Raw genomic sequence first — 54,480 nt, 5'->3', positions numbered from 1 at the left:
CGGACCGCGATGTCCCAGTGGGAGGAAGACGGCTCTTCCTCCCCCGCGCTGGAGGAGGCCGCGCGCCAGTTGCTGGACGGTCTCGACACGCCGTTGGTGGACAAGCCGGCGCCTTGAGCGGGCCCACCGCGCCCACCGGTGCCGTGGTCGCCCGTCAGATGCTCGGTCCGGAGCAGCGCTGGCCGGAACGGGTGAGTACGGGGAGCGGCTGGGTGACGTCCCACTCGATGAGCTGACCCTCCTGACGCTGGTAGAACTCCCGCTTCTCGGCCTTGCGCCGGTCGTAGGTCTCCCGGCCGTGGATGCCGTAGACCTCGACGTATGCCGCGGGTGCCACGTCGGTGAGGATGAAGTCGGGCAGGACGGTGTCGGCGGTGTCGTAGCGCAGCGGCTTGTTGAAGGCACGGCGGCAGGCGGCGAGGGCGTCGGCCATGACCACTTCGTAGGAGGAATCGGCGGGAATGTAGGTGCCGGTGGTGAGCATGGCGGCCAGGTCGACGGCGATGAGGTGTCCCTTGGGGCTGCGCTCGACGACGAACAGGGCGATCCGGGTGGCGCCGTGCTCGGTGGCCGCCTTGCCGAAGACCTGCCGGTAGGAGCGGGTGGCCCGCGCGTGCAGGGCCGCGCGGGCATAGAGCGGGATGCGCTGGTGAGCCAGGCGGTAGGCGACACCGTACGGGGTGGGTGCCACCTCTTTGATCTGTCCGAGGACCAGGGCGCGCCGTTCGGTCATGCCGTGGCGTCCCAGGCGGGCGCGGAAGGCGTCCAGGGCGGCGGTATTGGCGTCGGCCGCGGCGGGGGTGAAGGGCGGTACGACGTAGAGCGCCTCGTCCATGCCTCGGCCGTTGATGGTGGTCTCACCCAGTTGTTGGCGCAGCCGGGCGTGGCAGGTGCGCCAGGTGAGGCGCTCTGCCTGCGGGTGCGAGACGTTGAGTTGGGCCTGTTCCCAGAGCCAGTGCAGCAGTCCGAGGAGGCCGACGGAGCGCCGCGAGCCTGCTTCGTTGCCGGTCTCCTCCGACGCGGCATCACGGGTTTCGGGCTGGGCCAGGGAGCTGGTGAGGGGGGTGGCCAGGCGGATGAACACGCCGTCGTCGGTCTCCTGGATGGCCTGCGTGCTGTAGCGGTCGCGGCCGGACAAGCCGGGCCCGACTTTGTGGAAGGGGCAGTTGGGGTCGTGTTGTTCGCCCTCGCCGGGCCAGCCCGCGACGTGGTAGCGGCCCGCGCGGGTGCAGCGGATCACCAGGCGCAGGGCGGGTCGGCGGCACAGGCACCAGGCGTGGCCGACCTCGGCCCGGGCGCGGGCGAACAGCGGGGCGGCCTGGGTGGAGTGCTCGCGCAGCCAGGCCAGTTGTACGGTGCGGCCCGCCAGTTGGATACGTCCGGGGCCGGTTGTAGGTGCCATGTCCATCTGCCTTCAGCCGAGAAGGGAGCCCGCACCGTGGGCTGGTCTTCGGGTGCGGGGGTGTCGGTGTGCTGCTTGTCCGGGCGGCGTTGAGGGGCACGCGGCAGGGTGTTCAGCGGGTCGGGGGCCGGTGGCCGGGGCGGTGCGTGTCGGGCGGGGGCTGCTGGCGCAGTGGCGAAGTCGGCGGCAGGAGGGCGGCGCGTTCGACGGCGGTACGGGCCCGCATCTGTTCCAGGCGGCGCTCGACGCGGGCGTGGGTGTACAGGTCGATCGCGTCGGTGAGGTGGTCCCATTCCTCGCCGTCGAGGCCTTGGGGGCGCGGGCCGAGGACGTCGGGGCCCGCGCGGTGGTGGCGGCGCCGGTAGTCGCCGATGGCGGTCAGGAGCTTGGTGTAGGTGCGCTGCTCGTCCTCGTCGTCCTCGCCGGGGGCGGTGATCTCCTCCATCCAGGTTTCGGGCAGGGGTTCGCCGGCGAGCACGGCGGCCAGGGCGTGCCGCGCGAGGCGCGCGTCCAGCGCTCCGTAGGAAAGGGGGGCGACGCCGAGTGGGTCGCGCAGGGCCGGGTGGTCGGGCAGGGGGCCGTTGGGCGGCGGCGCATCGAGGTGGCTGAGGGCCGCCTCGATCATGACCGAGGCGGGTGCGTCGGGCGGCGGGAGGTGCACCGGGCGGCGGCGTCCGGTCAGGGCGCGCACCCGGGCGTCCAGGTCGTCCCAGGCCGCCGCGTTGCTCGGATCGGCCGGGCGCGGGCCCAGTCCGGGCACGCCGGTGATGGCGTGGCGGGTGCGCCACAGTTCCACCAGAGCGGCTGTGGTGGCCCACGCGTGGCGGCGGCGGGGGGCGCTGGTGGGCGGTGGCGGGCCGAGCGGGCGGGCCCAGGCGGGCGGGGCTGCGGCCAGGGTGTGGCCGCGGTCGGCGAGCGAGCGGGCGAGGATGCGGTGGCGCTCGGCGAGGTGGGTGATCCAGTGCTCGGGGGTGTCGGGGTGGACCAGGGCGTGGGAGTCGGCGACCCAGTCGGGTATCTGGCCGCGGTAGTTGGGCCGGTGCGGGGCGTGGTCGGGCAGGCGCTCGCGGAAGCGGAGCTCGGCGTAGATCTTGTCGGAGACGGCGTCGGCGCGGGCCAGCGCCGCGCGCGCGGAGTGCCGGCGCTGGTCGGTGGTGGCGCGCCGGGTGGTCAGGGTGCGGCGGATCGCGGCCAGTGAGGTGGCGCCGGAAAGGGCGCTGGAGGTGGTCCGCTCGCGCTGGAAGTCCTCGCGGGCGGTGTCGCGCCAGTGGAGGGCGCGGCGCAGCTGGGACTCGCGGGTGAGGTCGGCGATCACGTGCCGGGCCGTGTCGGAGAGCGGGGTTCGGCTCCTCTGGGCGCGGCGGATCTGGGTGCGCACCATGGCCAGTTGGGCGGCGAGCTCGCGGCGGGTCAGCTCGCCCATCGGGCGCTGGTCCCAGGCGGGATGGGTGTGGCCGGCGCGGGTGGTGACTTCGGCGGGCAGGTGGGTGAAGGCGGAGTCGGCGGCCTTGAGGGCCTCGCGGGCAGCGGCCCGGTGGGAGGCGGCGAGCTTGGTGAGGGTGTGCAGTTGGGCCAGCGTGAGCGCGGCGAGCGGGCGAGGCCGGCTCGCCTGCTGGGCTTCGGCGGCGTCCTGCAGGCGCTCGCGCAGCCGCCAGGTCAGCACCGCCGAGGGGTCGTCCGCGTCGCCGAAGCCGCGCCGTGGCACGGTGTTTCCCAGCAGGCGGGGCAGGTCGAACCCGGCCCGCTCGGCATCGTGCAGGGCGCGGATGAGGGCCGGGTAGGCGTCGGCGGCCAGGAACATCGCGGCCCTGTCGGTGCCGAGGGTGTGCTCGAGCAGGCCGGTCAGCCGGGCGGTGGTGGCGCGCTCGGCGACGTCGGCGAACTGGGCCGACAGCTGCCCGGGCGCGCTGATCTCCTGCTGCAGGGCGGCGATCGACTCGGTCGCCGACAACTGGGCGCGGCGCCGCGCGGCGATCGATGCGAGGACGTCGTCGAGGCGGTCGCCGTCCTCGAGTCCGACGTAGAGGCGGTTGGTGCGCGCGCCGCGGGTCAGCTGGACGTAGACGCCTTCGCGGTTGGAGCGGGCAGAGGCCAGCGCGTGCGAGGTGTCCACCGTCATGCCCTGGGAGCGGTGGATGGTGGAGGCGTAGCCGAGCTCGCACTGGGCGGCCATGTAGTGGGCGGGCAGGCGGATGCGGCCGCGGTGCTGGGTGTGGCGGACCACCACGTCCCCGTCCGGGAGGATCTTCTGGACGCGCCAGGTGTCGCCGTTCTTCACGAAGTCCCGCCCGCCGCGCACGGTCATGCGGCGGCGGTTGAGGCGGGTGACGATGACGTCGCCGACGTGCGCGCGCTGTCCGGCGCGCAGGGCTGCGGCCTGGCTGGTGTCGACGGTGCCGGCTTCGATGTGCCAGGCCTGGGCGCGCAGGTTGAGCGCGGTCACTGTCGCCGTGTCGGCGGCCGTCATCAGCGAGGTGAGGCCCTTGTCCAGGTCCTTGGCCCAGGCGTTGAAGACCATGTCGCACATCGACTCGTAGGTTCCGGCGACGATCCGGCCCTTGTCCCGGTACCAGTCGAAGACCGCCCGCATCTCCTCGCCGTCGCGCAGGATCAGGGAGGCATCGGCCTCGCCGGGCACGCGGAAGCGGTGCAGCTGGTCGAGTTCGATCGCGCCTCCGGCCCGGGCGATGAGCCTGAGGGCTCCCCCGGCCTCGACGGCGGCGAGCTGGTGCGGGTCGCCGAGCAGGCGCACCACCGCGCCGGCGGCCGCCGCGTCGGCGAGGATCCGATCGAGCAGGAGGGTGCCGGCCATGCCTGCCTCGTCGACCAGGACGACGTCGCCGGGGCGTAGTTGGAAGTCCTTGCCGACCGTTTTGCCGTCGGTGGCCCGGCCGCGCTGGTGCAGCCAGGAGTGCAGGGTGTGGGCGCGCCGGTCGAGGTCGCTGCCGAGGACTTTCGCCGCTCGGGAGGACGGTGCGAGCGGGATGAGGCGTCCGCCGGCCGCGTCGACGGCGCGGGCCACCAGCTTCATCGCCGTGGTCTTTCCGGCGCCCGCCGGGCCGAGTCCGGCCAGCAGCAGTTGCTCGGAGAGCACGAAGGAGGCGGCGAGCGCGCGCTGTCCGGCGTCCATCGGGCCGCGGTGCAGGGCGGCGGCGCGGTTGAAGGTGCCCCGTGCGACCGGCGGGATCACGCTGGTGCGGGCGGCGGCCATGAGCCGGTTCTCGGCGGCGAGCAGGGAGTGGGTGGTGTAGGTCTGCGAGCCGATGGGCCGGTAGATGCTGGTGCCGTCGGGGCGTACGAGGTCGGGGTGTTGGGGGTTGATCTCGGGCGGGGTGATGTCCAGGCAGTCGCCGTGGGCGAGGACCCGGTCGGTGATCTCCTCGGCCGCCCGGGGTGCGGCAGTGGCCCCGGCCAGGGTCCGCATCAGGTAACGGCGCGCCTCGGCCAGCACATGGCGGCGGCGGAACGTCGTACGCCGCTCGCAGACCGCGGCCAGGACTTCTTCGGCTGCCGCGGCGGGGTCGAACGCGGCCGGGACGGACCGGCCTTGGGCGGCGGCGCGGGCGGTGGCGAGTAGGTTGTCGACGGTGGCGCGGTCGGTGACCGCGACCGCCCGGCGCCGCCAGGCGGTGAGCAACTCGTCCAGGGAGCGGGCCGTGCGCTTGGGAGGCCGGGTCATCAAGGCCGCCTGCCCCTGCAGTCGGGTGCGTGCGGACATCCCCGGCTGACGGCCGTGGCGGCGCCGGAAATCGTCGAACAGAGCCTCCGACACGGTGCGTACGGCATGGGACCGCTGCGCGAACGCGGCGCGGATCCGCCGGTCGATTCCAACGATCTGTACCACCGGCCGCTGGCCGGGGGTGACCTCAACCTCCTCGGTGGCGAGCCCCAATCTGCCGCAGACGAGCTCGAGGGAGCGCTGGTTGAACAGTTCGCTGGCCACGACCACTTCACGCATCAACAGGCGGGTGTCGAGGTTGCGCCAGCGGCCGTCCGGTCCTTTCACGCGCGGGGATATGACCGCGTGCTCGTGCAGCATGGGGTCGCCGGTGCGTGATTCGTAGTGGAGATAGACGGTGGCCAGCAGTCCCGGCTCGGCCCGTTCCTGAGCCACACCGCCCGGGCCTCTGCGCACCGCGAGCGCATGGTGCTCCAGCCAGGCCAGGGCCTCCGAGCGGGCCTGGGCCAGGACCTCGAGGACGATCCGCCGTACCTCGGGGCCGCCCAGCGCGAACAACAGCGACAACTCCTCGGAGGAGAAGGTGAGGTCGTAGCCGGTGCGGGCCTGGCGCTGCGGTCCGGTCCGCGCGGCCAAGAACCGGCCGAGCTCGGCACCGTCGCCTGGGTGCCGGTGGTTCTCGGCCTCGAAGGCGAGCGCCGCGGTACGCATCCGCAGGTCCTTCGTCTCCGCCTTCGTCAGGGGGCGGCACAGCTGCTCACTGGCCTGCTGCAGGACCTGCTCGATCTCCTGGTCCAGCGGGGACAGTTCAGCCAGCTGCGGCACGGCCGGCCCGAGCTTGGCCGCCTTCATGGCCCGTTTGAGCGAGGCCCCTTGGCTCAGTTCGCGGGCCGTAATCGCTTCGGCGTCGGGGTGCATGCCGAGGCCGAACAGGGCCCGCATCTGCGCGTCGCTCACGATGCCGGACAGGCCCAGTGCCTGGGCGGCCTGCCCGTGCCATACGCCGGGCGGCACCCCCGGCACGCTGGAGGACACCGTCAGCACGCTGCCCTGGGCACCGTCGCCGAGGGCGATGTTGCGCCGGTAGTAGCGCTCCCGCCCCGCCGTAATGCCTGTCGCCGTCATCCCCACGACGCCAGAAGAACACCGCGAAACAGGGTCATGCGGGCGCTGACCGGCTCGGAGCCCCGAACCTCCCAGGGCTCGAAAAACAACCTTCGAACGCGTCCCGCCGAGAGGGAAATCGGCTCCTGCGGCCGGTGGTGGGTCAAAAGTGCTAGAGGTGTACGGCGACCGGCCGGCCACCGACCGGCGGCCACACATCCTCACCCACACCGGCTCTCACCACAGACCCGGCACCCGTGGCATCCCCACACCACCGGCACCCACCGGCATCCCATACTCCTGGCGCTAGCCCCTCACCACGATCAGCCCCCGGGCGGGGCTCCTCCCCCGTCCGGTTCGGACGTCGTCCCGTGAGCGGGACCGGGCGCAGCGACGGGCGTGCTACGGCCTGGGACGCGGACGGCTCGCGCCGGTTGGCGGGTGTGCGGGCGGCTGAGACTGGCGCGACGCGGCCTGCGACGGGTGGGCCTGGGTGGCCGGGAGGTGGCTGCGGTGGCGGGAAGCCGGACCAAGGGCAAGGGGAAGAACAGCGAGATGCTGGCGCGGCGGAAGGCGGCGCTGGGGCGTGCTGCGGAGCGGGTGGCCGAGCAGCGGCGGGTGGCGGAGGAGGCGGAGGCGGAGCGGCTGCGCCAGGAGGCGGCGTTCGACGAGTTGGTGGCCGACTTCGAGCTGGCGGTGGAGGACGAGAAGGCGGTGGCTGCCGAGGTGGAGGAGGAGGTACGCCGGGTGCGTGAGCGCGGCCAGGTGCGGATCGACGAGGCGCGGGTGGCTGCGGCGCGGGTGGTGTTGGCGATGGGTGAGGCCGGGGAGACGGTGGCCGGGTGCGTGCGCCGGTTGGGCGTGGGGGTGGAGCGGGTCAAGGAGCTGCGGCGGCTGGGGCGTGAGGACCTGGCCGGGGAGGGCTCGGATCCGGTGCCGGAGAAGGCGAAGGCAAGCGGCCCGGAGAAGGCGGGCGGCCCAGGGAAGGCAAAGGTGGCGGCGGGCGGGCCGGGTGGGGAGCAGCGGGAGGGTGTGCGCGCGTCCGCGCCGGGGCCGACGGGCGGGGGCGCGGCGCCGGTCTCGGCTCCCCCGGTGACTGCTCCCCCGGTGCCTCCGGCCGCTCCCGTTTCTCCTCCGGCTGCTCCGTCGGCCGGGCCTTCCGGGGCGCCGGGTCCGGCGGGCGGGGCGCGGCCGGGGTGGCCGCAGTCGTCGCGGTGAGGTGTGGTGCGGGCATGGGTCGGCCCCGGCTGCCGCAGGGGCGGTGGCCGGGGCCTGGGGTCGGGGTTCAGCTCTGCTGGTTGGACCAGGGGGCGGCAGGCCGCTGGGGCGTGGCCGGCTGCTGGGCGGGGTAGGTGGCGGGCTGCTGTTGCCAGGTGGCGGGCGCGGCGGCCTGCTGGGGGACGTGGCCGGTGAAGCGGCCGGGGTCGACGTCCTTGAGGTAGACGGTGACGGGGGCCTGGTCGGCGACGAAGATTCTTTCGTGGACGCCGGGCGGGGTGAGTATCCACACGATGGTGTCGTCGCGGCGCCGGGTGCGGCGGATGAGCGGCGGGGGGAGGGTGACCTCCTCGGTGGTGTCGGTGTCCGGGTTGGTCTCGGGGACCGTGATGTGGTCGACGACGCTGAAGAGTCCCGGGTACTGGGCGAGTTCGTTGATGGTGGTCTCGTGCTTCACGGCGCTCCCCCCTTCTGGTTGTGGCCTGGGCGCCTGCGGGTTCGTTCGGACGGTAGGCGGCCTGGGAGGGGTGTGGGGCGGGTGTGGGGCGCGGGTACCGGGAGGCGGGATACGGGTTGGGGTGGCGGGAGCGCGGGGCGGGAAACACGGGAGCGGCCCCGTGCCGGGACGGGTGTCCGGGCACGGGGCCGTGGGATGCGGGTGGGTCAGCTGTCGTGGTCGGTGAGGATCAGGGGGCGGCGGGGGCGGGGGTGGCGCGGTGAGGCGAAGGCCCCGTTCCCGGCGTGAGTGCGTCGGGAACGGGGCCTTGGCGGTGGGAAGGGTGTGTCAGTAGAGGGCGCCGACGGCGTTGGCGATGGCCTGGGCGACGGTGTCGAGGGTGTCGGTGGCGGTGAGGTCGAGGGTTGTGGCGTCGCCGAGTTGGTCGTTGCGGAGGAAGAGGGCGCCGGTTGCGGTGACGCCCACGGTGAACGGGGTACGGTCCCAGGCTCGGAGGTGGCCGGTGACGCCCCAGGGGCCGGGGCTGGCGCCCCACTGGTCGCCCAGGTACTTCAGGGACTCCTCGGTGGCCTGCCAGATCGAGTAGGCGGGTACGGGCTGTTCGCTGTAGCTGAGGGGCATAGAAGGGTTCTCCGTGGTCGGTGGTTGGCTGCCCCGACGGGAGCGGGGCAGCCACCGGGGGCGCGGGACGGCCCGCCCCCGGGGGTGGGCGTGGGGGTCGTGGGGTTGTCGAGGGTGCAGGGCCGCACACCGCGCGGTGGGGGGACCGCGTCGGGGGCGGCCCGGCGAGACCCACACTTGACCCACGCGGGGCTAGCCACACAACCCCGGCTTCCCCGCCACCGGCTGAGGGCCGGGGAACACGACAGGGGCCCGCCCGGCCAGTGATGGCGGGCAGGCCCCGGGGGCCGTGCAGTGGGTCAGACGTCCAGGTCGGCGGTCAGTGCATGTCGGCCGAAGGCGTGCCGGAGGCAGGCTGCGATGGCCTCGCCCCACAACCGCAGCTCTTTGCGGGAGCGTGGTGGGGTGGGCAGTTCCGTGACGGAGACCTTGTGCTCCTCGGGCCACGCGACGGAGGTGTTGTGCACGAGCAGCAGGTCGCCGACGTTGTCGACGAACAGCCGCACGACCAGCCGGTCATCGTCGGTGACGATCAGCCCCCATGCGCCGAGGAACCCGGCCTCTGCGTGCCAGCCCGGGCCGAGGGCTCGGGCGGCCTCACGAGCGTAGTCGGACAAGGGGTAGGCGAACTCGATGCCGGGAGCGAGGTCATCTGAGGTGGTCATGGTTCTCCTGGTCTAGCGGCGGGGCGTTGACGGGTCAGTGGGAGGGGGTCAGTTTGGTGTCTGCTGCTGGCCGCCTGCGGAGGGGTGCCGTGGGCGGCTGCGGCGGGGGTGACGGTGGGATGCCGAGGGCTATGCGGGCAAGGCGGGGGTACGCGGGCTGGCCCCGTGCCGGGACGGGTGTCCGGGCACGGGGCCGCAAAGGGGTGGGGGCTACTTGGTGGTCATGGAGAGCAGCATGCCGTCGTCGTCGTGGGTGATGTGGAGGAGGAAGCGGGTGGCGTGGTCGGGGGCTTCGCGGAGCATGTCGATCAGGAGCTGGCCGTCGTCGAGCGGCTGGGTCAGGTCGAGGGTTTCGTGGAGGTCGTCGCCGCCGAGGACGGTGGAGGGGTCGGTGTCCGGTCCCCACTTGTCGGCGTAGACGATGTGGTGCCACTGGCCGTCGGCGTCGCGGGTGTGGGGGGTGTTGTCGATGCCGTTGCTCATGAGGAAGGTGCCGTTGCCCTTGATCCACCACAGGCGGGGGCGGGCGTCGGTCTCGCCGGGGCCGAGCGCGTGCTTGCGGGCGGCGATGGCGAGTTCGGCGATGGAGCGGACCTTGTGGAGGGGGAAGGCGAGCGTGCAGTCGTGTTGGGCGGGGGGCTGGTGGTTGGCGCCGCAGACTTCGCGGAGCAGGGCGCCGAAGTCCTCGGGGGTGGTGGGGGCGGTGGGGTGGGTCATGTCGGGTGGTCCTTGGCATCGGTCGGTGTGGATGGGCGCCGGGGCCGCTGGCGGCGCGGGGCCGGGGCGGGCGCGGCGGGTCCGACGGTGGGATGCCGGGGAGTTAGCGCGACAGGCCCCGGCCCCCTGGTGCGGGGCGCGGCGGGCCACACGGTCGGGGGCTCGGGCGTTAGGGCGGCACGGGACGGGCGGCGCGCTGGGTGTCGGGGGCGGCTGCTCGGCGCGGGGCGCGGCCGGGGCTGTCGGGCACTGTGGGGACCGGGCGGGGACATGCCGTTGGCCCCGTGCCGGGACGGGTGTCCGGGCACGGGGCCGTGGGAGGGGCTGGTCAGCTGTCGTTCTCGGCGTAGAACATGCAGTCGTTCGGAATGCGGGTGAGGAGTTCGCGGGTGACGTCGGGGGCGGGGACCGTGATCTTGCTGGAGGCGCGGGCGCGGTGGTCGCGGCGCAGGAAGTCGGTGGAGCTCTCGTCGAGGAGGACGTCCAGGCGGGTGACGCGGCTGCTGGGGTTGGTCTGGGTGGTGCCGGTGAGTCCGTTCAGGGAGGCGGGCGAGATGTTGACCAGTCGGACGCGGCGGCCGGGCTTGATGTCCTCCTGTGTGGGGACGGGGGTGAGGGGGATCTCTTCGACGGTCACGCTCATGGGGGCGGTTCGCCTTCCGGTTGAAAGGACCGCGGTCCCCGGGGCGGGGGCGCGGCTGGTGGCGTGACCGTGCGGAGGCGGGGGGTTAGCCGGGCAAGTCGGAGCGTTCGGGAGCGGCGTGGTGTGCGGGCGGCCCCGTGCCGGGACGGGTGTCCGGGCACGGGGCCGTGAGAGAGGGGCGGGGTGGTCAGTCGCGGTGGGTGACGCGCGGGTCGGTGAGGGCTACCAGGGTGGTGGGCTCGGGCACGGCGGAGAAGCAGCCGAAGGAGTCGACGCTCAGGTGACCGGTGCGGGCGTCGGGGGCCGGGGTCAGCCGGTGGTGGGGCGTTGCTGATGCGCGGTGTCGTCGGCGGCCTTCTTCCAGCCCTGTTGGATGGCGTCGGCCTGATCGAAGTAGTCGGTGGTGGAGATGCGGGTTCTGGTGTCGGAGTAGCTGGGGAGGCCGAAGTGCTGCGGGGGGCTGTAGGTCGGGATGCGGTCGATGGTGAGCATGGCGACGACGGTCCCGGCGGGCACCGTGCGCAGGGTGCCGTCGATGAAGACGCAGTCGGTGCCCTCCTGTTCGAAGAGGTACTCGCCGAAGGTGAAGCCGGGCAGCAGCAGATCGGCGTGGTCGTCTCCGTAGGCGGCGCGTCGGGAGGCGTCAGTGGCCAGGAGCGTGTGCCAGGAGCGCAGTCCTTCGACCGCCACGGTGGTGAACAGTTCGGAGGTGTCGATCAGGGGGGTCAGCGAGGGGGCGAGGATGCCGCCGTTGATGAAGCGGATGGCGCCGAGGGTCGCCCGGGTGGGGCTCGTGTACTGCCACCACAGAGCACCGATCGCCTCCACGTGGCGGATCATGTCCGGCAGGGTGCAGATGGTGCCGGCTCGGCCCATCTGGTGTTCTCGCAGGTAGGTGTTGAGCGGGCTGTCCCACATTTCCTGGTCGGTCTCGGAGGGCTTCGTACGGTCGCGGTAGAGGGTGTAGCCCACAGGGGGTTGCCTTTCCGTCGGACGGCGGGGTGTGGTGCCGGGGCTTTCCGCAGGGGCGGGGCGGTTCCGGCGCCAGGGACGGTGGACGACGCCGGTGTTAGTGCCGCAACACCGGGGTTCAGGCGCTCCGGGGAAGGCGGGGGCGCGGTGAGGGGGGACCGGACGTACGCACGTGCCCGCCCCGGCCCCGTCCCTGGTGCAGGGCGGGCCGGGCCGGGGCTGGGCCGGGGCGCGGGTGGTGGCAGGGCGGGCCGGGGGTGGTGAGGGCGGGCCGGGGGCGTCGCCTGCTCCCCCGGCCCGCCGTCGGCTGCTACTTGGCCAGCAGGTGGACGCTGCTGCGGCGGCCCGGCTGCCGGGGGCCGGTGCAGAGGTACTCGCCCCACTCGTCGTTCAGGCGCTTGCCGCTGCCGTCCCAGATGAGGAGCTGGCCGCACTGGGCGCAGTGTCCGGCGTCCTTCCCCGGTGTCCCCTGCGTCGGGGCCTGCGGTGCCTGGGGGGTGGTCTCGGGCTCGTGCATCTCGAAGAGGAATGCGAGCGCGGCCGTGAGGTCGTTCGCGCCGACCGGGGTGATGTCGATGTTCTCGCTGACCTCGTCGAAGTCGTCACGGGACACGATGAACTTCTTGTACCCGGCTTCCTGGGCGATGCGGACCGTTTCGGTGACGTCTCGGACGCTGCGGACTGTGCCGTCGAGGCCGAGTTCACCGATCATGGCCACGCCGTTCAGCGCGGCCGGGTCGATGACGCCGACCGCCGCGAGGGCAGTGCAGGCGAGTGCCAGGTCTGAGCCGGAGCCGGAGCGGACGACCGTCCAGTGGGCGACGAGCTGCATGAGGCCCGGTTCCCACTCCATGCCGCTGTTGGCGATGGCCGCGCGGATCCGGTCGCCGACCTCCCGGGCGAAGGTGGAGTTCGGTCCGACGATCTGGAAGTCCGGGGTGGCTGTGGGGTAGTACTCGGCGCGGATCGAGGCCATGCCCTCCGGCGTGGGGAACGAGCTGGCCGCGGTGCTGCGCCGCGCCATGTCGACGGTGGGGAGGGAGAGGGCGGCCGTCATCGGGTCGGCGGGGAGGGCGCGGGCCGAGTGGTCGGTGGCCAGAACCGGCGGGCGGGCGGGGAGGCCCGTGAGCGACTCGCTCGGCGTGTGCTGCGGCGGCTGGAGGTGGGTCAGGCGGGGCTCGTAGCTCATGGTCGATTCCTTCGGTGGGTGGCGGAGTGCCGGGGTGGGGCGGTACGCGGCGCGGCGAGCGACACCGCGCGCGGGGGATGGTTCACAGGGCGGGTGCCGGGCCGCAGGAACAGAGGGTGACGGGGGTTCCTGCGGCCCGGCCGTGCCGGGCGGCGCGGCCGGAGGGGGGCGGGGCGGCCGCTGCTCGGGCCCGGCGGCGGGCGGGCGCACTCGGCGCACGAACGAGGGGCGGGGTTCGTGCGGGGCGCTCACCGGCTGAAGTGAGGATCTGGTACGGCACGGTTAGCAGCACAACCCCGGCTGTCGGAGCAGGGGGCGCGTGCCGGGCGTGCGGACGGCCCCGCCTGCGGATGCAGGACGGGGCCGAGGCGGGGCGGCTACGCGGGGCGGGGGGGGGGGGGGGGGCCACCGGGGGGGGGGCCCCCCCCCGGGGGGGGGGGGGGGGGGGGGGGGGGGGGGGGGCCCGCCCGCCCCCCCCCCGCCCCCCCCCCCCCCCCCCCCCCCCCCCCCCCCCCCCCCCCCCCCCCCCCCCCCCCCCCCCCCCCCCCCCCCCCCCCAACGGCGGCCGGCCCCGTCCTGCGGGTGCAGGGGCGGGGCCGGTGCTGGTCAGTCCCGGTGGGTGACGCGGGGGCCGGTGAGGTCGACCAGGGTGGTGGGCTCCGGGACGGGCGTGAAGCCGTAGGAGTCGACGCTGAGGTGAACGGTCCGGGAGTCGGGGCTGGTGATCTTGATGACGTCGCCGACGGAGACGGAGCGGATGTTGCCGGGCCAGGTCTGCCCGTTGTCGTCGGCGCCGTGGAGGTTGCCGACCTCGAAGGCGGCTTCGGCGGCGTCCTCGTGGTTGCGGATGCGGTCGCTGGCGCGGAAGACGAGGCGCAGGGCGCTGTCGTCGCGGCGGATGGCGGCGGCGAGCGGGTGGTGCGGGTCGTAGCCGTCGAAGTTGTCGCGGTGCATGTTCATGTAGACGGTGGCGGTCCACACGTCCGAGACCGGGGCGGTGTCGGCGGTGTCGATGCGGGCGGTGACGGTGTGGCGGCGGGTCATGGCGGTCGTCACGGTGGAACTCCCATCGGGGCGCTGCTGGTTGATGGGGTGACGGTGTGGCGCGGGGCGGTTAGCCCGGCAAGACACGGTGGTGGTGGTGCGCGGGTACGCGGGCGGGTATGCGGGCGGCCCCGAACCCCGGGACGAGTTGTCCGGGGCGCGGGGCCGTGGGGTGGCGCTGCGGGCGTGGCGCGGGGGTCAGTCGTAGCAGGGGCCTGCCATGGTGGGGCCGTAGCTGTCGCCGGGCTGGCCGGCTGCCTAGGGGCCGCCGCCGGAGAGTCCGAGGACGATCCACTACACCTTGAGCCTTTCCAGGCTGTGGTCCTCGCGGCACGCGCACGTCTCCCGGCTCCACCTCGTGAGGTCGCACAGGTGAAGCCAGCGGTTCATGAACCGGCAGGTCGGGCACATCGCCTCCCCGCTCTGCTGCCTGGTGTCCCATCGCACGGGGTAGTAGCCGGTGCAGTCCGGACGGCACGGCTCCTCCTCGTGGCCGAGGAAGTTGCCGCCGCACGCGCAGGACTCGGACCACTCGGTGACGACGCGTCGGCCGACGTGGGTGCGTGCCGCTGCGGGGGCGCGGCGGATGTCGGCTGCTTTGTGAGCGGGGAAGGAGTGCATGGGGTCGCCTTCTGGGGGGTTCGCGGGTCGTTGGGGTGACGGTGGCGCTGCGAGGGGCAAGGCGAACAAGACGCGGCGGGTCGACGGCCGGGGGCGGGAACGCGAGGCGGCCCCGCACCCCGGGACGGTGTCCGGGGGTGCGGGGCCGGTCGGTGCGGTGGGCTGGCAGGGGGTGGTGCCGTGTGCGGGGGTTACAGGACGGGGATGTTGTAGCGGTCGGCGGCTTCGCCGGGGGTGAGTACCTCGCCGTCGGGCATGCGGACGATCATGCGGCCCTCGGTGGGGCTGTAGGTGTAGTCGCCGGGGCATCCGGCGTCCTTGAGTCGTTCGGACAGGGGCTTGAGCTGGAAGACGTGCACGGGCTGGTTCTCCGTGTGGTGTGGGGGGGTGGCGGGGGTCAGCGGGGTCAGCGGCGCTTGCGTGGCCGCCGGGAGTGCTCGCCGCTGCGGGTCCGCTCCCGGCTGGACACGGTGAACTGCCGGGCGGTCAGGTCGAAGACGACCCAGGGGGCGTCAGCGTGAGCGTCGTCGGTGGCGTACGGCTGGTGCTGCCAGTTGTTGTACGGCCCGTTCAGGTTGTGGAAGGCGGGGAACTGCCCGGAGTCGATGAGGGCGTTCAGCGCGTCCGTCAGGTTCTGCCACAGGACGTCCGTGCCGGTAGCGGTGGTGTTCGGGGCGGTGGTCACGAGAAGGGGGTTTTCCGTTTCTGCTCGTCTCCGGCTCGGGCAGCGGGTGGTCACAGGGACTTGGGTTTCGGCTTGCAGCCGTGGCTGGGGACGGCGTCGAGGAGTCTGGTGACGCGGTCGGGGTGGTCGGTGATCTTGACGCGGAGACCGCACCGGCCGCAGGTGTACGTCGCGGTCATGAGCGGCGGGGGGAACAGCCGGGCGCGGGCGGTGCGGAGCAGGGCGGCGAGCATCTCGGATGGGGGTCCTTGCCTGAGGCGGTGGCGGGGGCGTGCGGGGGCCCGAGGGGGCGGGGTGGTGGTCACCGCTCCCCCGGGGCCGGTCGGCTGACCATGGCCGGGCGGGCGTCAACGGCCGCAACCCGCCGGGCCGGGCCGGGCCGGCGGGCTGGGCGGGGGCGGTCGGCTACAGGGGGCGGCCGTTGCCGTCCTCGTGCGGTTCGGTGTCCTCTGCGGTGGCCTCGAAGTCGGGTTCGCCGTGGCCGTGGTAGACGATGCCGTCGCTGCCGACGTAGGCGTCCAGGTCGGCGGGGTCCAGGTCGGGGAAGTCACGCTGGAGGGTGATCGCGGCGTGGATCTCCTCGGCGAGCAGGCGCAGGAGTCCGGGGTGGACCTCGATGGTCGTGGTGGCGTTGACGGTGATGGGCACGAAGGTGGTGTCGCTGTTCTCGGGTGTGATGGCGTGCAGGTGGGACTGAGTCCAGGCGGTGAGGGCCTGGGCGAACTCGGTGGCCGGGACCGTGTGCGGGGAAGCAGCGGGCGCGGTGCGGACGGTCGGGGCGTCGATGCGGGCGGTGACGGTCGCGGCGCGCGGGCGGGGTGTGGTCACGGTCGGACTCCAGGCGTGGCGGGGGCGGGGTGGCTGGTCCGGCCCGGGGGGCGGGGTGGTGGTCACCGCTCCCCCGGGCCGGTCGGCTGACCATGGCCGGGCGGGCGCCAACGGCCGCAACCCGCCGGGCCGGGCGGGCGTTCAGCCTGCCTGGCGGGTGAAGGCGTGCGGGGCGAGGAGAGCGAGGGCGTCCGCGATGGGCTCGATCATGTCCGAGGGCAGGCACGCCTTCCTGAGCGCGGCGAGGGCGTCGGGGGCGTCCATGGCCTCGACCTCGCACATGAGGTCAGCGTCGTCGGGGTCGTCGGATGCCGTCTCCCGCGCGGCCCTCAGGACAGCATCGAACAGGACATACGCCGCCTCAGCGGTCTCGGCGGGGGTCTGGGCGGGGGGCGGGGTGTGGGTGGTGAGGGCGGCGAGGTAGGGGGCGACGCGGGCGGCGGCCTGGTCGGCGGCGGCGTGGAGTTCGGCGTCGGCCAGGCGGCGTACGAGGAGGTGGGTGCGCTCGTCGGTGACCTCGTAGCGGGGGTCTTCGTGGCGCAGCACGGTCTGCATGAGGCGGTGGTCGCTCTCGCGCTGGTAGTCGTCGGGGCCGTGGGCGGTGAGTTCGACGACGGGGCCGAGTTCGGGATGGGTGCATTCGCGGGCGGTGAATCCGCGGCGGCTTGTATCGGTGCGGGTGCCGCGGTACAGGCGCAGGCGGGGAAGGTTGTAGGTCTTGAGGAGCTTGGCGATCGTGTCGGCGCGGGCGCGGCGCGCGGTCGTGGAGGGGCGGAGCGGGGTGCGGAGGTGGGCGCCGGCCTCGGCGTCGGTGTAGGGCGTGGCGAGGGGGGCGACGGTGAAGGTGCTGTAGGGGGTGAGGTGGGCTGCGGCCCAGGCGCGGGCGTCGTCGTCGGTGGCGAACGGGCCGTAGGAGTGGAGGGCGACCTGGCCGCCGGTGCGGTCGGGGTCGGTAGCGACGACCATGAAGGTGTGGGAGAAGGCGCCGCCGACGAACTGGGCGTCGACGGTGCCTATCGGCTCCTGGTCGAGGTCGAGGAGCGTCGTCAGATGCAGAAACATGAACGGGGGGTGCCTTCCAGAAGCCGGGCAGATACCGAGCCGCAGACCTTCGTGGGGTGCGGCCGGGGGTGGCTGACGTGGAGCACGATGCGCGGGCGGCCGGCTAGACCAGCAACCCCACCCGTGAGGCGCCGGTGTTGGCCTTGCGCGGCCCGGCGGGGCACGGTCGGGGGTGTGGCGGGTGGGGACCACGAACGCGAAAAGCCCACCCCCAGCAGGGGGCGGGTCTCGTCGCATGCTGTAAACGGCCCCGAACTCCCAGCGGGCGGCCGCGGGTTCTGGGCCGGGAAAGGGCGGGGCCCTACTGGGAGGTCTTGCCGTGCCGGTCAGCGAGGTCCACGACCCAGGCGACGAACGCGGTCACGTCCTTGTCCACGTCACCGCTGCCGAAACCGCGGGTCTCTGCCCGGTCGGCCTCACAGTGACCGGAGATCACGCCGTGCTCGCTGACGGAGTGCAGGGAGTTTTCCATGCCCGTGTTGCTGATGGTCGCCCATGTCAGATCGGCCCCGTCGGCGAAGGTGTAGCAGGCGTAGGCGCCCTGCACCTTCCCGTCATCATCTGGCAGGCAGGCGATACCAGCCTCTGCGAGGCGGTCCATCACGATGTCGAAGACCGTGACATCAGGCTGAGACGACATAGGGGTGCTCCTTGAAGGAGAGAGGGGGATGGCCAGCCGCGGTCGGTGGTGCGGCGGCCGGTGGCGGCACGATCCAGGCACGGCCGGTAAGAGCCGCAACCCGAACGGGACGACACAGCAGGGTCGGGAGTCAGGCGAGGCGGGGGCGGGCGCAGCAGGGTGGGGCATCGCGGGAGTGGGGGCGGGTACGCGGACGGCCCCGCACCCCGGGGGTTCCGGGGCGCAGGGCCGAACACGGCGGGGGCGGGCGGGGTGGGGCGGGGGTTCAGCGCGCGGGATGCCGCAGTCGGTCAGCGGCTTCCCGCATCGCCTCAACGACGTCCGTAGCGGTGATGCCGGGGTTGTGACACCAGGCTTCGAGTGCTCGCTCGACCTCGCGCGGATCGGCGTCGGCGGTGTGGTGGAGACCCAGGTGGGCGGCGACGGCGGTGACGGCTGCATGGCACAGCTCGCCTGCGATGCCGAGCACCTGGAGCGGGCTACTGGTGACGGCGATCCCAATGACTCCGACGGCGTCCGCCCGCGACGTCGCGCGCGGGGGCATGTTGGGGGTCAGCAGGCGGGCGGTGGCCAGCTGGTGGACATACCAGCCGTCGGTCGTGATCCGGTGGACGGCCTGGTCGAGGATCTGGGCGGTACGTTCCGGCGTGATGTCGGTGGTGGTCACGCAGTTCCCTTCCTATTTCCGGCAGGTTCAACTGGGTTGCTTCGTGCCAGCCCCTGGACGTTGGTGCCGGGCGGGGGCCACGCAGGAGCGGGGATGCCGGGCGCCGTACTGGCCTTTTGGGGCTGTGGGGGTGCGGCGGGTGGTGGCTGACGTGGAGCACGGTGCAGGCACGGCCGGCTAGCGCAGCAACCCCGCCCGGCGTGACACGAGCGTTGGGTGGGCTGAGCAGCAGCGACGCCGTCGTGGGCGAGTCCGAGAAGCAGTGCCCCGGTCGCGGGCGAGTCCGAGCAGGCGCGGGCGCGGGCGAACGCGAAAGGCCCACCTCGGGGGGCGGGGTGGGCCGGTTGCGGGCGCGGCGGGGGCAGTTGGCGGGGCCGCCGGTCAGCCCGGGGGCCTCTCCCGGGCCTCTCCCGGTGTCGGGAGTGGCAGCGCCCCGCCAGCCCCCGGCTACGGGGAGCCGGGGGCTGGCGGGGGTGAAGAGGCGGTGCCCGGGGGTCAGGCCCGGGACCTGGCGGCCGGAGACTTGGTAGCCGGGGACGGGGCGGACTTCCGGCGGACACTCTCACGGCGCAGTGCCCCAAGCAGGACACCCAACAGACCGCCGTAGACGGCGTGGGCGTACCAGGCCTGGGTCTGCACAACAGCGGAAACGTTGATCGCAAAGACCACACACGTCAGGAACACCAGACGGCTCTTACGGGTCCCCAAATCGAGCGCCCACCACAACGCGCCCGCAGCGAGCGCAGTAAACAGCAGGACATCAACGACGTTGATCCACGACATGACAAACAACTCCCAAGACGAGGTGGAGTGGGGCGGGGTGAGGCGGGGTGTGTCCGGCGGGATGCGAACCAGTACGGCCCGCGCCGGATGAACACACCCTGCGGAGACGGCCACCAAGCCGGGCAACCCGACCAGACACCCCGGCACCACGACCCCCACCCCCGCACCCGACCCACCACCCCGACACCGGCGGCAGGCGGCGGAGGCGCAGCGGCGGCGGCAGTACCGGGCGCGGCGGGGCGGTGACACGGCGGGGCGGTCACGGAGGTCGGCCCCGGCCTCCAGGGTGCGGGGGCCGAGGCCGACAGGGCGGGCAGAAGGGCAGCCCCGTGCCGGACCGGTGTCCGGGCACGGGGCCGACAGGGCGGGCAGAAGGGGTCAGCCAAGGATCTCGGCAGACCGGGCCGCCGCCAGGTAGGGACCGAACTGGGCGGTGATGCCGTCGTAGAGGGCGCTGTCGCCCACGGAGTGCGGGTCCGGGACGGGGAAGAAGCCCGTGTTGTCGATGCCCGGCAGCTGATCGACGGTGTGCAGGAAGTCGACCTTGTCGCCGAACCCGACGAACGACCAGAACATCGGCAGCTTCTTCGCGTCCGTCAGGAGCTGGATGGTGGCCGCCCGGTCGTCCGGGTTGCCGTCGGTCTGGAACAGGACGAACGCCGGATCGGTGGCGCCGGAGGCCTGGTAGTGGTCGATGACCGCGCGGATTGCCCGCGCGTAGTAGGTGAGACCCATCCCGCCGAGCCTCGCGTGCGCCTGGTCGATCCGTCCGGCGTGATTCCCGAGCTCCAACTCGGTCGTGCCGTCGACCTCGGTCGAGAAGAACACCACCGGGACCCGGCCGTCGTCGTCCAGCGCCCGCGACAGGCCCAGAGCCCGCTCGCCCAGGTACTGCATCGTGCCGTCCCCGTAGAAGCGGCGCATCGAGCCCGAACGGTCCAAAACCAGGTAGACCGCCGCACGCTCCCCGTCCAGACCGTGCTTGGACAGGCTGAACGCCGCCTTCTTCGTCAGGTCCGCCACGCTGGTGCGGCTGCGGGCCGGGACAGAACCTGCGGCCGGGACAGAACCGGACTGAGAAGTCGTGGAGGCCGCGGCACTACCGAAGAGCTTGTTGAACATGTGGGTGTGCACCTTTCGATGAACGAGGAACAGAAACAGAGCCAGGTGATCTCTGCGCACCCACCGTGACGAGTGGGAGGGTTAGCGCCGCAACCCTCAAAACGGGGCCTCCAGCCCCACCCGGCGCGCACCCCACGACCGTAGAAACACCAACAGGCACACCATCGCGGGGAACTGGCCCCGTCCCACCCCGTGGCACCACGATCCGCCCAAGGAGACCGCCCGGCGGGACACACCCGTCCCGCACCCACAACCGCCCGAGGCGGCAGCCCGGCTGCGGGAACGCGGAACAGCTCGCCCCCGGGGTGATACCCGGGGGCGAGCCGTCGGTGGTGCGGGGGTTAGAGCAGCAACCGGAAGAGCCGGACTGGGCTGGGCGTGGCCCGGCGGCCAAGGCGGAGCGTGCGGACGGCCCCGCCTGCGGGTGCAGAACGGGGCCGGTACGCGGATACGGGGCCAGCGGCGGAGGGGTGTCCAGCTTGCGGTGCCGGGTCTCAGCGGGCGAGGCTCAGTGGTGTGAGGTGCGTAGCAGCGCGGCGACAGCTCCTTCGGGCGAGGCGTAGGCGCGCGGTCCGCCTTCGAATGTCCACCGGCCGTCCGGGCCTTGGCGGACGCTGCCGACTGTGTGGGAGTGCGCCACGGCGGTCAGGAGACCGTCGGCCTCCGTCACCTGGGCGGCTTCCAGGCTGGCCAGCAGATTCCGAGCGCCCCCCACCTCGCGTGCGTCCTCCAGGACGCAGGCCGTGGCGGTGAACCGGTAGCTGACCTCGGTGCCGAGATCGATCAAAAAGCGCAGCCGACCGCGCGTCCCGGAGTCGGTGACGGCTACAGACGAGACTGAGCGCGCCTTCTGAACAAGTGCGTCCACGCGCTGTGCCGCGCTGCGGCAGTCGCCAGAGGATGAGGCTGCGCCGGGCCCCGGCAGTCTTTCATCCGGCGAGACGGAGAAGAAGGCGCCTGTCCGGCCGCTACGGGTGCTCCTGAGGCGGAGCATCGCCTGGCGGACCGTGTCTACGGCGAAGTCGCCTTCGTAGCGGTTGCTGAAGTGCCGTCCCATCGGTCCCTGCACCGCGGCGGCCCTTGCCTTCATGCGGGGCAGGGTCTTCTCCACGTGCTCGTCCAACTGGATTAGGGGTGGCTTCAGCCACTCGCCGGCTTCGCCGTCGAGGAGCTGCAGGGCGTGGCTGGCGCCCTGTAGGGCGGTGAGGATGTCGACCGCGCGCCGGTAGCCGACCGGGCCGATGTACCGCATCCCCTCAAGGTCATCGAGAGCGGTGAACAGCCGGGCGGCCTCCGGCTGCCGCAGGTATTCGAAGAGGAAGGCCCGCGCTGCGGCGTCGACGAGCGGTTGGCGCAGGACAGTGACGCGCCTGAGCTCCGCGAGGGCCTTGCGGGCGCTGCCGTCTGTTGCCGAGTGGTCACCGGACATGAGTGGGTCCTTCTGTCGCAAGGGGAGGCGTTCGTGTTCCCGGGTGGCTGCCGGGGCGGGCTGGTGGTCGCCACTCCCCCAGGCCGCTGACCCGAACATGGCTGAGGGCGGGACAAGAGGCGCAACCGCCGCAGGGCCAGGGCGAGGGCTACCGGTGCCGGGGGCGGCTGATGCACCCCTAGCAGGGAGCGGGGAGGTCGGTGAGCTGGAGGGTTCGGCCGCAGCCGGAGTACCGCCTGTGCGGGTGCACACCAGGGCGCCGTTGGCTCCCGGTTGTAGTGGGCCAGGTGCGGGAGACCAGCCCAAGCCGAGCAACCAAGGAGAGCGACGGCAAAGGCGGATCTGGGTACGGCTCGCCACCGGGATGCGGGGCGGGCCGTGAACGCAGAGCAACGAGTGCGCGGGGCGGGTGCTGCTCCTGCCGTGGGAGGCGGTACAGCGGTGCCGGGGCCGCTTTCGGGGCTGGTGGGTTAGCGCTACAACGGGAACGCAGGGCGGGCTCGGCACCGCGAGTGCGGGGCCGGGGCGGCGGGTGTTCTCAGGGAGTGTGTTGGACGATGCGAGCGTTCAGCACACGGGGGAACACGAGGTGAGCCCCTGCTGCTTCATGGCTGATGAGGACCATGGGGCCGCTCTCGGGGTGGTCGATGAGCGCCTCCACCAGGCACGAATGCCCTTCGTTGTCCGGCACCCGGCCATAGAGTGGGATCACCTGACCCGTCTCGTTACTGATCAAGGTGGCGTGGTCCAGAATCGGCATGTTCAACAGCCTTTCAAAGCCGCAGGTTCTTACACAGGCAGTCAGGCGCGGCGGGCCCGGTGCCTGCGCTCGTCTCTCAGTCCCGGGTTTTGGGCCACCCTGACGGTCGGGGGCGTGGGGGCTAGAGCAGCAAACGGCCCCGCACCTGGGGACTGAGGCGCGGGGCCGAAACGGGGTAGGGCCGGTGCCCGGCGTGGGCTGGGTTACAGGCGGCCAAGGTTGGTGAGGGCGGCTTTGATCGGCTTCAGGGCGAGGGGAGTGTGGAAGATCTGCATGTCGATGGGGCCTTTGACCCGGCGCTGGTGGCGGTCGTAGGGGTAGACGCGGACCTCGGCGCCGAAGAGAGCGGCGAGGGTGTAGGTGACGTAGTGCAGGTCGCTCTCGTCGGGGATGTTGTCCCAGCCCGGCTCGGAGGTGAGCAGCAGCCAGCGGCGGCCGTCGCCGAGGGGGTTGTGCCCGTACTCCAGGGTGAAGGGTTTGAAGCCCCACGTGTCCTCGAAGTGCTCCCAGTAGTCGTCAACGGCCGTGACCGGGTGGAGGGCGTAGGGCTCGCGGTGGATTTCGGCGTCGGGTTCGTCGAGCATCCAGGTGATGCGGTGGGGCTTGTCCCACAGTGAGGAGATCTCCAGCAGCCGCTCCTCGGGGGCGGTGACGGTCCACACCTCCTCTTCGGTCCACACACCGCCGTCGTACGCGGGACGCTCTTTGGGCCCGACTCCGACGACCACGGCGGTGGCGGTTCCGTCGCCGTTGGAGCGCAGCCAGGAGTAGCCGGTGCAGTTCTCGAAGCCCTCACCCGGGTGCCAGGCGGGCGCATCGGCGAAGGCGTCGTCGGGGAAGAGCAGCAGCGCGCCGACCATCCCGGCGCGGCTCTTGGGGTTCTTGCTCCAGGTGCTGTTGACGGCGTGTTCAATGTGGCGGCGAAGGCTGCGCTTCATGAGGTCCTACGTAAGTTGGGATCGATCTGTGCGGGCGTTTGGCTGAACTCACCGTGCTCCGCAACGCGGTTAACCCCGCCAGCCTGCCCATACGCGGAAGGGCCCGGCCCGTCAGGTGGGAGTACGGGCCGGGCCCAGTGGAGGGTGAGGAAGCGGGAAGTCAGGGGGTGTGCTCGGCATCGGCCGCATCGGGGTGAGCGCGGCATTCGGCGACCGGACACACGGACTGCCCTGTTGCCGGGATGGTTCCGGCGTCGCAGTTCTCGCACACCATCCAGCCGCAGCCCACGCAGTCGCCGTAAGCAACGGTGGACTGCTCCAGGTCCTCACTGCACTCGACGCACACCAGTGGGGGTATCTCGTCGATGCGGGTGCGGCCCAGGACGGCGAGGCGTCGCACCTGCCGGTAGGTGAGCGGTCCGGAGGCGGCTAGGGGGCGCAGGAGCGGCAGGTCAGCCTCGTTAAGCCCTCGCACCGTGCAGCCGGCTTTCTCGATCCTGAGGGCACGGTCGTAGTTGTACGGCTCGATACGCCGGACAACCTGGCTCTGTCCGGTGTCGGTGATGATGGCGAGGAAGCGGGGGTCGGGCATGCCGGGGCTCCGATGGTCAAGGAAGAGGACGTGGGTCAGCCGGGCCGCTCGGTGCGCCAGGGGGGCCTGTGCACGGCGCGGCCCGGCGGTTGCCGGTCGCTCGCAGCACACGAGAGGGGGTTCGTGCGGGGCGTTCCGGCTGGGTCTGACTGTCGTGGACGGCGGGGCAAGCGACGCAACCCCCGCTCCCCCACCTGGTTCGAGGCCTGGTGGAGGCGCGGCGGGGGCCGAGGGGTTCAGAACGGGGGGACGGACCCGGCGGGCTCGGCGATGTGCAACAGCCCCTCGCGCGCGGTCAGGCGTTGGTCTCGGCCGTCCTCGCCGAGCAGGGGGAAGTTGTCCGCCGTGGCGGTCACGGTGTGCCCGCATCCGGCCGTGCACCCGTACATGTCCAGTCCCGGCACCTGCCGGTAGTTGCCGTACGGGCATTGCGTGCACAGCACGGGGTCCAGCACGTCAGACCCGACGGTGACCGGCTCGCGGAGCTGTGCCGCGTACAGGGCCGCCCGCTCCTCTCGGCGTGCCACGCACAGGGGGTTTTCGCACGCGCGGTGATACAGAACCGCGTCCGTGCTGCCGTCGTGGATGGGGTACTGGCCGTAGTCCTGGCACCACGTGCACTCAGACTCACGCGGCTGAAGCCCCAGGAACACGGCAACCGCACGAGCGCACGCTTCGGCCTGAGCGACCGGCCGTGCCTCGTCGCTGCTGAACCCGTCGAAGACGAACCGCGTACCGTCCTCGTCGGTGACGACGGCCGCAACCGCCATGAGCCCGGCGCGCGGGATGTCGTAGTGCGTGAAGCCGTTGCAGTCGTCCGCGTGGATCCACACGCGCGGCCCGTCGGTGTCGGCCTGCGCCACCAGGTACTCAGACGGAAGCCGATCGTAGGGCTTGACGACGCGGAAGCTCACGCCCTGGTGCACGAGAGCATCACGCAGCAGCACACCCATACGCAGGTCGGAGCCGTCGGAGGTCTTGGTCAGGGAGTATGGGAACGCGTACACGGGTGGGGGTCCTCTCAGTTGCCGTGTCGGCAGACGGGTGTCCGCCGGCCGCCGGTCGTGCCTCTTGCCCGGCGGGCACGGCCACCGTCAGGGCCCGCCGGGTTAGAGCGGCAACTCGCGCTGGGCGCGGGGTCTGTACGGGGGTATGGGGCGGCCCTGCCCCGCGTGCGGTCGCGGGGCAGGGCCGGAAGGCGTGGTGTGGGTGGCGGTGGTCAGGGCTGCGGGTGAGCGGGAGCACCGGTAGCCAGCACGTGGAAGAAGCCGACCGCCAGCAACCAAGCAGCGGCGCACGCCGCTCGGCTGTCGGGGGCCACCGTGAGCATGGCGCTGACGTCGCCGATGGTGTCCGGGAGTTCGGTGAGCATCGTGGCCTGTACGTGGTTGGCTGGCTGGAGGTGGCCCAAGAGGCTGCGGTCCTTCACCTGGGGGCGCAGTGACCAGGAGGGGGTGGCGGGGTCGGCGGGTGCGGTGGTTCGTGTGCCAGGGCGGAGCGCGTGGGGGTGAAGGGTGCCGAGGTGCTGGAGAGCGGTGAGCCAACGGTGGCCGGGGATCGTGTAGGCGCGGACGGTGAGGATGCCGTCGGGCGTGATGACGACGGTGCCCCTGGTGCGGGCGTGGCCGGTGTGCGGCGTGTCTTCGGTGAAGCGCAGGCCGGTCACCGGCTCCTGGCTGTGGTTGTGGTGGGGCTGGCTGGTCAGGCTGGGGGCGGAGGCGTGCACGGCGGCGTGCAGGGCCTTCCAGGTACCGGTGGCGGTCAGTTCGTGGTCGAGGTCCTGACGGGTGGTGAACAGGTGCAGGGCCGGGGCGGTGGCTGTGGCGGTGTGCGGCATGGGTGCTTCTCCCAGCGGTGATCGAGTGGGTGGGTGCGATGACCGTGCTGGGCGCGGCGGTTAGCCCCGCAACGAGCCCGCCCCTGCCTCGGTCCCCCGAGGGGGAACGTGCCGTGGGCCCGCACCAGTGAGCTACGGGTGCGGGCCCACGGTTGGTGGGGATCACTACCTGGCGCGCGGCCCGTGGAGGGAGCGCCCCTGGACGAGCTGGCCCGCCCTGCGGGGTGCGGGACGGGCGCGTGCGGTGCGGTCAGGTCTGGGGTGTGAGGGGCGGGTGGATGTGCAGGGCTTCGTGGCCGCGCCGGTCGACCTGCCAGTTGGCGGTGCGGAACGCGTCGGCGATCGCGGTGGCGGTCTTCTTGCGCTGCTTCGCGGTGGCGTCCTGGGGCGCGGCGATGTCGATGCTGAGCCAGCCGGGCCGCCACGCCACGGGGACGGGCGGGGTCGGGCCGGTCACCTCCGCGTGCACGTAGACGTCAATGGTCGGCGAGGTGAAGCCCTGGAACCACAGGTGCTGGGCGGCATGGGTTTCGGCTGGGGCGTGGGTGGGGGTGTCACGGATGACGCCCTGGCGTACGTGGAGGAGGTGTTCACCCACGGTCCAGGTGTTGTGTTCTGTGGCGTCGTACCCGGCCTGGCGCAGCCAGGCCAGGGCGAAGCGCGCCCGGGAGGCGGACGCGGTGTGGAGGTGGACGGTGACGCAGTCGCCGCCGCAGCACTCGGTGTCGGTGGTGACGGTGAACTCGTCGGCGTGATCGGGCCGGTGGGGGTTGTGGAGCGCGGGGCCCGCGCTGAGGAGGAGTTCGGTGACGTCCTCGGTGGTCGCGTCGGGTGAGATAAGACGGGGCGGGACGGCATCGACCTGGTAGACGGGGCCTTCGGGGTCGATACCGAGGGTCTTGAGGAACCAGTCGCTGAGGATGGTTGCTGTCTCGTCGGCGGGCCAGGCGGTGCCGAGCGCGAGCAGTCGGCGTGCCAGGTTGGCGATGAGCTGCCCGTCGGGCGTGGTGGGGTCGAACTTGCGGACCAGGGGCATGACAAGGCTCCGATCAATCGGGGGGTGGGTTGGGGGCGGCGGGCTCGGGGCCAGGCCGCGATCTCTGCGGTCACCGCTCCCCCAGGGCCGGTGGGCGCACCGTGGTGCAATGGCCGGCAACACCCGCAACCCGAGACCACACGTCCAAAGGCGGCGGCATCGGTGGCCGGGACGCGGCGCGGACGGCGCGGCGGGGTTGCGCGGGGCGGAGCGCGGACATGAAACGGCCCCCGCCACCACCAAGGGCGACGAGGGCCGGGACCGGAGGGCCGAGTACGGGCGGGCCGGTCAGGGAGCTACGCGGCGCACGCAGGGCGCCGGCGGCGCAGCCGCACCATGGAGCGGGCGATGGGCTATTTCCAGGTTGGGCCTTCGACTCGAAGGGTGTGCTTCGCGAGAAGTAGGTAAGCCATGCGCATCATGTGATCCACGCGCCGTGGGGGACTGATGTTCCGCAGGGTGAAAATCGCTTCCCGGAGTTCAAGGGATCGCTGCTGAAGCGCGGGAGTTCTGTGTTCTGGAAGCGGTTCATCGGCTGTCATGTCGTCGTGCAAGGTGATGACGGCACCGAGTAGCTCCCTGACCCTCGCCGGGAATTCGGGGGTGGCGTGTGCCGTCCAGGTCTGGCGCCACGCTTCCTGCGCCGCTGCCAGCAGTTCCTCTTGATCAGGAAGGGGAGGTACGGACATCAGCTGTCTCCGTGGGTGGTAGGGCTCGGGCTCCCACGGGCCGAGCAGGCATGCGCACCGTGCTGCGCGGGCGGGCAAGAGACGCAACGGTGAGGCGGGCTGGAGGGCGGCCCTCGGCCGCCCGGAGGTGCCGGGCGGCCGAGGGGCGCTGGGCGGTCAGCGGCCGGGCTGGCCGATCAGGACACGGCCTTTGCGGACGATCTCGTGCGTGCACTGACCCGCTTCGGCGGTGTGGGTGAGTTGGGCGGTGTGCAGGCGGGACAGGTCAGTCCAGAACCGGTACAGGTGCGGTTGGTCCGGACGCGAACGCTGCGGCAACCGCCGGGCGTAGCCACCCAGGGCGGCCGGGCTCGGGACCATCTCGGCTTCCAGTTCCACCCACGCCTGCCGGGTGTCGGGGTGGATGCCGAAGATCCGGTACACGGCGTAGACGCCCCAGTCGTCCGCGTGGTCACGGCCCGACCCGATCGCATCCGCTGCGGTCTGGTCGTGGCCCTCGGGGTCGAATGGCCAGTCGATGAACGTGCAGTGGAGAGTGCACGCGGGCGTGCCGGGCTGATCACCGGTGGCCGGGCGCAGATCCGGGCCCTGACGGCCCCGGCGGCTGAGCGGCGCCTTCGAGCACTTGAGGCGCACCCGCGTCTCACGGCCAGGCCCGGCGTGCTCGTCGCGGACGCCGTGACGAGACCGGTCAGCGACTCGGTCGCGGGACGAAGCCGCGTCGGGGGCGGGGAGCTCGATCCGGTACGCCAGGACACAACTTCCGCAATCCGCACCAGGAATCGCGGTCGACGGCCGACCACTGGCCGGATGCACCCCAGCAGCGAGCAGAGCCCGGACGTTGGCGTTTCCTGCCCGGGCGGGGATCTGCGGGTAACGGGGGGACGTGACCGTGATGGCGGCCGTGGCCTCGGGAGCGGGGGTGGATATGGGCATACGGGGGTTCTCCTTCGAACGCGCGGTGTGAGCAGCCGAGTTGGCTGGTTGCTGGCGGGCCCGGGGGCGGGTTCGGTGGTCACCGCTCCCGTCGGCCTGGCGGACCGAACAGTGGTGGTCCGCCAGGCAAGCGGCGCAACGTGCAGGGGCTGCCGGCTGGGTGTGGTTGGAGCAGGCCGGGGAGGCGGGTTTGAGTGGTCACCGCTTCCCCTGGCCCGGTGAACGGCACAGTGGCGGTCCGCGGGGCAAGCGGCGCAACGTCGCCGGACGCGCAAGCGTCACGGCGGCGGGGCTGGGGCGGCACTGCGGCGCGCGGGCGCTGCGGCATGACACCGGCCCCCGACCCACGCGGAGCGCGGGCTGAGGGCCGGTGCGTCATCTACAGCGTCAGGCGGCCTGTTTCCCAGTGCGGGCGGCCAGTTGTGCGGCCATCGCCCGCCGGATGACGGCCTCCGCCAGTGCCGACGGCATTGCGTTGCCGATCTGCTCGTACTGCTTGGTCCGGGTGCCCTGGAAGGGGTGGTCGGGCGGGAAGGTCTGGAGGGCAGCGGCATCGGCGACGGACACCCGGATCATGTCCTTGCGGCCGCCGCGGTAGGCGGGCAGTGCATCGGCGTCCACCAGTCGGGTGTCCGCGATCCAGCGGCCCGCGTCGCGTTCCCCGTACAGGGTGGCGCGGCTTCCGGAGCCGCCGACGCAGGAGGGGTCCGGGCCCCCGGCTGCCGTGCCGACTGCGACGGTGAGCGCGGGGCGGTGCGTCATCCCCCAGCCGAGCGCCTCTGCCATCGACACCCAGGGCAGCAGATCCTGGTTGCCGCCGTCCTGGTCGGTGGTGCGGCTGTAGCGGCGGTGGGTCGGGGCGGGCAGAGCCGCCTCGTCGTCTCGGCGGGCTACCAGGACGGCGCGGGCACGGGTCTGTGGGACGCCGTACTCCTCGGCGTTCATACGGCCCGTGACCACTGTGTAGCCCTCGCTGCGCAGGATCTCGGCCATCGCGTCCCACACGGGCAGAACGGTGGGCACCTGCTCCAGCATCACGGTTCGGTAGGGGCGTCCGGTGTCCAGGGCGGCGAGGACCCAGCGCAGCGGTTCCAGCACCAGGCCGGTGCGTTCGTCGTCCAGAGTGGCGAGTCCGGAGCGGATGTCCTTCCTCGCGGCGAGCAGTGCAGCGAAGTGCAGCACGGTGTCCAGGGCCCGGCGCCCGGCGCCCTTGCCGCCGATGGAGTACGGCTGGCACGGCGGTGAGCCGATCAGGTCCGTGGCGGCGGGGAAGTCGTCCGGGCTGTAGGCGCGTACGTCGCCTTCCACGGTGTCGAGTCCAGCGGCGCGGCGGGTCTCGCAAGCGGAATGGTCTAGCTCGATTCCTGTCACGGCGAGGCCGAGTTGCTGTGCGGCTACGTCCCAGCCTCCCGGGCCTCCGAACAGGTCGATTATGTCGACCGTGGACTCCTCAGTCATGGCCGGTTCCTCGATTCCTGGTTCTCTGTCACCGGAAGCGGAACCCCCGGATGAAGTTGGCCGAGCCAGGAGGCCACGAACAGGGATAAGTCGCGCAAACCATCAACTACGCGGCGTAGAAGGCGCATTCATAGGACGGCCTCCGGTCTCGCGGGAGAGGCGAGACCGGAGGCGGGGCGTTAGCTGGCAGGCGCGGCACCGGGATAGGGGGTGAGGGCGTCGGTGGCCGGGTTGTTCTTGTTCCAGGGGCGGCTGTGGGTCCGCCAGAGTTTCTCTTCGGGGTCCCATCGCTGGACGCAAATGTTGCTTACGCCGTTGGCGGAGTCGTTGTAGCGGAAGATGGAGCGGTAGGAGACGCCTTCTCCGTTGACGGCGTTGTCCCGGGCCCGGCGGGCCACCTCGTATGCCTCCTCCTCCGTGAGGTACGGAGCGCCCGCGCTGAGGCCGGGGCCCGCCAGTTGGATCCGCCAGGGGGCGTGGCGGAGGGAGTTGCCGGGGGTCGAGGCGAGGATGTCAGCGACGGTCGTCGTGGTGGTGCAGTTGGCGGCCCATTGCCGGGCCTGCTCCTGAAGCCACGGCAGCAGCGGCCCGGTGGCCTGCTCGCGCGGGTGGAGGAGGAACGTGGCGTCGTCCAGGGTGGCGAGGCGGGGATTGTCGGGACTGGTGATGTGTACGCAATTCCCGCCGAACCAGACGAAGTTGAAGCGGGTGCCGTCGGCGGTGGTGTCCTGGTACGTCCACGGTGCCCAGGTGGTGACCGGCCGGGTGGCGATACCGGCGTTGCGCCACTGCGCGGGGCCCTCGGGCGCGTCCCACACCGCACGTGCGGTGGTGGCGAACCAGGTGGTCCAGGCGCCCCAGGTGCAGTCGGCCTTCACCTGGGTGGGCAGGTGGCGGATCGTCCAGGCGATGACCGAGTCCTCCGTGCCGTCGCCGTAGCGGGCCGGGTCCGGTACCTGCTGGGGTGCGTGAATGCCCAGGTGTTCCAGTACCCCGGTGGACCAGCCGCTGGTGCGGCGGTACAGCCAGTCGGTGGTGACATCGGTGGGTGTGCGGCCGTCGGCGGCGAGGTCGATGATCGGCTGCCAGTCCTTGCTGTCGGCGGGGACAGGCTGGTGGTGCTCGGTGAGGGCTGCTTCGATGACCGGGCCACCCCGGTAGCGGACCTGTACACGTCCGCTGAACTCGCGGGTCGTCCAGGGGTGTTCGGCGAAGTTCTGGCCGGTGGTGATCTCCCTCCCTTCCCACCAGGCATCGCATACGTCGCGCAATGCGCTGAGGGTGAAGGGCAGCTCACCGACGCTGATCCGGTCGGGGTAGACACCCCAGTGCGGGACGGTGTTCCCGGTGCGGATCGTGATCCCCCTACCGCTGGTCCAGGTGAAGGTGAGATCGGCACGGTCATGGTGGTATGTCAGGGCGGCGGGCACGGCGGGTTCCTCTCGGCCGGTGGACAAAGGGGGGCGTCCGGCGCCGGGGCGGGGCTGATGGTCACCGCTCCCCCGGGGCCGGTGACCGCACCATGGGGCGGCGGCCGGCAAGGCCCGCAAGCGGGAGTCGGCACCGCACGAGCCGCGGCTCCCGGCTCCCTCACAGGTCAGGGGGCCGGGGGTGCGGGGCGGGCGTGGGATGGCTCCTCGCGCTGGACGCGGATTGCGGGGGCCGAGTGGAACGCAGCTGTGGGGGCTGGCGCGCGTGGGCGGGGCGGGGAGCGCGAAGCGGCCCGCCCCTCGATGGAGGGACGGGCCGTTGGGTGGTGCCGGGAGGGTTGTTCAGCGGCGGCAGTCAGCCGATGAAGGGGCGGCGCATCCGGGTTGGCAGGTGGAGCGGTGGACGCCGTTGAGCAGGATGCGGACGGCGTTGGTGCCCTTGGCGCGGCAGGGACGTTTGGCGTCGTTGCCGTGGATGACTTCGGCGCGCAGGACCTTGCCACTGGTGCGGCCGATGACGATGGAGCCGAACGCGCCGTGCGGACCGACAGCGTTGAGAGTGATGCGGCGGGTGTGGCCGTGCGGTTGACCCCAGGTAGGGCGGAGGCCCTTTGCTTCGGCGAGACGCACGATTCCGACCGTGTGCGCGGTGAGTCCCGTGAGATCAATCGTGGTTTCGGCTGCGGCGGGGATGGGCTCGGGGGCAGGGGTGAGGGCGGTGTTCACGGCGGTTGTCTCCGAGTTGTAGGGGCGGCTGTACGGGGCGGTGGCGCGGCCGGGCGCCGCCGGTCAGGAAGAGGTACGGGGGAGGCAGCTGCACAGTGCGTCGTGGATGACGCCGCCTTGGGTCAGGTGCTCGGGGGCGGCGTTGGTGCGGGCGCGGGCAAGGTCGTCTCGCGGGCGTGTGCCCGCGCTGACTTCGGCTTCGACGATGTACAGGCAGCCGCAGTCGCCCCAGCGGGCGGCTCCACGGGCGAAGCTGAGTGCTTCGTCGACGGCACGTCGGTATTCGGGTCCGAAGTGGGTGTGAGGGGTCAGCGCGTCGATGCGGGATTGTGCGGCTTGGGAGAACGGCACGGCAGAGCCTCCTGTGGGTCGGCGGGAATCGGTCCGGTATCGGGAGGGGTTGGTGGTTTCCGCTCCCTCGGGGCCGTGGCCGAACCGTGGTCTGGTGGACGGCAAGGGAGGCAACCGCGCCGGCCCGGACAGACGACGTCCCCGACACCCGCGCACGGGGCGGGTGTCGGGGACGTCGGTGGGCACGTGGCGTCGATCAGGCGGGTCGTCCTGCTCGGGCCATGTCCTTGAGCTGCTCCTTCGAGATGCGCATGTTGAACGCGGCCTGGAGCATGGCGGGCAGGTGGGCGGTGGGGTCGAGGAGGCATGCTCGGCGAAGGGCGAGGCGGGCGAGGGCCTCGTCATCGTCGTACCAGGCGCTGGCTGCGAGGAGCGTCAGCGGGGCGCAAGCGAGGACCTCGTAGGAGTCGACGGCGGCGGTCGCGAGGTAGGTGAACAGGCGGCGGGCAGCAGGGTTGGTGTGGGTGTCGGGCAGGCTCATGGACCAGTCGCGGACCAAGCGGTCACTCAGGGCGTACAGGAGGGTGGCGGTGTCGGCCGGAGGCAGAGCGGTGGTGGCCTGGTCGGTGAACGCGGTTGCCGCGTGTTCGAGCAGGGCGTGGGCAGTTCGGGGCCGGGCGGCTCCGAAGGTGTTGGTGGACGCGACGGTGTCGAGCGCGGTGCGCATGGTGTCGGCGGCTCGGCCGGTCAGTGGGGCGAACGCGGCAGTGAGGGTTTCCTCGCTGGGGGCGGGGAGCTGTCCGGCGACGGTGAACGCGACGGTCGCGGGGCCGGGGGTGGTGTCCGGCAGGGCGATTCCGGGACCCGGGTCTGTGTCGTGGGACAGGTCCCACCACTCGTTGGCGCTGATGCACAGGGACAGTTGGACCGTGACGCGGTGGTGAGAGAAGGCGGAGTGGAGTAGACCGGCCAGTGGCGCGAGATGGGTGGCGACCGTGTGGCCGTTCTGGCCGGGGGCCGGGTCATCCACGAGGTAGAGCACGACAGAGTCGAGCGTGGGCAGGCCCGGGGTGTCGAACTCGCTGGCGATCGCGCGGGAGCTGTCGGCGGCGAAGTCGAACCAGTCGGACTCCATCACGGGGAGCTCCAGGCGGGCGGCGCAGGCGAACTCCCTGTCGTGGAAGGCGGCGACGACCAGGGACTTGCGGGGTCGGTAGCCGATTAGGTAGGGCAGGGCTTCTGCGAGGTCAGCAGGGGTCTGGAGGCGGACGACAGCAGACTCTGGGCGGGACATGCGCAGGCTCCGTTCATTGCCGGTTGGTGTGGGGGCACCGTGCGGAAGCGGAGGGTTAGGGCGGCAACCGTTGGCGCGCTGGTGGCGCGTGCATGGCCGGGTATGGAGCCGCCCCCGGCACCGCGCGGGTGCCGGGGGTTCGAGGGCCTGGAGGAGGTGGGCTAGGTGTCGAGCTCGCCACGGGCGTCCATGACGTCGGTCAGGGCGTACATCCTCAACCCGTCGTCCTCGCTGTGGATGGCGTGGTAGCTCTCGTCCTTCCGCTGGTCAGGCGTGAGGGATTCGGCGCGAGTGCGGGCTTCCGCGTACACGATGTCAGCGGCCGTGCGGTCGACCGCACCGGGGCTGGTGTAGGCGAGGCGGGCGTGGACGAGGGTGAGGTGGCGCTGGGCGATACGGAGCGCGGCGGCTGCCCCCGTGGTGGTGTAGACGGTGACGCGGGTGGGGTTGTGCGCGTCGTCGACCGTCGGTTCCGGGTTGGCCCCGGCTGCCGGGGCCGGCTCCGAGGCGAGCTTGGCGGCCTGGGCGGTGAAATCGTGAACGTGCAGCGTGTATTTGAGCATCAACGGACGTGCCCTTTCCGGGACTTGGGGTAGGGCGCGGCAGAAGGCCGTGCCGAAGGGGACCGTGGATGCGTGGCGGGCTAGGCGGGCAACTGTTGCGGGCACGGGGTCACCGGACGTGGTGCAGGATCGACCGGGCCGCTGGCGTCATGCGAGGGCGGGGCGGAGCGTGGCACTGGCCAGGCATGCGGCGGCCCCGGCGCCATGCAGTGCGGGCGCCGGGGCCGAGAAGGCGCGGTCAGATGACCTCGCTTGTGTTCGGGTGGGTGTCGGTCACGCTGGTCAGTGGCAGGTTGCAGGCCTGCGTGAACAGCTCCTTCGGCTGCGGGTCGCGAGGAGCGGCGAGCTGCTGCTCCGCCGGCGGCGGCGGCTCACCGGGAGCGGCGCGGGGCGCGGGGCGGAGCATGTTGAGGATGTCGCGGGCGTCAACCTGGTAGTCGGCCTCCTTGTTCGCCTCGGTGACGACTGATGTCAGATAGCCGACCAGTTCGCTGTGGGACACAGGTCTCCTTTCGTCGGGCACCTGGCGGCTCCTGACGTGTTGTGTCAGGGAGCGGCGGTGCTGTGTGCGCGGCGAGCTGCCGCGACGGGGCGCACCGTGGCGGTGTCAGGTGCTAGGTCGGCAAGCGGAGGCGGCACCATGGCGGGGCGGCGTGTCCGGCAGGTGCCCTGATGGCCCCAGCGACCGCGCGGCGCGGGTTCCGAGGTCATCAGGACGTCCAGACAGGGCGGAGTCAGGCAGTTGGGGCGCGGCGGTAGCGCTTGGGGGTGCGGTTCAGATATCGCGGGTTCGGGCTGGTCGGCGCCCGGTCGACGTCAGCACGCTGGCGGAGCAGGTACGGGGCGTGGGCGGGAGGCTTCAGGGGTGACGGAGCACCCCGTCCGAAGACGGCGGTCATCGGGCCGGAGCTGGCAGTCCGGGAGACGGTTCCTTTGGTCCAGCGGAGGTGTCGAAGCCCGGGCGGGTCGCGGCGTGCCAGTCGGGCACGGGCCGCGCCCACGGTCTTCAGCGGCATGGGGGTTCCCTTCTTCTGTGCGTACGGTTCTTGAGGTTGCGGGCTGCTCGGATGTGCCGGGCGGCTCGGTGGTGTGCACCGTCGGCCCTCAAGGGGAAAGCCCCGCAAGCCCCGCCTGGGCCGAAGATCGGCCGCTCGGCGGGGCTCAAGGCTGGGGAGCGGAGGGCGCGGAGCTGGGGTGTTGCCTAGTGGGTGGGCCATAGGCAGACGGCAAGGACTGCGTCGTCAGGGGCCTTGCTGTAGGCGTCGGGCACCTTCTGGGCCTGGCGTGCCGCGTCGGTCATGTAGCGCTCGCCGCTCCACTCGTTTTCGGCGCGATACATCGACGGGTCGACTTCGTAGAGCGGTGAGAAGCCGTTGCCTCCGGCGTCCTTGGCAAGGATCACGATCGTGTCACCGGGTAGGTGGCCGAGCTCGGCCATCGCTGTGCGGAGTTCAGCGAGTGTCATACGGATCTCCCGTTGGGGCTCGGGGGCGCGGTGAGGTGGGGCCGGACCGCGCGGAGGCGAGGGGCACGCGTGGCCCGGCCGAGACTGGTTGCCACCGGGTGCAGAGGGGGGAAGCGGGGCATTCCGGCCGGAACTCACTGTCGAGAGCGGCACACCTAGACCCGCAACCCCCAGGGGCGGCGGCCGGCGGGGCGGCGGCCGCTGCCACGGCACACCGCGCGAAGCCCCGGCGTGGGCGGGAAGGCCGTGGGGTGCCGGGTCCGCTCCGGTCGGTGGCCGGAGCGGGTCTCAGCTGATCAGTGGGCGGGCGCAGTCGGGAAGGTGATCCGGTACAGGGCGGTGGACTTCTCGTCCGGGACGAGCTCCCAGCCGGACGCGGCGACGTCCTCGGGGGCGGCTTCGTCCATTGCCATGCGCAGCACCTCGTCGGCCGATCCGAGCGTCTCGGTGTCGAAGGGGCCGGTGTCGTCGGCCGTGTCGATCTCACTGTCCCCGGCGAACACCGCACACACACGGGCGAGGTCGGTCAAGTCGATCAGCGCCGACGTCGCCTCGGGGGCCAGGGCGCGAAGAATCTGGCTGACCCGGACGCCCGCGGTGCCCAGCGGCGCCTTCGGCTGGCCGTCGCGGGTGAGGCCGCAGAAGCATTCGACGTCCTGCCAGTCCTGGGTGTAGCCGCATGCGCACTCCCAGGTGACGACGCACCAAGGCCACTCCCGGCCGCCGATGGGGTAGTAGCCGTCGTCGAGCGGTTCGATGACGTCAACTGCGCCGGAGCCCTCGTCATCGACCCACTGCCAGTGGACGCAGATGACAACCGCGCGGGCAGCTGCTCGACGTCCGGCATTCCTGTTCTTCGCCTTGCGGGCGGCCCTGCGAACCTGCGGGGTGACGGCGATCGGTGTGGCGGTCGGGGTCTTGCCGCGCCAGCGGACGCGCACGGCGACGGCGCGTGCGGCGCGGTCGCCGTCCTCGGTGACCACGTAGGTCTCGCCGCTGTCGATGACGTGGACCGTGTCCGGGCCGCCCTCGCGGCCGTCGATGATATGGATGGTCTCCATACAGCTGAAGCCGTAGCTGTCGGCCATTTCCAGCGTCCCGGCCGATACCTGCCGACTGGCGTCGAGGCTGAAGAGGTAGGACCAGCCGGTCCACTTGCACTCGTATGGGCCGACGATGCCGTCCAGAGTGACGCGCGTGTCGATCATGTCGATTTCCTTCGGATGTGGGTCCGGCTGGAACCTCGTGGGTTCCAGCCGGATGTCGTGCCGGGCAGGTCAGTCGCTGTTCTGGGACGGGTTGATAGCCGTCGTGTGGTCGTGCCCGGTCTCCTTGCGGTCGTGCTCCAGGCCCGGGGCGCAGGTGGCGAGGTGCCCGGCCCAGTCCTTGTGCGGGCCGTCGGGGATGATGCGGAACACGAAGCAGCGGTGACCGCAGTACTTGCAGTAGGCGCCAGCCATGGCGTCCTCCTCGTCTGGGGTGGGTCGGGCGGTCAGAAGAGCGACGGCGTCGCGGTCGCTGCGAGGGCAGAGGTGCGTGCCGGGGCCCGCAACGGGGGTCGAGCGGCGGCAGGTGGAGCCGCGCAACGCGCGGCTGGGAGTGCTTGCGCGAGGGGTGTGCGGCCCGGCGGGTGCCGTTACCGCAGTGCACGGAGGGGCTTCGTGCACGGGCGTTCCGGGTGACCTCACAGTGCGGTCCTGCGCGGTTAGGCCCGCAACCTCCAGGGCTCGGCCAGCGAGCGTGGCGCCTTTGTGTTCCGGCCGGAAGGAGCGAACGGTCCGCTGTGGGACGGCCAGCGCGATGACGCCGCCGCCCCCCGCGCTGGTGGGCGCGGGGGGGGCGGCGGTGAGGGGTGACCTGCCGGGAGGCGGGTCAGTGAGGCAGTACGGCCTTGACGCGGCGGGCGAGCCAGGCTGCGACGATGACGGGAACCGCGTTGCCGACCTGGAGACGCTTGTCGGCTTCGGTGCCAGCGAAGATGTGGTGGTCGGGGAAGCCCTGGCAGCGAGCCTTCTCCTTGATGGTCAACGCCCGGTACTCACATCCGTCGACACTCATGTCGGCGGTGGGGCGTGCCAGGTAGTGGTGGCCTCCGCCTTGCGCGGTGAGCGTGCCGATGGGCTGGTCGAGCGACTTCACCTTGACGTTGTTGCGCCTGGTCACGATGAACGGCTTGCCGCCGAATTTCTCCAGCCCGGCGGCGACCTGTTCGCGCGCCTTCGGCGAGTACGAGGTGCGGGTGACCCGCTGTTTCCCCTTGAAGTAGCCGAGGCCAAACGGCTCCCCTCGCACCGAGAGATCAAGCGCCTCGCCGATGCCGCGGGTGACCGGCTCGACGTGAGCGCCGCAACGCGAGTTGGGGCACACGTAGTAGTAGTCCCCCTTCCCGCGGGGGCGGCCGTACTCGCCGACCTGGAAGCTGGGGTTCTTCTTCCAGTGCTGGACGCCTTCGACCGGGCCGCAGGTGGGGCACATGGCGTCGCAGGTCGGCCGGAGGTCGGGCAGTCCGTTGGCTTCCGCGATGTCGTTGCGAAGGAAGCACCACACCACCCTGTCCCGGGACTGCGGGAGCGGTGGAATCCCCTCGACCTTGAGGTGTGCGGCGTTCACCGAGGCGATGACCGGGGTGTAGCCGAGGGCTTCCCAAACAACCAGCCACGCCTTGAACAGCTCGGAAGTACCGAACTGGGCGACGTTCTCGCCGACGTAGGCCATGGGGCGGTGGACCTGGGCATAGCGGATGGGCTCCCACATGGTGATGCGGGTCAGCGGCCAGCCTGCGCCCGGCTTCGGGTAGCCGTTCTCGTCCAGCTCCACGGCCTTGCGCGGGGCGGCCTTGCCGCCCGCCGGGGATGCCTCAGTGCAGATCGGCGACGCGACCAGTACCTGGGCAGGGGGCACGCAGCGCATGTCGATGGCCTGAACTTCGGCAGGACTCACGAAGAGGCCGGGCCAGTTGATGCGGGCGGTTTCCACCGAGGCGGGGTGGTGGTTCGCGGCGTACAGGGACAGGAATCCGGCGTCGGTGAAGCCACGCATGTCACCGCAGCCGCCGGTGAAGAAGTGCACCGATGTTGGGCCGTCGAACAGGGCCGTCATCGCAGCAATCCCCTTCCAGGAGCAGGGAGTTGGAGTACGCGGCCAGGGGTTGGCCGGGCGGTGACGGCACACTCGGGGTGGGCACGGTAAGCCCCACAACCTCCCACCACACGGCTAGCCCGACGGCCGGACGGAACGACCTGTGGTAGCTCGGCAGCCGACAACCGGCAGGGAAGAGGCGGGGCGGGCCTCTGGCGTGTGGCCTGGGCCCAAGGCGGGCGTGCGGGTGCCCCGCCGTCACACGGCGGCAGGGCACACCTCGGTGGGCGGCTAAGGGGAGGAGAGGTTGTCGATCAGGCCAGGTCGCTCACTCGGGCAAGGGCGATTTCCTCGCGGCTCCCGTCGGTGTGCTGGAGCCGTACAACGGCCATGCCCTTGTCGTTGCGAAAGGTGCTGGTGAGGTGGCCGGTTCCGCTTTCAGTGGTGACCTGGGTTGGAGAGGTGGGGCACAACTCCCAGGGGGTGGTGGGGATCTCGTCGAGCCGACCGTCTGCCGCCAGGGACACGTGCTCGTAGTGTGCGGCGAGGCCGTCGACCTGCGGGCAGGTGCAGCGGACGTGGACGATGCAGGTGCCGGTCTCCGTGTAGCCGATGCGGACGGGCGGGACAGGTTCGAGCCCGAGGACGTGGACGCGGTTGTGCTCGACCTGCCGTGCGTGGGCGCGGCGGCGCTCGGCCAGAGCGGACAGGGCGCCGCGGATGGCAGCGTCCTGGTCGGGGGCGGGGGCTCCGAGGGGGTGGCGGCGACCGTCGACGTCGTAGACCGTGTACTCGGCCTCGCCGATGTCCGGCCCGGGGGTGCGCACGACGGCGTAGTAGACGACAGCCGCGAAGGTGATGTGGTCCGGCACGGAGCCAGGGAAGCAGGCGGGCACGGTGAAGAACTGTCCGTCGTGGCCGAAGAGTTCGCGGACCGTCTCTTGAGTGACGGAGCGGGCGCGGCGCCGGGTCGTGGTCAGCAGGGGGAGGTCTCCGGCGTTCAGGTCGGGTGTGCTCATGTTGGGGTGTCCCTTCTCGTGGCGGCCCTGCGTCTGGCGGGGCGAGAGGGACGGTGTCGGGACGGTCGGCTAGCTCGGCAAGAGCGCCAGGAGGGTGAGCCACGGTGCCCTGGCCGGTTCTGCCGTAACCGCGCGTGCGGGAGAGGAAGAGCCGGGCCGCGGGCGCACCTGGAGTGCGGCCGCGGCCCGGTGGTCGCCGGTTGCTGGACCGGTCTTACACCCGGTAGAGGTCCCAGTGCCTGGCGATCCGGTTCAGGTCGTTGGCGATGTGGTGCTTCTGGTCCTCGGGGACCTGCTTGTCGTAGTCGAGCTGCTCCTTGGTCCAGTTGTAGTCGAGGACGTTGTGGACGCTGGCGATGACGTCGGCCGGGACCAGCTCCGGTTCCCCGACAGGTTCGGGCGTGGGCCTAGGGTTGGGCGCGGTGGCGGGCTCGGCGGGCGGCGGGGTGGTGTGGAGCGTCTCGGTGCCGCGCACGTCGACGCGCCAGCAGGCGTCGGTCAGGGTGGTGGCGATGGCCCGGGCGGCCTCTTCACGGGCGTCGCGGCCCGTAGTCACGGGAGCGGTTACGTCGATCTGGACCCAGCCGGGGCGCCAGATCACGGGCGTGGGAGTGCTGTGGCTGACGGCTGGGGGCCTGTCGATGGTGTCGTGGTGCTGCGTGAATCCGGCATCCTGCAGCAGGCGGGCGGCGCGTTCGGTGGTCGGGGCGTCGTCTGGGAGGGCGCGGAGCACGCCGGCGTCGACGCGCACGGTACGGATCGCGGCTTCAGGGGTGATGGGGGTCTGTTCTGCGGCGGTGTATCCGGCGGCGCGGAGCACGCTCATGGCGGTGCGGACGCGGGCTGCTGAGGCGTTGGGGAAGGTCAGGAGCGTGAACTCGGCGAAGCGGTCACTGTCGGGTTCGGCGTAGAAGAAGCCCTCGTTTCCTGTGGGGTAGCCGTTGGTGGTGAACTCCTTGTACGCGGAGAGGAGTTCGGAGACGGTGTCGGGATCGGCCTCGGGTGAGACCGCCTGGGGCGGGACGGCGTCGACCTGGTAGTCGCCGCGGTTGATGTCGATGCCGAGGCGGATGAAGAAGTCGCAGACCAGCTCCACGGTGTCGCCGCCGTTCCAGCCGCCGTCGCCGTCCTCGATGCTCTTGCATTCGCGGAACAGGCGGCTGATGGCCTGGCCTTCGGTCGTGGTCGGGTCGAATTTGAGGCTGCTGGTGGGCACGGTCATGTCCTCACGTGGTGGTGGGGTGGATGCCGGTGTGCAGCGGATTCGTGCTGCGAGCCGGTGACCGGGACCGTGACGAGCCGTTGGGTAAGCCCCGCAAGCCGCGCGTGCTGTCGATGGGGGTGGCGGTTCGGCGTGTTTCTGGAATCGCGGAGCCGCCCCGACCCCGGGCGGGTGCGGGGCGGGGCGGTGGTGGTGGCTGTGGGGTCAGATGGCGCTCAGGCTGGCTTCACGGGCGTGAGTGGCAGCGGCTTCGACGTAGGCGCTGGCCAGGTCGGCGGAGGCGGCCCGCTCTTCGTCGGTGGTGTCGTCGGCACCTTCGAGGGTGGCGACAGCCTGGCGGAGGTGGTGGGCGCACTGCCTGTACTGGGAGGCTGCGGACTTGCCTCCCTTGTCGTCCTGCCAGGTGGCGCGGGCTGCGGCGATGATGGCGAGTACGTCAAGGGGGAGGGTGAGACCGTGGCCGACGAGGAGGTCGGCGATCTCCCACACCTGGGCGCTGGTTGGGCCGTGCGGCTCGCGGGCGGTGTCCTGTGCGTGAGCCACGCCTTCGGGGGGCTGGGACTGGTTGCGGGCCGGGATGAGTCCGGCGCGCTCGGCGAGCTTTCGTTCCGCCGCGCGGTCGGCGCGGTCGAGTTCCGTGCCGCCGTCGGCCTCCTCCTGTTCCCCCTCGGTGCTCCGGGTCCTGGCCTTGCGGTGGTTCTTGGTGTCGGTCACGGTGAGTGGTCCTCCAGACGGTTGGACGGTTGTTTGTGGGCTGGCCCGACGGTGGCCGGCTGCAGGGCAACCTGCGCAACCGCGTGGGGCCTGCTTCCGGCCGGCGTGGCAGGGAGCAGGCCCTAAAGCGGTGGGTCCGTCGGTCAGAGCGACGTTTCACTGTTGGGTGGGAACGGCGGCTCGCTGCTGCGGGCCTGCTGCTGGCGGTTGGTGAAGGTGGTGTCGTCGTCGGGCCACACGGGGGTGATCGACCGGATCGCGCACAGGCCGTCAAGGTCGTCGTCCGGTTCGGCGGGCAGGACCAGGACGTTGCATGTGTGTGCGGGGAGGAAACGCGCCAGGTCGGCGAGGGTGCCGATGGAGTACCAGGCTCCCGCTCCCCCGCTTTCGCGCTGCAAGGTGGCGCAGGCGACGACAAGTTGGGAAGCGGTGGCGTCGTAGAGCTCGACCACCAAACGGTCCGGCGTGCCTACGGGCTGGATGAGGTAGCTGGTGATCTCGTGCCCGCGCTCTTGTGCGAATCGGCCGTAGCGAGCGAGCAGCTCACGCCGCTCCTGCTCGTACGGGGTCAGCGGCCGGTCCGCGGGGTAGTCGAAGTGCACTCCGAACGGGACCTGCTCAATGACCGGCTTCAGCTGAGTCATGGGGTTCGTCCTTCCAGGGGTGGCATGGGGCCGTTCCCGGCCGGGTGTGGCCGAGAGGGGTGCCTGAGGCGCACCGTGGCCGGTGCCGGAGCTAGCTCGGCAAGGCCCGAAAAGGGAGGCGTGGATCGGGCATCGAGACAGATCGGGCCCGCCTCGGCCTGGGGCGGTCGGGGCGGGCCCGGGGACGGGGCGGCGGTCAGCGGCGGCGGACCGTGCCGGAGGGAGCCTCGGCGGTGACGGTCATGTCGGGCCGGTGCGAGCCGTAGAGGGTCACCGTTCCGGAGGCTGCCTGGATGTCGACGATGCCGCTGGCCTCGGCGGCGATGGTGAAGGTGACGGAGCCAGATGCGGCGTGTACGCGCGCGTACTGACCGCTGTGCTGGGTGACCTTGACCGATCCGGATGCGGCGTTAATGTCCGCCGCCTCGGTGACCGTGCCGATCCGCACGGACCCCGAGGCAGCCTGGATCTGTGTACGGCCCACGCTCGCCAGGTTCACCGATCCAGACGATGCGTCGATCTTTGCCGCTGCCAGGTGGCCGAAGGTGCGGACGCTGCCGATGCTGGTGGTGCTGCTCAGGCCGGATCCGGACGGTAGCAGGAGCTCGATCTCGATGCCCTGGTGGCCGTTGATGACCACGCCGCCAGTGGACGAGGTGACGGTGACGCCGGAAGAGTTGATGTGCATGTTGCCGAAGGAGCTGAAGGAGTAGGAGCTGGCCGACCCGGAGACGTAGGTGCGGCTTCCGTGGGCGACGGTCCGTGCGGGCACCGTGATGCGCGGCACGGTGACGCTCAGCTGGTTGCCGTTGTGCTGGATGCGGGTGTCCCGGGCGGCCTGGGCGTACGGGCTGTTCGGGTCGGCGCAGTACACACGCACCGTCGGCACAGAGACAGAGGCATCGACAGCGGTCCACAGGGTTGCCGCCTGGGCAGTGACGGTGGCCAGGACGGGACCGGACTCCTGCTCGTCACCGGTGAAGGTGTTCAGCGGCTCGATGCCGGACTTGGCCGCCTCGGCGAGCAGGATGCGGTCCACAGGTTCGGACTCGGTCCGGGCCTGGACCTCCTGAACGTCGCGCTTGACGATCTCGAAGTTGGTCATCTCGGGGTTCTCCCTGGCAGGTTGGGTGCGCCGGTGCCGTGGCCGGCCCGCGCGCCGGGCCCGGCACATGAGGTCCGGGCGGTTGCGGTGGCCCTTGTTCGGCAGGCCGGGAGGACCGTGGAGGGGCCGGGGGTTAGCGCCGCAACCAGCCGCAGCGGTCTCGTTCCGTGGCTCCGCCGCCACCGCACGCCCCGGGCAGTCAGTGCAGGTCAGCGCGTACGCAGGCGGGCAAACGGCTGGGCGTCCCGAGCGCGGGCCCGAGCCCTGGGAGAGTTGCCGGTCAGGTCCGCCCCGGGGGACTGGGCGACGGGATCGACCGGGCCTGCAGGGTGCTGCACGCACTGGGCGCCGGAGGTCGGCAGCGGATGATGTACTGGCCCTGGCGGCCGAGGAACACCAGGAGGCCGTCCCCGGCCGGATGGCTGGGAACGGCCAGAACGGGGCGAGTCAGGCGGCGCGGCTGTTTGCATGCGTCCCGGCGGGTTCCACGAGGGCGGTGGGCGCCGGGACATCGGAGAAGCTCGCCGAGTCATCGCTGAGATGGATGGTGAGCCCTGCAATCGCTGGCCTGGCCGGGACGGCCAGCGGGGCCGCACTCCGGCCATCTGGCAGAGGGCGGCCCCAAGTGGAGGCGGGTGCCGGGGTTACAGGAGGGTGCCGTCGCAGTCGGCGTATCCGTCGGCGGTCATGTGGGGCTCGATGCATCCGTCGTGCTCGGGCTCGTTCGCGAGGTCGTCGTCGGTGATGATGACGTGGCGGCGGCCGGTGGCGTCGGTGACGGTCCATACGGCTTCGGTGATCTCGCTGTCGTGCTGCAGGGCACGGGCTTCGTAGGCAGCGTCCACCAGGTCAGGGACGTCGTCGACCGTGACTGACCAGATAGCGGTGTGGGTGCCTGGTGCGGTGTCGGCCGGGGGGATGCTCGGGATCAAGACCAGTGCTCCCAGATTGAGCGCCTGCTCCCAGCCAGCTTCCTGGAGGGTCTCGGCATAGGCCGAGTGCTGGACTTGCTGGTCGCGATCTCCGGTCGGGTCAGGGCGGTGCGTGACGGTGATGTAGGTATCCGGGTCAGTGGTGCGGCGGATGTGCAGCAGGGAAAGGTCGTAAGCGGTGGCCAGCGCTTCGCGTACGGCCGCGAGCGCGTGGTCGAGAGGCAGGCTGTCGCCCATGGTTCTCCGTAGAGTCGGCGGGTTCAGACGCCGGGAGCCCCGGCAGCAATGAACGGTCGACGAAGCGGCAGCAAGCACCGCAACCGGACGAACAACCGTGGCTTGACGGGCTGCTCGCGCCCGGCTGACGCCCTGGAATGGCGGAAGGACCCGCCCGGCCAGGATCGGCGGGGCGGGTCCGGTAGTGCGCGGAGCGGAGGCTGGGCAACGTGCCCGGGTGAGCGACGCCGGTCCCGACCGTGTGGTCGACCCCGAGGGCCGGGCGGGTTAGCGGCGGACCTTCGGGGCGGCCGGAGCCTTCGGCGCGGCGGGAGCCTTCGGCGCGGCGGTCCTGGACGGCTTGGGCTTGGCGCCTGCGGGCAGACGTGCTTCCGGAGTTCCGTGGTGGCTGGGAGTACCCGGCGTGGTGTGCGAGGTGCACGGGCGGGTGCTCGGGGTCTGCTTCGCGGTAGTGACTCGCGTCGGCGCCGTGGGGCAGTGTGCCGGGGTGGAGTGGCCGGTGCCGTGGTCTGAGCCGGGGAGCATTGCGAGCAGCACCAGCACGACCGCGAGGGCCAGCACGGCAACGGCGAGGGCGAGAACGGTCAGGGACGGGACGGTGACGGGGCGTGTGCGGGGCATGGACGCATGGGTCCTTTCACAGAGGCGATTGGTGGGGAAGGCCGGTCCGCACCGCATCGCAGGAAGCGGTCGTGCACCGGCTGGCTGCAAGGACCGTCGCCCGGAGGGGAGTTAGGGACGCAACTGCGACTCCACGTCGCGATCACCGGGTACGCCAGCGTCATGGCCTGCGGTTCGGAGTGCCGAAAGGGCCCGCTCCCCGGAGCCGTAGTGGCTGCGGGGAGCGGGCCCTGATTTGAAGGGTGGGGCGGGGTGGCGTGCTGCGGGTCAGACGCGGATGACCGAGTGGCGCCGGACGAGTACCGAATTGCTCACACTGGCCTGGCTGGCGTGTCCGGTCTGGCCGGGCACTGCGGGTGCGGCACTGATGCCGAACATGTCAGCAAGGGCGGCCATCAGGTTTCCGGCGAACTTCCTGGTGTTGTCCATGCCGTTCTTGTCGAACATCCGGAATCCGTCGCGCTGGGCCAGGGTCCAGCCTCCAGGGGAGCGGCGGCAGCGCGTGTAGTGCAGGTGCAGGGTGCCCTTGGGGCCGGAGACCTGGACGGTGTATCCGGTGTCGGTCGCTGCGGCGAACGCGCGGACGCTTCCCTCATTGCCCTTCCGTTCAGCGGAGTTCCGCATCCTGTCGAGTGCTTGTCGCACCATGTCCGGGAGCTGGGTCTCGTCCTCCACGGGTGTCAGGGCCGGGATCTCGGAGCGCCCATCAGGGCGGGAGAGCACATCCGGGTCCTTCCAGATGTGTACGAAGTCATCGAAGTCGCGGGCGAGTTCGCGGGATGAGCCGTCGACGGTGAGGGTCGAGCTGTTCCACTTCCAGGAGCCGCGGTGGTTGCGGCGCCAGGTGATGGTGAGTTCGACTCGCTCGCTGGTCAGCACCAGCAGATAGTGCAGTGGTGAGGTCCTGCGGATTTCGGCGGTCTGCCCCGTTGCTTCCCACAGGTCGTGGCGCATCGTGGTGACCTGCTTGGGCAGGATCGCGGTCTGGGTCACGTGCTCAGGCATGAGTGCTCCAATGCGGCGTTGTTCAGGTCGGTGAGGTTGGCGTCGTCACCGGCTCGGACCAGGAGTCCGCAGCGGGTGCAGCGCAGGGTGGCGATGGGGTCCCAGTCGTCGCCGTGGTCACCGGGCAGGCAGTGCACGGCCTGGAAGGAGGCAAGGTCGTCCGTGGCCACGGGCGCGGGTGGATCAGACATGGATGTCTCCCGGAAGGGGGTGCTGCGCGATGGAGTGGGTTCAGCGCGGGTGGTCGTCCGCCGTGGCCGACGCGCGGCAAGAACCGCGGTACAAGGCGTGCGGAAGATGGAGGCGCCGGGCCGCATCGCTCATGGGAGTGGGCCACGTGCGGCGACCCGGCGAGAGTGACAGTGGCGCGGCCGGGGGTTAGCAGCGCAACCGGTCCGGGCGGTGCCGGATGGCGGGCGGCGAGCCCACCTCCGTGCAAGTGGAGGCGTTCCTTTGCCGACAGCGGCGCGACGGCGCCGGGCGAACCTGGGGGCGCTGCCAGGAGCGGGCCCGTCGGGCCGGTGACGGTCGGGCGGGCACGGAGTGGTGGAGGAGATCGATCAGTCGGCTTGCGGGAAGAGGGAGTCGAGTGCGGCGTGGGCGAGTGCGTCCAGTGCGGTGGTGTCTGCGGTCGAGGCCGGCAGGTGGGCGCGCGCGGCCGCCAGGGCCTGGGTGACCTGGGTGCGGGTGTAGGTCGGTTCTGCCGGGAGCGCCGGGGTGGCGTGGCCGTATCCATCGGGCACGCCGGCGGTGCGCACGAGGCTGTCCCATTCCTCGCCGTCGGGCCAGTGGCCGACGTTCACGGTTCCGTCGGCGTGCAGATCTGCGCCCACGTACAACAGGTCGGGCCGGTCGGCGCGTTCGATGCCGATGGTGGCGGTCTCTTCGTCGGAGGTGTCGAGTACGTCGATGGTGGCCAGGATCCGGCGGGAGTCGTCAGTGATCAGGAACTGCATGAAAGTCTCCAGAGGTCGGGTGCGGCGCTGTGCCGGGTCGGTCTGGCCGACGCTGGCCGCGTCTGGGACTAGTCCGGCAACCTGCTCGGCGTTGCGCGGGGGCGCCGGCTGGCGAAACGCCCCAGGCCCGCCCTGGCCGGAGTGATGGCACAGGGCGGGCCTGGGGAGGGTGGTGTCGGCTCAGCGGGAGGAGCGGGCCTTGGACTGCTGACGCTCGCGTCGGGCGGCGGCCTCGGCATCGTGTTGCCTCTGAAGCTCACCGAACGAAGCGGTCATCCCCTTGCGGTGACGGTTGACGGTCATTCCGACGCGGGGCGGGCCGTGGACGGCCAGGAGGTCGGAGGCCGCCTGCGAGGAGTACCCGGCGGCCTTGAGGTCGTCGAGGGTGAGGAACACGTCCGCGTCCCGGTCCCGGGGGTCGATCAGGATGTCTTCCTTGCCGCCACGGGAGAAGACGTACTTGAAGTTGGCGGGCGGATTCGGTTCGACCAGGCGGCGGAACCGGGAGACCTCCTTGGTGTACGCGTAGAAGGTCAGGCCCTTGGGGGCCCCGCGCATGATCTGGAGCCACATCAGGGTGTAGGCGTCGTCGAAGAAATCTCCGGCGTCGTGGATCCTGATGTGCCCCAACTTGCCCTTTTCAGGGTCGGGTTGGTAGCGCGGGTGGCGCAGCTCGGCGGCCATCCGCTCCTGCCACAGGAGCGGGGTATCCAGCACCATCCGCAGGTTGCGCAGGTGACGGGCGCGGGCGGCGGGGAAGCGGATGTAGCCGGAGTCCGCGCCGAGTGCGTAGCAGTGTTTGGCGCAGACCCCTGCCGAGGGACAGACGTTGACCGTGCGCACGGTGGTGGTGCCGTCCGGGGCTTCCTCCGTGAGGCGGACGACCCAGGCGGGCAGTGTCCAGTTGAAGATGCCCTGCTTCTTCATGCGTTCGTTCTGCGAAAGCAGCCAGTCGGTGGCCATGATGGGCACTCCACGAGTCCAGGGATGTCGGATGAGGTGGCGTGCGGTGTAGGAGGCAGTCGGTGAGACAGATCGGCCGCGGGCCACGGTGCTGTCTCGGTGCCATGCCAGCGCCCGAGCCCTTCGCCGAGGCCGGACTGCGGGATCAAGGTCCCGGTGTCGGCGGTGAGAAGGCGGCGGGGTGGGCTGCGCAACGATCTGGACCGGTCCCCCGCTGAATTGAAAAGGGGGACGTGCCACGCGGCGCGGTGGGCCGGTCCAGCGCGCTCACACTCGCGCGCGGGACGGCAAGCCCCGCAACCCCCGCCGACGGGAAGGATCGATTGGTGCCTGGGGGTCGCCCACCGTTCTGGACTGGACGGCCCAGGACCCGCTTCCGGCCGGGCCAACGGCTCGGGGCGGGCCCTGGCGCGCCCCCGGGGCGGGGAGCCGCCTGCCAGCGTGGTTGAACTCCAATGGCCCCGGGGCCCCAGTCCAGAGACCGGAGCCCCGGGGCCGGGGGTGTGGGGTTCTAGGCGGTGCGCTTCAGGCTGCCCTTGGGGGCCTTCCTCACCGCCGGGGTGTTGTTCTTGAGCTTCTTCGAGCCGGAGACGAGGTCCTTGAAGCCCTGGCCTGCGCGGAAGCGGGGCACCGAGGTCTTCTTGACCCGTACGCGCTCCCCGGTCTGCGGGTTCCGGGCGTAGCGGGCCGGGCGGTCGACCTTCTCGAACGAGCCGAAGCCGGTGACCGAGACGCGCTCGCCGTTGACGACGGCGCGAACGATCGCGTCGAGTACGTGGTCGACGGCGTCCGCGGCCTGCTGGCGGCCGCCCATCTTGTCCGCGATGGCCTCGATCAGCTGGGCCTTGTTCATGGAGCGATCCCCTCGTGGGTGACATCAACTTGGTTGCATCAGGCGGGGATTGGTCCCGCCTGGCGTGATGTACTGTGCGGCGCCGCCTAGTTAGGCCCGCAACTCCCTGGTCAGTGGGCTGATGAATGGTCATGGCCCGTCCCGCGCGGATCGCGTGGACGGACCATGGTGGGCGGCCTCCAGGGCTGTCGGTCTAGGCACTGCGTCGTACGGCGGCCTGCAGTTCGGCGAAGGGGCGGGGGATCTCGGTGCTGCGAAGGCGGCGGTAAAGGAATCGGCCGACGCGCAGGGATCGGGCCTTGGTGTCCGGGGACTTGGCGGCAGCCCGGCGAGCGGCGCTGTGGGTGTCGCCCTCGACGATGAGCAGCCAGGTGCCGCGCTGGTCCATGACCGCCCAGGTGTTGGTGAGCTCTCCGGGGGCCACGGCGGCTGGCGGTGCGGGCCGCAGGTCAGTGAGGGCGACGGTGATCAGCTTGCGGTGCTGGCCGCTGAGGGCCAGCAGGTTGCCGTCGCGGTCGGGACGGCTCTGGATGGCCACGATGTCCTGGTAGCGCTTGGTGCGGTCGGGTTGGTAGGCGGCGACGGTGCCGATCGTGTGGGTCCTGGTGAGCTGGATCCGCTGGTACTTCTTTGCCGTGCGAATGCCCAGGTGGGAGAGGCGGAAGTGGGTGAGGCCGGTGTAGCCGGTGCCGGTGCCAAGGAGGCGGCCGTCGGCTCGGTGCTCGCGGATCCACTGCCGGCGGCGCATCAGGTCGATTGTCGTGCCTTTGGCGTCGGTGGGCATGCGGTTGGTGTGGTCCTGCAGTGCGGCGATCAGCAGCTCGCGCTGGTAGGGCGAAGGGGTGGCGGTCGTGGAGATGTCGGTCATCGGGGTGGCGTCCTTGTGGTGTGACGTGCAGGCGGCCTGTGTGGTCGTGCGCGGCTGGAGAGGGAGTTCGATGCCATGGCGGTCCCTTCCGAGGGGGCGTCGTGGTGGGGTGGCCCGGACGGGTTGGTGGCCCGGTGGACGGACCGTGCCGTGGCAGTCGGTTAGGCGGGCAACTCTCCGTTACGGCGCCACTCGGCACCGTGGTCCCGGGACCACCGCGACGGTGGCGTGACGGCGGTCGGCGGCCGCGAGGATGCGTGCGGTCTCGTCGGGGTCGGCCTCGGCGGCGGGATCGAACCAGTAGTAGTGGGCGATTCCTGCGGCCAACGGGTAGACCTGCTCCCAGGGCGGGAGGCCGTCCTCGGCCGGGCGAACGGTGTCCGGCGGGTCGAGGAGGGTGTCGATCACCACCTGGAACGCTGCGGCCCGGAAGTCGCGGGCGTGCGCTCGGCGTTGGCGCGGTGGCATGCCGGCCAGGTGGGCGCGAGCGGTGGAGTGGCGCTCCCAGCGTCCATACAAACGAGCGACATCGGAGACCCGGACCTCGGCCCTGTCGAGAACCCGTGGGAGCGCGGACAGGAAACGTGCGACGTCCCGGGGCGTGCCGTGCACATTCAGGGTGCGGGTGTCGTCGGGCCGCGCATGGACCTGGACGCGGTAGAGCGCGGCGAACCGGCGGGCGGCCCAAACGCGCGCGGCGCTCTTGGCTTTGTCGCCGGGAAACGTGAGGCTTCCGTGTGCCCGGGCCGGGTCCTGGACAGCGAGCTGGGAACGGGTGGCATAGCGTGCACGCTTACGAGCCGCACGTTGCTCTTCCGCGTTCTGGCGTGCGCACGCTGCGCGCTCGATCTCCTCGATGACGCTTCCGGTGCCCGTGCTCGCTGTCGGGCGGGCAGGGGCTTTCGGTGCCTGCGAGTGGCGGCCAGGGTCGTAGATATCGGCGAGCTTGGCGAGCTGGTCGCCGATGCCGCGTGCGCCCGCGAGGGGGGCCGTCAACTCCGGCCACACGGTGCGGCTGGCTTCGACGTAGGCGCGCGGGCCGAGGACGGTGACGTCGGCGCCGAGAATGCCCAGGTCTGCGGCCTGCTGGCGGAGCCTCTCGCCGGTCACCGAACCCTCGTCGCCCATGCGCATGTCGTAGGGGGCGATGGGGTCGTGCAGGTTGAGCAACCCATACAACGCCGACAAGATCAGGACACGGCCGGTCCGGCCGCCGTGCGTGAGTGCGTCAGCGGCCCGGCGCAGGGCCAAGTGATAGCTCCCGGTATACCTCTGGCCTGCGGGAACGGGCCTTTCGGAGCTGTTCTTGCGTCCTCCGCACGACACGATGATCACGCGCGGACGGACAGTGGGCGTGCTCATGTCCGTTCAGCTCCAGGGGGTTGGTGGGTGCTGCGCGGAGCCGGCGGTTCCGACTCCGTTCGCCACACCGTGGAGCCGATCGCTGATAGCCGCGCAACTGCCCTGCCTTCCTCCTGGCCCGCGTGGTGGCCTCCGGGAATGCCGAAAAACCCGCCCCCTGACGGAAGGGGGCGGGCCGACGGGCAGCGGCTGGTGGGGTTGAGGCGTCGGGTTCAGACGCGGGAGGGCCGCGCGGTGACACGAAGGCTGTTGTAGCTCATCGTGTAGGGCGTCATGGGGTAGCCCAGCCGTTGCAATGTCTGGTGCGCTCGGAGGCAGATTGCTTCCTCCTCCGCCGTTCCGGAGCGCATGTCGTAGCCGTCGTGGGCGAGGGCCGTGACGATGACCGCTCCTTCGGAATCTGTCAGGAGGGTGACGCCTGACGTGATCACCATGGTTCCGTTCTCGTCGGGGTCGTCCAGGACGTAGGCGAGCGAAATCCCTGCGGCTTGGAGGACGTCGGTGAGTTCCCCCTCGAGTCCAGACGCTGCCTCACGAGCGTGGTCGTGCATGAATGCTTGCCTCCTCACGTGCTTGCTGTGATGTGCCTGGCCTCGGTCGAGCAACTCTAGCCAGGGCGAGCGCCTTCGGGTCAGGGGCTTCAGCGCCGGGCGCGAATGGGTCGGAGCGGGTTCACTCGACGGCGGATGGCGACGGCGGTGACGGCGGTGACCGCCAGGGCCGCCGTGACGCTGAGAGCCAGGACGCAGTGGCGGCGGGCGGGAGGCGTCTGGCGAGCGGGGACACGGACGCTGTCCACCCGGCTGCCGCGGCTGTCGACGGGCGCCTGGTTGGCGGGCCAGATCATGCCGTGCGGGTCGTACGCGCCAGGGCCGTCGTGGAAGGCAACGGCTTCGAAGGCGGTGCCTGCCACCACTGCGGTGCGGCGCTCGGTGTAGTGGAGGCGCGAGCGGTGCGAGCTGGGGAAGCTGTCACTGCTGCGGGCGCAGTTGCCCAGGGCTTCCTCCCAGTGGGCGAGGTCTTCGAGGGCGTGCGTGCCGTGCAGGTGCACGGTGACCGTGCCGGCGCACATCTGCACCGAATCGAGGTGCAGGTGGGGGTGGTCGGCGGTGAACTCGGCGAAGGCGATCGCGGTGGGCTGCACGTTCTGGGTGGTGCGGGTGGGCCTTGCGTGGAAGAGCATGTCGGCTCCTGCAGGGGCGGTTGGGTGGGCCGGACTCGGGTGAGTCCGGCGGGGCAACCGTGCGGATCGGGAAGGCAAGCGGCGCAACCGGCGGGATCCGTGCCCGGGGCCGAGGGCCCGGGCACGGATGCGGGGTTCATTCCTGCGGGCCGTCGACGATCCACAGCTCTGTGTTCAGGGGACGGCCGGAGGGGGACATGACTTCGCCCTCCAGGCGGTACTTGCTGCCGCCGTGCCGGTGCAGCAGTTGCCGCAGGGCCACGGATGCCTTGCGGACTCCGTTCTCCAGGCCGATGGAGACCAGCGCGCCGAGCTGACCTCCGGCGCGCAGGAAGCCGTGGGCGTGCACGATGTGCGCGGCTGCGAGGTCCCGCCGGAAGGGTGGGTACATGATCACTGCGTCGTACCGGGGTTGCTGCGGCAGGGTCAGGAAGTCGGCGGTGATGACATGGCGGGCGAAACCGGCGGCCCTGATGTCCACGGCGCGGTGATGTTCCAGTTCGATGCAGTCCACGGTGCTGCCGCGGTCGGCGGCCTCGGCGGCGAGGTTGCCGTGGCCGGCGGAGGGCTCAAGGACCGTCCAGTCCGGGTGAAGTGCCAGTTCGTCGCACATCTTCTCCGCGACCGCCGGCGGGCACGGCGCTTCGCCGCGAAAGGGACGGGGCGCTGTACACCTGTTGGCGATGATGTCGTCGATCAGCGGCTGGGCCTGCCCGAAGGGGAACAGGTCGGCGAACACGAAGGCTCGTCGCCGGGGGCTGAAGAGTGCCCCTGCGGCGGTGAGGACCTTGGCCGTGCGCGCTCCGACCCCGTGCGGGGCCAGGTCCATGCCCGGGGGCAGGCGCACGGTGGTGCCCTCGCAGGTGGCGCGGGCGAGGACCTCACGCACGTCGTGGGCTACTTGCATCTTGCTTCTCCTTGGTCCGGGGCACCTCGGTCGGGTGAGGAACCGGGGTGGCCTGTGGTTGGCCGGACCATGCAGAGGCAGCGGGCAAGCGGCGCAAGCGCCGTTCACGTGCTGGGAGTTGTGGGCGCGCAGGCGGGCCCCGGTCCGCCCGCGTGGAGGGGCAGGCCGGGGCCGCTGGGGTGAAGGCCGGGCGCAGGGGCGTCGGCCGGGTCAGCCGATGAGGGTCGGCGCTCCGTTAGGGAACAGCGCCCGGTATTCCAGACGCACTTGGTGCTCTTCGGTGATCTGGCTGTCGCTCGGCTTTACGCCGATCGCTGCCGCTGCCTCGCGAGCAACAGCGAATCGGCCTTGTAGTGCGGCCACAGGGGTGTGGGGTGGCCATGTGGCCGAGGGCCATGCGTGCGCCCAGTCCTCGCCGTGCTCGGTAAGGGCTGTGGCGTACGCGTTGAACTCTCGGAACAGCAGCTCCCCCAGGGTGTTGCGCTCAGTCTGGTTCGACATGGTCACTCCCCCGCGTGGGTGTCGGCCCCCGCGGGCGCCAAGGGGCGCAGGGCGGCGGATGAGCTGGCGTTGGACACGTGAGACCTCCAGGGCAGTTCGGCATTCAGGGCTCGGCGGGTGGACCGTGGGGCGCGGGCCGAGCGGGCTGGGCACTGCGGGTGGACTACGCGAGCGGAGTGCGGGACTGGGACAGGAGTCGTCGCACCGTCCGGGCGTCGCTGCGCAGTTGTCCGGCTGCCTGGTGGCAGGCCGCGCGCAGGTACGCCGCGATCAGGTAGGCGGTCAGCCGCTCGGGACGGGTCGGGTCCGGGGAGTGCGGGAGGTACAGGACGTTGGCAGGGGGGACCAGGCCGAGCCGGACGTACGCCTCGATCAGGGACCAGCGGTCGTCACCGTGCCCGTACTGCGCCTCGGTCCGGGCGAGCCCGTTCTCCATGCCGTCGTAGAGACCGCTGAGCAGCACTACGGGCAGGTGAGCGATGGCGTCAGCGGCGCGGTCCAGGGCAGCGTCGTCGTCGGGGTCGAACAGGTCCTCGGGGAGCCCGAAGTACTCGTTCGCGACCGGGTCCTTGCCTCCGTGCGCGGTGTAGGCGGTACGCCAGTCCGTGACCTTCGCGGATCCGGCCTGGACCTCGCAGGGGTCCGTGTGCTCGCCGGAGATACGGACCTGGCCCAGCCAGCCGGGCCGCCGCAGCCGCCGCACCGGCGGGAGTCCTGCTTCCGGGCATCCCTGCCAGGCGGCACGGG

Annotated in this window: 60 protein-coding genes and 1 pseudogene (2 of these 61 running past the window's edge); 2 read left to right on the top strand and 59 right to left on the bottom strand. The window is 71.6% G+C overall.

Features of this window, described 5'->3' with window-relative positions; all coding sequences use genetic code 11:
* On the top strand, positions 1-117 hold the 3' portion of the coding sequence (locus ACIBEI_RS23345; RefSeq protein ID WP_398891799.1) for a hypothetical protein. It extends 129 nt beyond the left edge of the window; the window shows 117 of its 246 coding nt (coding positions 130-246); its start codon lies beyond the left edge, outside the window; its stop codon occupies positions 115-117.
* A gap of 37 nt (positions 118-154) precedes the next feature.
* On the opposite strand, the gene ACIBEI_RS23340 is transcribed toward ACIBEI_RS23345, so the two are convergent.
* Positions 155-1,402 carry a DUF1173 family protein gene (locus tag ACIBEI_RS23340; RefSeq protein WP_398891797.1) on the bottom strand — a complete coding sequence of 416 codons (1,248 nt, stop codon included), beginning with the start codon at positions 1,400-1,402 and terminating at the stop codon, positions 155-157.
* A gap of 112 nt (positions 1,403-1,514) precedes the next feature.
* Positions 1,515-6,206 carry a MobF family relaxase gene (mobF, locus tag ACIBEI_RS23335; protein WP_398891795.1) on the bottom strand — a complete coding sequence of 1,564 codons (4,692 nt, stop codon included), beginning with the start codon at positions 6,204-6,206 and terminating at the stop codon, positions 1,515-1,517.
* Positions 6,207-6,698: 492 nt separating this feature from the next.
* Between mobF and ACIBEI_RS23330 the strand changes: the two genes are divergently transcribed.
* Positions 6,699-7,403, top strand: coding sequence for a hypothetical protein (locus ACIBEI_RS23330; RefSeq protein WP_398891793.1), 705 nt, complete (start codon positions 6,699-6,701; stop codon positions 7,401-7,403).
* Positions 7,404-7,470: 67 nt separating this feature from the next.
* Here ACIBEI_RS23330 and ACIBEI_RS23325 read toward each other — a convergent pair whose 3' ends face one another.
* The 57 genes and pseudogenes from ACIBEI_RS23325 to ACIBEI_RS23045 all read right to left on the bottom strand — a co-directional run.
* Positions 7,471-7,860, bottom strand: coding sequence for a hypothetical protein (locus ACIBEI_RS23325; protein ID WP_398891791.1), 390 nt, complete (start codon positions 7,858-7,860; stop codon positions 7,471-7,473).
* Positions 7,861-8,187: 327 nt separating this feature from the next.
* Positions 8,188-8,481, bottom strand: coding sequence for a hypothetical protein (locus tag ACIBEI_RS23320; protein WP_398891789.1), 294 nt, complete (start codon positions 8,479-8,481; stop codon positions 8,188-8,190).
* A gap of 299 nt (positions 8,482-8,780) precedes the next feature.
* Complete coding sequence (locus ACIBEI_RS23315; RefSeq protein WP_398891787.1) at positions 8,781-9,146, bottom strand: hypothetical protein; 366 nt, start codon at positions 9,144-9,146, stop codon at positions 8,781-8,783.
* A gap of 210 nt (positions 9,147-9,356) precedes the next feature.
* Complete coding sequence (locus tag ACIBEI_RS23310) at positions 9,357-9,863, bottom strand: DUF3085 domain-containing protein (RefSeq protein ID WP_398891785.1); 507 nt, start codon at positions 9,861-9,863, stop codon at positions 9,357-9,359.
* A 328-nt stretch (positions 9,864-10,191) separates the two neighbouring features.
* Complete coding sequence (locus tag ACIBEI_RS23305) at positions 10,192-10,506, bottom strand: hypothetical protein (protein ID WP_398891783.1); 315 nt, start codon at positions 10,504-10,506, stop codon at positions 10,192-10,194.
* Positions 10,507-10,815: 309 nt separating this feature from the next.
* Complete coding sequence (locus ACIBEI_RS23300) at positions 10,816-11,478, bottom strand: hypothetical protein (RefSeq protein ID WP_398891781.1); 663 nt, start codon at positions 11,476-11,478, stop codon at positions 10,816-10,818.
* 310 nt (positions 11,479-11,788) lie between these two features.
* Complete coding sequence (locus tag ACIBEI_RS23295) at positions 11,789-12,667, bottom strand: magnesium chelatase domain-containing protein (protein ID WP_398891779.1); 879 nt, start codon at positions 12,665-12,667, stop codon at positions 11,789-11,791.
* A 606-nt stretch (positions 12,668-13,273) separates the two neighbouring features.
* Entirely contained in the window at positions 13,274-13,723 is a 450-nt protein-coding gene (locus ACIBEI_RS23290) for a hypothetical protein (protein ID WP_398891777.1), read from the bottom strand.
* Between the two features lie 282 nt (positions 13,724-14,005).
* Positions 14,006-14,332, bottom strand: a complete 327-nt coding sequence (locus ACIBEI_RS23285) for a hypothetical protein (protein WP_398891775.1) — start codon at positions 14,330-14,332, stop codon at positions 14,006-14,008.
* A 191-nt stretch (positions 14,333-14,523) separates the two neighbouring features.
* Positions 14,524-14,691: a hypothetical protein gene (locus tag ACIBEI_RS23280; RefSeq protein ID WP_398891773.1), complete on the bottom strand. Its 168-nt coding sequence runs from the start codon at positions 14,689-14,691 to the stop codon at positions 14,524-14,526.
* A gap of 47 nt (positions 14,692-14,738) precedes the next feature.
* Positions 14,739-15,017 (bottom strand): hypothetical protein, encoded by a 279-nt coding sequence (locus tag ACIBEI_RS23275; RefSeq protein ID WP_398891771.1) that lies wholly within the window; start codon positions 15,015-15,017, stop codon positions 14,739-14,741.
* Between the two features lie 50 nt (positions 15,018-15,067).
* Positions 15,068-15,250, bottom strand: coding sequence for a hypothetical protein (locus ACIBEI_RS23270; protein ID WP_398891769.1), 183 nt, complete (start codon positions 15,248-15,250; stop codon positions 15,068-15,070).
* Positions 15,251-15,422: 172 nt separating this feature from the next.
* Positions 15,423-15,845, bottom strand: coding sequence for a hypothetical protein (locus ACIBEI_RS23265; RefSeq protein ID WP_398891767.1), 423 nt, complete (start codon positions 15,843-15,845; stop codon positions 15,423-15,425).
* 141 nt (positions 15,846-15,986) lie between these two features.
* Positions 15,987-16,907 (bottom strand): hypothetical protein, encoded by a 921-nt coding sequence (locus tag ACIBEI_RS23260; RefSeq protein ID WP_398891765.1) that lies wholly within the window; start codon positions 16,905-16,907, stop codon positions 15,987-15,989.
* 301 nt (positions 16,908-17,208) lie between these two features.
* Positions 17,209-17,547: a hypothetical protein gene (locus tag ACIBEI_RS23255; protein WP_398891763.1), complete on the bottom strand. Its 339-nt coding sequence runs from the start codon at positions 17,545-17,547 to the stop codon at positions 17,209-17,211.
* A 265-nt stretch (positions 17,548-17,812) separates the two neighbouring features.
* The gene (locus ACIBEI_RS23250) at positions 17,813-18,214 is read right to left on the bottom strand and encodes a hypothetical protein (RefSeq protein WP_398891761.1); all 402 of its coding nucleotides are present in this window, start codon (positions 18,212-18,214) and stop codon (positions 17,813-17,815) included.
* Between the two features lie 495 nt (positions 18,215-18,709).
* Positions 18,710-18,997: a hypothetical protein gene (locus ACIBEI_RS23245; RefSeq protein ID WP_398891759.1), complete on the bottom strand. Its 288-nt coding sequence runs from the start codon at positions 18,995-18,997 to the stop codon at positions 18,710-18,712.
* Between the two features lie 378 nt (positions 18,998-19,375).
* A complete protein-coding gene (locus tag ACIBEI_RS23240; RefSeq protein ID WP_398891757.1) occupies positions 19,376-20,119 on the bottom strand; it encodes a VWA domain-containing protein in 744 nt (247 codons plus the stop codon).
* Positions 20,120-20,627: 508 nt separating this feature from the next.
* Positions 20,628-21,548 carry a hypothetical protein gene (locus ACIBEI_RS23235; RefSeq protein WP_398891755.1) on the bottom strand — a complete coding sequence of 307 codons (921 nt, stop codon included), beginning with the start codon at positions 21,546-21,548 and terminating at the stop codon, positions 20,628-20,630.
* 538 nt (positions 21,549-22,086) lie between these two features.
* On the bottom strand, positions 22,087-22,308 hold the full coding sequence (locus ACIBEI_RS23230) for a hypothetical protein (protein WP_398891753.1): 222 nt from the start codon (positions 22,306-22,308) through the stop codon (positions 22,087-22,089).
* A gap of 203 nt (positions 22,309-22,511) precedes the next feature.
* Positions 22,512-23,246 carry a hypothetical protein gene (locus ACIBEI_RS23225; protein ID WP_398891751.1) on the bottom strand — a complete coding sequence of 245 codons (735 nt, stop codon included), beginning with the start codon at positions 23,244-23,246 and terminating at the stop codon, positions 22,512-22,514.
* Positions 23,247-23,406: 160 nt separating this feature from the next.
* Positions 23,407-23,838: a hypothetical protein gene (locus ACIBEI_RS23220; RefSeq protein ID WP_398891749.1), complete on the bottom strand. Its 432-nt coding sequence runs from the start codon at positions 23,836-23,838 to the stop codon at positions 23,407-23,409.
* 236 nt (positions 23,839-24,074) lie between these two features.
* Entirely contained in the window at positions 24,075-24,845 is a 771-nt protein-coding gene (locus ACIBEI_RS23215; protein WP_398891747.1) for a hypothetical protein, read from the bottom strand.
* Between the two features lie 212 nt (positions 24,846-25,057).
* Entirely contained in the window at positions 25,058-25,675 is a 618-nt protein-coding gene (locus ACIBEI_RS23210) for a hypothetical protein (RefSeq protein ID WP_398891745.1), read from the bottom strand.
* A gap of 250 nt (positions 25,676-25,925) precedes the next feature.
* Positions 25,926-26,711, bottom strand: coding sequence for a hypothetical protein (locus ACIBEI_RS23205; RefSeq protein ID WP_398891743.1), 786 nt, complete (start codon positions 26,709-26,711; stop codon positions 25,926-25,928).
* An 845-nt stretch (positions 26,712-27,556) separates the two neighbouring features.
* On the bottom strand, positions 27,557-28,336 hold the full coding sequence (locus ACIBEI_RS23200; RefSeq protein WP_398891741.1) for a hypothetical protein: 780 nt from the start codon (positions 28,334-28,336) through the stop codon (positions 27,557-27,559).
* A gap of 387 nt (positions 28,337-28,723) precedes the next feature.
* Positions 28,724-29,794, bottom strand: a complete 1,071-nt coding sequence (locus tag ACIBEI_RS23195; protein WP_398891739.1) for a DNA cytosine methyltransferase — start codon at positions 29,792-29,794, stop codon at positions 28,724-28,726.
* A 179-nt stretch (positions 29,795-29,973) separates the two neighbouring features.
* Positions 29,974-31,224, bottom strand: a complete 1,251-nt coding sequence (locus ACIBEI_RS23190; protein ID WP_398891737.1) for a hypothetical protein — start codon at positions 31,222-31,224, stop codon at positions 29,974-29,976.
* 342 nt (positions 31,225-31,566) lie between these two features.
* Positions 31,567-31,950, bottom strand: coding sequence for a hypothetical protein (locus ACIBEI_RS23185; protein ID WP_398891735.1), 384 nt, complete (start codon positions 31,948-31,950; stop codon positions 31,567-31,569).
* Positions 31,951-32,013: 63 nt separating this feature from the next.
* Positions 32,014-32,301, bottom strand: coding sequence for a hypothetical protein (locus ACIBEI_RS23180; RefSeq protein ID WP_398891733.1), 288 nt, complete (start codon positions 32,299-32,301; stop codon positions 32,014-32,016).
* A gap of 196 nt (positions 32,302-32,497) precedes the next feature.
* Positions 32,498-33,535 (bottom strand): DUF4192 domain-containing protein, encoded by a 1,038-nt coding sequence (locus ACIBEI_RS23175; RefSeq protein ID WP_398891731.1) that lies wholly within the window; start codon positions 33,533-33,535, stop codon positions 32,498-32,500.
* 161 nt (positions 33,536-33,696) lie between these two features.
* Positions 33,697-34,098 (bottom strand): hypothetical protein, encoded by a 402-nt coding sequence (locus tag ACIBEI_RS23170; RefSeq protein WP_398891729.1) that lies wholly within the window; start codon positions 34,096-34,098, stop codon positions 33,697-33,699.
* A gap of 238 nt (positions 34,099-34,336) precedes the next feature.
* Positions 34,337-34,600 carry a hypothetical protein gene (locus tag ACIBEI_RS23165; RefSeq protein WP_398891727.1) on the bottom strand — a complete coding sequence of 88 codons (264 nt, stop codon included), beginning with the start codon at positions 34,598-34,600 and terminating at the stop codon, positions 34,337-34,339.
* A 232-nt stretch (positions 34,601-34,832) separates the two neighbouring features.
* A complete protein-coding gene (locus ACIBEI_RS23160; protein ID WP_398891725.1) occupies positions 34,833-35,114 on the bottom strand; it encodes a hypothetical protein in 282 nt (93 codons plus the stop codon).
* A gap of 185 nt (positions 35,115-35,299) precedes the next feature.
* The gene (locus tag ACIBEI_RS23155; RefSeq protein ID WP_398891723.1) at positions 35,300-35,563 is read right to left on the bottom strand and encodes a hypothetical protein; all 264 of its coding nucleotides are present in this window, start codon (positions 35,561-35,563) and stop codon (positions 35,300-35,302) included.
* Positions 35,564-35,859: 296 nt separating this feature from the next.
* On the bottom strand, positions 35,860-36,771 hold the full coding sequence (locus ACIBEI_RS23150; protein ID WP_398891721.1) for a hypothetical protein: 912 nt from the start codon (positions 36,769-36,771) through the stop codon (positions 35,860-35,862).
* 69 nt (positions 36,772-36,840) lie between these two features.
* Positions 36,841-37,023, bottom strand: a complete 183-nt coding sequence (locus ACIBEI_RS23145; protein WP_398891719.1) for a hypothetical protein — start codon at positions 37,021-37,023, stop codon at positions 36,841-36,843.
* A 412-nt stretch (positions 37,024-37,435) separates the two neighbouring features.
* Entirely contained in the window at positions 37,436-38,662 is a 1,227-nt protein-coding gene (locus ACIBEI_RS23140) for a DNA cytosine methyltransferase (RefSeq protein ID WP_355916561.1), read from the bottom strand.
* A 293-nt stretch (positions 38,663-38,955) separates the two neighbouring features.
* A complete protein-coding gene (locus ACIBEI_RS23135; RefSeq protein ID WP_398891717.1) occupies positions 38,956-39,660 on the bottom strand; it encodes a hypothetical protein in 705 nt (234 codons plus the stop codon).
* 214 nt (positions 39,661-39,874) lie between these two features.
* Entirely contained in the window at positions 39,875-40,882 is a 1,008-nt protein-coding gene (locus ACIBEI_RS23130) for a hypothetical protein (protein ID WP_398891715.1), read from the bottom strand.
* A 204-nt stretch (positions 40,883-41,086) separates the two neighbouring features.
* Entirely contained in the window at positions 41,087-41,596 is a 510-nt protein-coding gene (locus ACIBEI_RS23125) for a hypothetical protein (protein ID WP_398891713.1), read from the bottom strand.
* Between the two features lie 143 nt (positions 41,597-41,739).
* Positions 41,740-42,240 carry a hypothetical protein gene (locus ACIBEI_RS23120; protein WP_398891711.1) on the bottom strand — a complete coding sequence of 167 codons (501 nt, stop codon included), beginning with the start codon at positions 42,238-42,240 and terminating at the stop codon, positions 41,740-41,742.
* 196 nt (positions 42,241-42,436) lie between these two features.
* Positions 42,437-43,345, bottom strand: a complete 909-nt coding sequence (locus ACIBEI_RS23115; RefSeq protein WP_398891709.1) for a DUF4097 family beta strand repeat-containing protein — start codon at positions 43,343-43,345, stop codon at positions 42,437-42,439.
* A 644-nt stretch (positions 43,346-43,989) separates the two neighbouring features.
* Positions 43,990-44,514 carry a hypothetical protein gene (locus ACIBEI_RS23110; RefSeq protein ID WP_398891707.1) on the bottom strand — a complete coding sequence of 175 codons (525 nt, stop codon included), beginning with the start codon at positions 44,512-44,514 and terminating at the stop codon, positions 43,990-43,992.
* Between the two features lie 267 nt (positions 44,515-44,781).
* Positions 44,782-45,135, bottom strand: a complete 354-nt coding sequence (locus ACIBEI_RS23105) for a hypothetical protein (protein ID WP_398891705.1) — start codon at positions 45,133-45,135, stop codon at positions 44,782-44,784.
* 267 nt (positions 45,136-45,402) lie between these two features.
* Positions 45,403-46,140, bottom strand: coding sequence for a hypothetical protein (locus tag ACIBEI_RS23100; protein WP_398891703.1), 738 nt, complete (start codon positions 46,138-46,140; stop codon positions 45,403-45,405).
* On the bottom strand, positions 46,125-46,331 hold the full coding sequence (locus tag ACIBEI_RS23095; RefSeq protein WP_398891701.1) for a hypothetical protein: 207 nt from the start codon (positions 46,329-46,331) through the stop codon (positions 46,125-46,127). Before ACIBEI_RS23095 ends, ACIBEI_RS23100 begins: the two co-directional genes overlap by 16 nt.
* A 369-nt stretch (positions 46,332-46,700) precedes the next feature.
* Positions 46,701-47,096, bottom strand: coding sequence for a hypothetical protein (locus ACIBEI_RS23090; protein WP_398891699.1), 396 nt, complete (start codon positions 47,094-47,096; stop codon positions 46,701-46,703).
* Positions 47,097-47,276: 180 nt separating this feature from the next.
* The gene (locus ACIBEI_RS23085; protein WP_398891697.1) at positions 47,277-48,059 is read right to left on the bottom strand and encodes a hypothetical protein; all 783 of its coding nucleotides are present in this window, start codon (positions 48,057-48,059) and stop codon (positions 47,277-47,279) included.
* Between the two features lie 526 nt (positions 48,060-48,585).
* Positions 48,586-48,912: pseudogene (locus ACIBEI_RS23080) on the bottom strand (HU family DNA-binding protein); the annotation flags it as partial.
* 193 nt (positions 48,913-49,105) lie between these two features.
* Positions 49,106-49,780 (bottom strand): hypothetical protein, encoded by a 675-nt coding sequence (locus ACIBEI_RS23075; RefSeq protein ID WP_398891695.1) that lies wholly within the window; start codon positions 49,778-49,780, stop codon positions 49,106-49,108.
* A gap of 180 nt (positions 49,781-49,960) precedes the next feature.
* Positions 49,961-51,142, bottom strand: coding sequence for a DUF6884 domain-containing protein (locus ACIBEI_RS23070; protein WP_398891693.1), 1,182 nt, complete (start codon positions 51,140-51,142; stop codon positions 49,961-49,963).
* Positions 51,143-51,354: 212 nt separating this feature from the next.
* Positions 51,355-51,693 (bottom strand): hypothetical protein, encoded by a 339-nt coding sequence (locus tag ACIBEI_RS23065; protein WP_398891691.1) that lies wholly within the window; start codon positions 51,691-51,693, stop codon positions 51,355-51,357.
* An 89-nt stretch (positions 51,694-51,782) separates the two neighbouring features.
* On the bottom strand, positions 51,783-52,325 hold the full coding sequence (locus tag ACIBEI_RS23060) for a hypothetical protein (protein ID WP_398891689.1): 543 nt from the start codon (positions 52,323-52,325) through the stop codon (positions 51,783-51,785).
* 136 nt (positions 52,326-52,461) lie between these two features.
* Positions 52,462-53,232, bottom strand: coding sequence for an SAM-dependent methyltransferase (locus ACIBEI_RS23055; protein ID WP_398891687.1), 771 nt, complete (start codon positions 53,230-53,232; stop codon positions 52,462-52,464).
* A 210-nt stretch (positions 53,233-53,442) separates the two neighbouring features.
* Complete coding sequence (locus tag ACIBEI_RS23050; RefSeq protein ID WP_398891685.1) at positions 53,443-53,733, bottom strand: hypothetical protein; 291 nt, start codon at positions 53,731-53,733, stop codon at positions 53,443-53,445.
* Positions 53,734-53,896: 163 nt separating this feature from the next.
* Positions 53,897-54,480, bottom strand: the 3' portion of a protein-coding gene (locus ACIBEI_RS23045; protein WP_398891683.1) for a hypothetical protein. Its footprint extends 85 nt past the window's final position; the window shows 584 of its 669 coding nt (coding positions 86-669); the start codon falls outside the window, past its right edge — the gene reads right to left on this strand; its stop codon occupies positions 53,897-53,899.

Source organism: Streptomyces sp. NPDC050988, from assembly GCF_044456225.1.
GTDB lineage: Bacteria > Actinomycetota > Actinomycetes > Streptomycetales > Streptomycetaceae > Streptomyces.
The sequence above is the reverse complement of the archived record's forward strand: the minus strand, read 5'-3'. Positions and strand labels throughout refer to the sequence as shown.

What these genes read in the sequence shown, in the direction of transcription:
- ACIBEI_RS23340 (WP_398891797.1), bottom strand. Translation starts at nt 1,402, where the DNA reads ATGGCACCTACAACCGGCCCCGGACGTATCCAACTGGCGGGCCGCACC.
- mobF (WP_398891795.1), bottom strand. Translation starts at nt 6,206, where the DNA reads ATGACGGCGACAGGCATTACGGCGGGGCGGGAGCGCTACTACCGGCGC.
- ACIBEI_RS23320 (WP_398891789.1), bottom strand. Translation starts at nt 8,481, where the DNA reads ATGCCCCTCAGCTACAGCGAACAGCCCGTACCCGCCTACTCGATCTGG.
- ACIBEI_RS23315 (WP_398891787.1), bottom strand. Translation starts at nt 9,146, where the DNA reads ATGACCACCTCAGATGACCTCGCTCCCGGCATCGAGTTCGCCTACCCC.
- ACIBEI_RS23310 (WP_398891785.1), bottom strand. Translation starts at nt 9,863, where the DNA reads ATGACCCACCCCACCGCCCCCACCACCCCCGAGGACTTCGGCGCCCTG.
- ACIBEI_RS23305 (WP_398891783.1), bottom strand. Translation starts at nt 10,506, where the DNA reads ATGAGCGTGACCGTCGAAGAGATCCCCCTCACCCCCGTCCCCACACAG.
- ACIBEI_RS23295 (WP_398891779.1), bottom strand. Translation starts at nt 12,667, where the DNA reads ATGAGCTACGAGCCCCGCCTGACCCACCTCCAGCCGCCGCAGCACACG.
- ACIBEI_RS23285 (WP_398891775.1), bottom strand. Translation starts at nt 14,332, where the DNA reads ATGCACTCCTTCCCCGCTCACAAAGCAGCCGACATCCGCCGCGCCCCC.
- ACIBEI_RS23270 (WP_398891769.1), bottom strand. Translation starts at nt 15,250, where the DNA reads ATGCTCGCCGCCCTGCTCCGCACCGCCCGCGCCCGGCTGTTCCCCCCG.
- ACIBEI_RS23260 (WP_398891765.1), bottom strand. Translation starts at nt 16,907, where the DNA reads ATGTTTCTGCATCTGACGACGCTCCTCGACCTCGACCAGGAGCCGATA.
- ACIBEI_RS23255 (WP_398891763.1), bottom strand. Translation starts at nt 17,547, where the DNA reads ATGTCGTCTCAGCCTGATGTCACGGTCTTCGACATCGTGATGGACCGC.
- ACIBEI_RS23245 (WP_398891759.1), bottom strand. Translation starts at nt 18,997, where the DNA reads ATGTCGTGGATCAACGTCGTTGATGTCCTGCTGTTTACTGCGCTCGCT.
- ACIBEI_RS23240 (WP_398891757.1), bottom strand. Translation starts at nt 20,119, where the DNA reads ATGTTCAACAAGCTCTTCGGTAGTGCCGCGGCCTCCACGACTTCTCAG.
- ACIBEI_RS23235 (WP_398891755.1), bottom strand. Translation starts at nt 21,548, where the DNA reads ATGTCCGGTGACCACTCGGCAACAGACGGCAGCGCCCGCAAGGCCCTC.
- ACIBEI_RS23230 (WP_398891753.1), bottom strand. Translation starts at nt 22,308, where the DNA reads ATGCCGATTCTGGACCACGCCACCTTGATCAGTAACGAGACGGGTCAG.
- ACIBEI_RS23225 (WP_398891751.1), bottom strand. Translation starts at nt 23,246, where the DNA reads ATGAAGCGCAGCCTTCGCCGCCACATTGAACACGCCGTCAACAGCACC.
- ACIBEI_RS23220 (WP_398891749.1), bottom strand. Translation starts at nt 23,838, where the DNA reads ATGCCCGACCCCCGCTTCCTCGCCATCATCACCGACACCGGACAGAGC.
- ACIBEI_RS23210 (WP_398891745.1), bottom strand. Translation starts at nt 25,675, where the DNA reads ATGCCGCACACCGCCACAGCCACCGCCCCGGCCCTGCACCTGTTCACC.
- ACIBEI_RS23205 (WP_398891743.1), bottom strand. Translation starts at nt 26,711, where the DNA reads ATGCCCCTGGTCCGCAAGTTCGACCCCACCACGCCCGACGGGCAGCTC.
- ACIBEI_RS23200 (WP_398891741.1), bottom strand. Translation starts at nt 28,336, where the DNA reads ATGCCCATATCCACCCCCGCTCCCGAGGCCACGGCCGCCATCACGGTC.
- ACIBEI_RS23195 (WP_398891739.1), bottom strand. Translation starts at nt 29,794, where the DNA reads ATGACTGAGGAGTCCACGGTCGACATAATCGACCTGTTCGGAGGCCCG.
- ACIBEI_RS23175 (WP_398891731.1), bottom strand. Translation starts at nt 33,535, where the DNA reads ATGTCCCGCCCAGAGTCTGCTGTCGTCCGCCTCCAGACCCCTGCTGAC.
- ACIBEI_RS23170 (WP_398891729.1), bottom strand. Translation starts at nt 34,098, where the DNA reads ATGCTCAAATACACGCTGCACGTTCACGATTTCACCGCCCAGGCCGCC.
- ACIBEI_RS23160 (WP_398891725.1), bottom strand. Translation starts at nt 35,114, where the DNA reads ATGCCGCTGAAGACCGTGGGCGCGGCCCGTGCCCGACTGGCACGCCGC.
- ACIBEI_RS23155 (WP_398891723.1), bottom strand. Translation starts at nt 35,563, where the DNA reads ATGACACTCGCTGAACTCCGCACAGCGATGGCCGAGCTCGGCCACCTA.
- ACIBEI_RS23150 (WP_398891721.1), bottom strand. Translation starts at nt 36,771, where the DNA reads ATGATCGACACGCGCGTCACTCTGGACGGCATCGTCGGCCCATACGAG.
- ACIBEI_RS23145 (WP_398891719.1), bottom strand. Translation starts at nt 37,023, where the DNA reads ATGGCTGGCGCCTACTGCAAGTACTGCGGTCACCGCTGCTTCGTGTTC.
- ACIBEI_RS23140 (WP_355916561.1), bottom strand. Translation starts at nt 38,662, where the DNA reads ATGACGGCCCTGTTCGACGGCCCAACATCGGTGCACTTCTTCACCGGC.
- ACIBEI_RS23135 (WP_398891717.1), bottom strand. Translation starts at nt 39,660, where the DNA reads ATGAGCACACCCGACCTGAACGCCGGAGACCTCCCCCTGCTGACCACG.
- ACIBEI_RS23130 (WP_398891715.1), bottom strand. Translation starts at nt 40,882, where the DNA reads ATGACCGTGCCCACCAGCAGCCTCAAATTCGACCCGACCACGACCGAA.
- ACIBEI_RS23120 (WP_398891711.1), bottom strand. Translation starts at nt 42,240, where the DNA reads ATGACTCAGCTGAAGCCGGTCATTGAGCAGGTCCCGTTCGGAGTGCAC.
- ACIBEI_RS23115 (WP_398891709.1), bottom strand. Translation starts at nt 43,345, where the DNA reads ATGACCAACTTCGAGATCGTCAAGCGCGACGTTCAGGAGGTCCAGGCC.
- ACIBEI_RS23110 (WP_398891707.1), bottom strand. Translation starts at nt 44,514, where the DNA reads ATGGGCGACAGCCTGCCTCTCGACCACGCGCTCGCGGCCGTACGCGAA.
- ACIBEI_RS23105 (WP_398891705.1), bottom strand. Translation starts at nt 45,135, where the DNA reads ATGCCCCGCACACGCCCCGTCACCGTCCCGTCCCTGACCGTTCTCGCC.
- ACIBEI_RS23100 (WP_398891703.1), bottom strand. Translation starts at nt 46,140, where the DNA reads ATGCCTGAGCACGTGACCCAGACCGCGATCCTGCCCAAGCAGGTCACC.
- ACIBEI_RS23095 (WP_398891701.1), bottom strand. Translation starts at nt 46,331, where the DNA reads ATGTCTGATCCACCCGCGCCCGTGGCCACGGACGACCTTGCCTCCTTC.
- ACIBEI_RS23090 (WP_398891699.1), bottom strand. Translation starts at nt 47,096, where the DNA reads ATGCAGTTCCTGATCACTGACGACTCCCGCCGGATCCTGGCCACCATC.
- ACIBEI_RS23085 (WP_398891697.1), bottom strand. Translation starts at nt 48,059, where the DNA reads ATGGCCACCGACTGGCTGCTTTCGCAGAACGAACGCATGAAGAAGCAG.
- ACIBEI_RS23075 (WP_398891695.1), bottom strand. Translation starts at nt 49,780, where the DNA reads ATGACCGACATCTCCACGACCGCCACCCCTTCGCCCTACCAGCGCGAG.
- ACIBEI_RS23070 (WP_398891693.1), bottom strand. Translation starts at nt 51,142, where the DNA reads ATGAGCACGCCCACTGTCCGTCCGCGCGTGATCATCGTGTCGTGCGGA.
- ACIBEI_RS23065 (WP_398891691.1), bottom strand. Translation starts at nt 51,693, where the DNA reads ATGCACGACCACGCTCGTGAGGCAGCGTCTGGACTCGAGGGGGAACTC.
- ACIBEI_RS23060 (WP_398891689.1), bottom strand. Translation starts at nt 52,325, where the DNA reads ATGCTCTTCCACGCAAGGCCCACCCGCACCACCCAGAACGTGCAGCCC.
- ACIBEI_RS23055 (WP_398891687.1), bottom strand. Translation starts at nt 53,232, where the DNA reads ATGCAAGTAGCCCACGACGTGCGTGAGGTCCTCGCCCGCGCCACCTGC.
- ACIBEI_RS23050 (WP_398891685.1), bottom strand. Translation starts at nt 53,733, where the DNA reads ATGTCGAACCAGACTGAGCGCAACACCCTGGGGGAGCTGCTGTTCCGA.